Origin of the sequence: Vagococcus salmoninarum (assembly GCF_003987495.1) — a bacterium.
In the GTDB taxonomy this organism is placed as follows: Bacteria; Bacillota; Bacilli; order Lactobacillales; family Vagococcaceae; genus Vagococcus_D; species Vagococcus_D salmoninarum.
Genome location: NZ_NGJU01000013.1, coordinates 1 through 57,671, shown reverse-complemented (window position 1 = coordinate 57,671; position 57,671 = coordinate 1). Strand labels below are relative to the sequence as shown.

Sequence of the window (57,671 nt, the reverse complement as noted above, 5' to 3'; positions counted from 1 at the left end):
ACAGTTCGTAATTTTCATTTAGCTTTAAGTGAAGCGGCAGAATATTTCAATCAACTAAGCCCAAGTGCTAAAGTAAGCTGTTGCCGTGACATAGCTGGCTATAGCCAAGACTTAGCCGATAGAATGAGTCACTTTGTCTTTGAAGAACAAGGGAATTATCAAGTTGAAGATTTTGACTTATGCCAAAAGTGGCTGTTCAAAGAAGGGGAGATTTTAGAGCTTTACGAAGCAAGTGACTATCTCTTTCCAGGAATTTAAGCATTAAGGGAATAAAAAATAAGCAGGGGGACAGTCATCCCCACCTGCTTATTTTTTTAATTTCTTGATTAATGAGGCGCCAATTAAAATCAAACCGCCGGCTAAACATAAGTAACCAAGTGGCAATAAGAAAAAAGGTTCTTGTAAGATACCATCTTTCGTAACGGTCACCCCAATCATTGATTTGGCTAAAAAGAGCAATATCCCTGTGACGATGAGTGCGATACTCATTAAATTCATGCGGGCTTTTTTTACTTCATTAGCGTCTTGGACTAATTTTTTTGTCATAACTTCATCTCCTAGAATCAAGTGATCAAGGGAAATCCCGAATAATTTAGCGATACTGACGACCATTTCCAAATCCGGTAAGTTGCGATTATTCTCCCAACTGGAAATTGTTTGGCGGGAAACATTTAGTTGTTGAGCTAATTGTTCCTGAGTCAGTTGTTTTTCTGTTCTAATTTTTTTGATTTGTTTACTAAATTCCATGGTGTTCCCCCTGTCATCTTCTTTATACTAGATTAACACTAATTAGCCAAGCTTGCTTCTCAAGCACCTGGCTAAACTGGTTGCTTGAGAAGCAAGCATCCTTGTCTTATCAAGGGCTGGCTGAATAGCTATCAAAAAAAGGGACCGTGACAGTAGTCGACGGTCCCTTGATTTTGACGAACGTTATTTGATTAACGGGTTCCAAAAGTCAAATAACTTCGTTCTCAACAAATGCTAAGCGCTGAAGCGCAAAGCTTTGAAGGCACGATAATTTCAATAAATCCGTACAATCAAAAGAACTGATTGTTCGGATTTATTTCCAATTACTTGTATTTAAACGACTTTTGTCACACCTCCTTCAATTATTAAATTTAAAACAATCCTAAGGTACTGCTTAAATCGACGGTGAAAAGAATCCCATTGCCAGGTTCTTCAATTTTTAATTGTTGATTAATCGCAGCAACAATGTCATCGGTGCTGTCACTTTGGGAGAGAATTAAAACAATTTCTTTTTCTGGCTCGACATCCATTGAAAAGAGTTTAGCTTTTTCGTGACTGCCAGAACCACGACCATTTAAGACAGTCCCACCTTGGGAACCAGCGGAGACAGCTGCATCAATGACTTCTTCAGCTTGACCTTGATCAACAATTGTGATGATTGCTTGGTGCATCAGTGATTCCTCCTTTCTTGAAAGTGGTGCTTTGTGATACTGACATTTTCGATTACCGATAATATTCGTAATCGGTAAACTAAAAGAAATCCCATTATTGGCTTTTTCTAACTTGAGTTTTTTGCCGATGGTTTCAATGATCACAGCTTTTAAAGAACTAGGAATTGCCATAATGACTAACTCTTTCCGAACGTCTTCTAAGCCAAACATTTTAAGAATACTGTTATTAATTGTCCCGTTTCCGTAAATAATCGTGCCACCTGAACTTCCAATTTGTTTAGCGTATTGCAGCACGCGACTACCAACATTAGCATTTAAGATAAAACAGAGAGCTTCGTAACGGTTTTCCGGTAAAACTAACTCTTCCATAAAATTACCCTTCTTTCCGCGAACTTAATTTATACATAAAGCCGACTAATTGCAACGTGATAATTGGCATCATAGCAACCATAGCAATCATTCCAAAGCCTTCTAATAAGACATCAGCCCCATCGATTGCCTCTGCCGCTCCTTGAATAAAGGCTAGAATAAAGGTGGCTGTCATAGGTCCAGAAGCAACGCCACCAGCATCAAAGGCCATCCCTACGAATAAGTTAGGAACGACATACATCAAACCTAAAGAGATGATATAGCCTGGTAATAAGAAATGCCAGAGCTCTAAACCAGGAATTAAAATGCGAATGACTGATAATAAGACTGCTAAACCGACACCTAAAGATAAGGCAACTAAAATAATTTTCCGTTTAACATAACCGTTTGTAGCAGTTTCAATTTGGTGAGTTAAAACATAGACGGCGGGCTCTGCTAAAATAGTCACTAAACCAAGAATGAAAGCCACAGCTAGTAAATATAAGCTGCTGTCTAAGGAACCAACAGTATGTCCGATGACACTGCCGACTTCCATAAAACCAGCATCGACCCCAACTAGAAAGAGGACTAAACCAAGGAAAACATAAAAGCTACCAATCATGATTTTCCGTAATTTCTGTTTCGGCAACTTTAGGCCAAAGTAATTATAGCCAAGGAAAATTAAAACAACTGGACATAAGGCAATGAAAATATTTTGGGTAATGTGGGGGAGAGCCGTCATAAAAGGTCTTAAGACGGAACTAGTATCGATTTGATCAATTGACAAGCTGCCCGATAAAGAATCTTGTTTACCTAAAATACTCATTAACATGACAGCGATAATCGCTCCTGAAGAGGAAATCGCCACTAAGCCAAAAGTGTCTTCTTCCGAATCTTTATGACTGCGTTTCAAAGTTGAAACACCTAGTGACAGTGCAAGAATAAAGGGAACCGTTAAGGCACCAGTTGTTGCACCAGAGGCATCAAAAGCAATGGCGAGAAAGTCTTTAGAAACAAATAGCGATAGGGCAAAAATTCCACCATAAATGATTAATAACAAGGTTCGTAAAGAAAAGCTAAAAACGACTCGTAAGAGACCAATAGTCATCATAATAGCAATCCCAATAGAGACGTAAATCAAAATACTCGTACTGGAAATTAAGTTGTCAGTCACCATGGCGACTTGTTTAGACAAAATTTGTAAATCCGGTTCGGCAATGGAAATAAAGAAACCGAGGATAATACCTGAACCAATAATAATTGGCACTTTTTTCTTACGGCCGATTCCTTTTCCTAAATGAGTACCGATGGGGGTAATCCCAATGTCTGTTCCTAACAAGAAAATTGTTAAGCCGAGGACGATTAAGCCTGCACCTATTAAAAAGCGGTAAAGGAGAGTTGGTTCGAGTGGTGCAATAGTAAAGTGTAAACAGATCACAATCAAGGTAATCGGTAAGACTGAAAATAAAACTTCTTTAAATTTTTCTACAAGTACGTTCAAATAAACGGCAACTCCTTTCATGTCTTTGAGTACTACTTTAAGTATGACTGATGATTAGCTAGATGCCAACTAATAACCTCTAAAAAAATAAAAAAGCTTCCTATTATATGTTAAGAGTCATTGCTCTTTAGAATAATAGAAAGCCAGTTATTACAAGTTATCTTTGTCAGTTAACCATTCCTCTAAGACAGCTAAATAGTTAGCTGTTTCATCGACAAAAGGCATATGGCGGCTTTTGGCGAAAAGCTCCCATGTACTATTAGGAAGTAAATCGTCCATAGTTTTAGCAATCAAAGGGGTGCTTAAATCGTCGGCACCACTAATAATTAAAGCTGGCACAGTGATTGAGTTAAGTTTTGAACGATAATCCCAGCCTTTTAAAGTCCCCAGTGGGTTATACTCATTTGGCCCCCAAGCAGTCACGTAAGACTCACGACCGGAAGCTTTTGGTCGGCGCAAGGGCTCTGGCGACTGTGGCGTTGGTAAGTCGCCAACATGACGAGTCATAAAGCGGTCGTTAGCTGCTAAGTAAGCTGGGTCAGAGAAATCACCTGAAGCTTCGGCTTTGGCAATTGCGACTTGGTCACTTTCAGCCATTAAAGCAATTAAGCGGTGTTGCTCTTGATCCCAAAGTTCGGCTGCTGGCAGAGTACTTGAAAGAATCACACTTTGAATGCCGGTAGGCTGATAATCGCATAAGTATTGAATTGCCATCATGCCACCCCAAGACTGACCTAAGAGATGAAGCTTATCTAAGTCTAAGTGTTGGCGTAAGGCGATTAATTCATTTAGCCAAGTGTCAGCATGCCATAAATCTGGGCGTGAGTCTGTGGCTGACAGGCCACAACCTAATTGATCGTACATAATTAAAGGACGTCCTTCAGCGGCTAATGAATCTAATAATTCAAAGTAATTATGGCTCGAGCCAGGACCACCATGTAATAGTAATAAAGGGATTTTGGGAGAAGATAAATCGCCGATAATGCGATAGTAAGTGTGATAGCCTAAGTAAGGTAAGTAGCCTTCAGTAATAGTCATAAGTTGTTCCTCCTAGATAGTATAATCTCTGAATTAAGTATAGCATAGCGCCGAAATTTAGGAGACATCACTCCGGATCTTAAGTAAGAAGAATTTTTTCTAGTATTTCATAAAAATAATTGGTATGATTAGAAAATATATTTTAGAGGTCAGCGGGAAAAATAGTCACAGGAGAATAGGGGAAGTTAAATGGCAGACAATCAATTAAAACGAGAAATATCAGGCTTAACAGCATTAACCGTCGTAGTCGGAACTGTTATAGGGGCGGGAGTCTTTTTCAAACCAACAGCCGTCTTTACTGCTTCAGGAACAGCGGGCATGGGCATGTTGGCTTGGCTAGTAGGTGGCGTAATTGCTATTGCTGGTGGGTTAACAGTTGCCGAAATTGGCACCTTGATTCCAGAAACTGGTGGCATTATGGCTTTTTTAGAAAAAATCTATGGTAAGCCTTTAGGGTTTTTAGTCGGTTGGGCCCAAATGATTGTCTACTTTCCAGCCAATATTGCTGCCTTAGCGATTATTTTTGGCACACAAACTGTTAATTTAGTCGGTTTGTCTAGTCGGTGGATTGTGCCCATTAGTATTGTGACGATTAGTTTATTAAGTTTAATTAATTGTTTAGGGAATAAAGCAACGAGTCGCCTGCAAACAGTGGCAACATTTTTAAAAGTCATTCCTTTACTAGTCATCATCATTGTTGGGTTATTTTTAAATCAAGACTCATTAACAGTCAGTTTGTTTCCGTTAACGACAACGAGCCATACGTTGAGCAATAGTTTTGGAACGAGTTTAATTGCAACCCTCTTTGCTTATGATGGTTGGATTAACGTGAGTGCCTTAGCTGGTGAGATGAAACACCCTAGTCGGGATTTACCGCGGGCAATTATTGGAGGCTTATCAATTGTCATTGCTGTTTATTTATTAATTAATTTAGCTTATTTGCAAGTCATGTCAGCGACCGCTTTAAGTCAAACGGTGACACCAGCTGCCGATGTTGCCAGTCTATTATTTCCTGGCATTGGGAGTAAGTTAGTTACTGTGGGGATTTTAGTTTCGGTATTTGGTGGCATTAATGGTTATTTAATGGCGGCTTGGCGGGTTCCTTACGCCTTAGGTCAGAAAAAAATGTTGCCTTTCAGTCATTGGTTTAGTCAATTGACGAAAAAGACTCGGATGCCAGTTAATGGCGGACTAGTCCTCGGGCTGATTGTCATCGGAATGATTTTGTCAGGTTCCTTTGACCAACTAACGGATCTGTCGGTTTTTGTGATTTGGATGTTTAACACCTTAACTTTTATCGGTATCTTTATTTTACGAAAAACAATGAAAGATCAGCCTCGGAGTTATAAAGTACCACTTTATCCAGTCGTTCCATTAATCGCGATTGCCGGTGGGGTGTTTATTGTTGCAAATACTTTGTGGACACAGCCATTAAATGCCACCTTAGGAATTGGCTTAACATTATTAGGCTTGCCTTTGTACTATTATCAAGCTAAAAAAAGAAAGTCAGGGGAATAAGTGAAATAGGTTGGAAAACTGCTAGAATGGTTTATAATAGATAAAGGTAAAAAAAGGAAAACAACAGATAGGTGGAGGGACTTACATGAGAAAACAAGGATTTGATCCTCAAATATATATTGAAGAACAATCAAAGTATATTCTTGAACGAGTAAATAATTACGACAAACTTTATCTTGAATTTGGTGGCAAACTGATTGGTGATAAACACGCCCAACGGGTTCTTCCTGGCTTTGATGAAGATGCTAAAATTAAGTTACTGCAACGGTTAAAAGATCAAGCCGAAATTATTATTTGTGTCTACGCTGGTGACATCGAACGGAACAAAGTTCGCGGGGACTATGGCATTACTTACGATATGGAAATCTTACGTTTAATCGATGAATTAAAAGGCTACGAGCTTGGGGTTAATAGTATTGTGATCACCCGTTATAACGGCCAACCTTCGACTAAACTTTTCATTAATAAACTAGAGCGTCGCGGCTTGAAAGTTTATAAACATGAAGCGATTGAAGATTATCCTTCAAATGTTAATAAGATTGTCAGTCCTGAAGGCTTCGGTAAAAATGCATACATTGAAACAACTAAACCGATTGTAGTAGTTACAGCCCCAGGTGCTGGTAGTGGAAAATTAGCTACTTGTTTAAATCAACTGTATCATGAAAGTTTACAAGGGCGAACAGCTGATTACTCAAAATTTGAAACATTCCCGGTGTGGAATCTTCCTTTGAAACACCCAGTTAACATTGCCTATGAAGCAGCGACAGTTGATTTGAAAGATGTTAATATGATTGATTCTTTCCACTTTGATAACTATCAAGAAGTCGCTGTGAACTACAATCGTGACATTGAGACTTTCCCAGTGATTAAGCGGATCATTGAAACGATTACTGGTAAAGAATCTGACTTCAAATCCCCAACAGATATGGGAGTTAACCGAGTTGGCTTTGGAATTACGGACGATGAAGTCGTTAAGGAAGCCTCGAAACAAGAAGTCATTCGTCGTTACTTCGCCACAGAATGTGATTTTAAAAAAGGGACAGTCGATGAAGAAGTTTTACAACGAATCAAGTTGATTATGGAAGAGTTGTTATTGAAGCAAGAAGATCGGGTAGCTGTGGAACCCGCCCGTGATTATGCGGAACAATTACGTCAGCAGTCACAAAATAATGATACGCAAGCGGTGATTGCTTTTGAGCTGACAGATGGTCGGGTTGTGACTGGTCGGACAAGTAATTTAATGGATTCGTGTTCAGCTGCCTTACTTAATTCAATTAAAACGTTAGCTAATATTTCTGATGATATTTTATTGTTATCACCAGTAATTTTAGAGACAATTCAAAAATTAAAAATTGAGGCACTACACAGTCGAATGACAGCCTTAAATGCCAATGAAGTCTTAATTGCCTTAGCCATTAGTGCTGTGACTAATCCAACAGCTCAATTAGCTTACGATAAGCTAGCAGAGTTAGCTGGGGTTCAAGCTCATTCAACGGTGATGTTGAACAGTGATGACGAGCAAACTTTACGTAAACTGGGATTAGATGTGACTTGTGATCCACAATACCCTTCAGAAAATTTATATTATATTTAATTAAGAGGTGCCGTGACATTAGTCAGCGGCGCCCTTTTTTTAATTTATTATCACTACAAGGTATGGTAAACTATTTGTAATAAAAAGAAAGGTGGTAATGAAATGAAAGACCACGTCTTAGCTGATTTTGAAAAATATCAGCACTCGATTAAACAAATTTACTTTCAACGCTTGCAAAAACAGTTAATAATTGTGAGTAGTGGCTTAGTTGCTAGTTTTTTATTAGTTTTGTTAACTACTGGCGGACTGAAAGTGCTTGGTTTTGCTTTACTGGTGGCAAGTCTTAGTGGCCTAGTCTTTACTTTACTGAACTATCAAAAAATCACGAGTGAAATTGCCGAGAGTCAAGCATACTGGCTAAGTCAAATTGAGGAGCAAGATTTTGAGAGCCCAGATGGGATTTTGTATGAAGATGAAGATAATTATTACTTGAGCCAAGATCAAAAAGAGACTATGAGCAAAAAAGGCTCACGGACAATGCCTTCGATGATGAGAGGATTATCATTGATTGCTGGTTCAAACCAAAAGTTATGGTCAATGGAGCAACAAGTTTATGTGGTTTACTGTGACACTGTCAACATTCGTCCCGTTGATTTAGGAAAAGCTAATAGCAAAGTTCTCCAAACGATGAAGTGGCAAAAAGTTAAAAATAAGGTCATCCGCCCCTTAATTAGTTTAGCTATCGCTGCCTTAGTCATCTGGTATTTACTTAGTTGGTTTTAATCAAAAAAGACACTGCAACTTAGCAGTGTCTTTTTTGATAGGACATTTATGAATTATTTTAAGAGAGTTTGAATAAAAATAGGTAAAGCGTTGTAAGAGTCAACGATCCAGTCTGGTTGAATGTCTGACTGAGGTGTGGGGTGACCTTGGTGATTAAACCACAAACTCTGCCAATGGGCGGTTTTAGCACCAATCACATCATTAGGGAAGCTATCGCCTACGTAAAGTAAGGCTTCACTCGCTAAGCCTAGGGCGTCAGCGGCGATGTTGAAAATCTGACTGCCAGGTTTCTCCGTACCAACTTGACCGGAGACAATTAAGTGTTCTGGTTTAAACCAACGTCTTAGCTGGAGCTGCTCAATCTTTTGTGCTTGATGGCTATCAGGACCATTAGTAATTAGAGCCAGAGGAATCTTTTCCTCAGTTAAATGAGTTAATAACTCAATGATTTCTGGTTCTAGTTGAATCTGGCTTTGGGCGATTAAATAATTTTCTTGAAAATCATCAGCTTCTGCTGTTGTTAATTTAAGGTCTGCTAACTCAACTAAAGTTTCCTTGATGCGGTATTGGCGCATAAATTCTAAGGTCCATTCGCCACTCGTTTGTTTCGTAAAGACAGCATCGCTATGTCTACGGAAAGTATGAAAAGCCTCAGAGATGTCAAGCTTCGCACTAGTAGCAGGAAAGGATTTACGAAAGGCTGTTTCAAAAGGTTGAATTTGCCGGTAAAGTGTATCATCTAAATCAAACACAATGCCTTGAATCATATTATCACTCCATTCGTTATTGAATGTTTATTGTAACATAAGTAAGAATGAGGTAAGAGAAGATTAGAATTAGGTAAGAATGTTCGTAAAAGACACCTAAAATAGATAGAATGTCTTATAGTTGTAACTATTGTTAAAAAATAACACTAGTATAAGGAGAGGTTATTGTATGAAAAGATTAGGTTATGGTTTATTAGTAAGCTTGGTATTAGGGAATTGTTTATTGAAACCTGCAATGGTCAGTGAGGCAGCTATTTCAACACAAATTATTGAAGAACGTTTAGCAGTGAGAAATGCGGTTATTCAAAAGAAACTAGAAATCATTGGCATAAAAGCTGGGGAAAAAGTGAAAGCCCAAGTAGCCGAAAAAATTAAAGTCAAAGAAACGGCAATTGCTAAAAAGAAAGCGGAAGTTCAAGCTAAAAAAGTAGCAGCTGAGAAAATCGCAGCTGAAAAAGCAGCTGCGGAACAAGTAGCTGCTAATAATCAATACGAGCAAAATAATGAAAATAGTAGTAATCAAGTGGCTGAAAACCAAGGCAATCAAACTGAAGCACCAGTTACTAATCAAGACAATTCCCAAGTAGACGTGACTTCTGGGGCAAGTCAATCTGGCCGAGAAATAGGCGAACGAAATCGCCAATATGGGGAACAATTGTCAGACCCAAATTTAAGTCAATCAGAGCGCCAAGATATTATTACTGAAAAGAAAAATTATAACCGGAGTCGTCGTTAAAAGACTATGACCTAGGAGAGGGACAGAACTAAATGAAAAAAAGTTATTTAGCCGTAGGGGCAATGATTGTGACACTATTTCTAAGTGGTTGTCAAAAACCAGCAGAAGCTAGAAAGTCAGGTGAACTTTTAATTTCCCACTTAATTTATAATCAAGAATCAAAAGAATTTGACGACGTCTTTGAGTTATCTGACTTAGCAGAAAAGCCAGAAAAAAATGATCTTGTTAGTTTGTTAACAGCAGATGCTAAGTTAACTGAAAAACAGATTGACGAAGTCGAAAAGATTTCAGCTGTTTCGCAAAAAAACTTAGTCGATAAAACTGATTATACGCTAGAAGTTGTGAAGGAAGAAAAGGGTAAAGCAGACTTAGAGTATACAATTAAAGGTCTAGCAGAAGTATCAGATAAGGGGATTGAAAAAGCCTTAGACAAAGAATTCGAAGAAGCCACTAAAAAACTAACGGCAGAAACTACGGATGCTGAGGTTCAGGAATTAGTGACTCATCTAACTTTAACGGCTTTGTTACGTGCCACTGAGGCGCAAACACAAGTCACAAAAGAAAAAAAAGTCAAACTAACTTTCCTGGTTGATCCCACTAATAAAAAGAAATGGTTGATTCAAAATCAAGATAAAGTGATTTCAGAGTTAATCGAGGCCTTTGGGTACTAGGGAAGCAAGCTAAAAAAAGTGCAATTAAAAGGAAGTCTGGATGAAAATCCAGGCTTTTTTTAATCAGTATTTCTTTACAAAGGGGAGGGAATTTGCTTAAATGAATAAGTTGGGAGGAATGAAAAATATGTTAAAACGCTTCTTTAGTTATTATAAACCTTATAAAAGGTTATTTATTTTAGATTTTGGTTGTGCGATTATTGCTGCTCTTTTAGAATTAGCTTTTCCTTTAGTCGTCAATCAAGTCATCGATAAAATCATGCCACAAAAAAATTGGGGCTTAATTATTACGGCTTGTTTAGCCTTGTTGTTCTTTTACATCATTAATACAGCCTTACAATATATAGTCGTGACCTTTGGCCATAAATTAGGGGTGAATATTGAGACTGATATGCGCCGTGACTTATATGCCCATTTGCAACAGCAACCCTTTGAGTACTACGACAATAAAAAGACTGGTAAATTGATGAGTCGCTTAACAACGGACTTATTTGAAATTTCAGAAGTGGCTCACCATGGCCCAGAAGACATCTTTATTACTATTATGACTTTAGTTGGGGCTTTCATGATTATGATGAACACTCACATCAACTTAGCTATTGCTACCTCGATTATGTTGCCTTTCATTACGATTGCTTTAGTCTTTTTTAATAAAAAGATGACGAAAGTTAATACGGAAATTTACGACAACTTAGGCGAGTTCAATGCGGGTATTGAAGCCTCAGTCAGTGGGATTCGGGTTGTTCAAGCCTTTGCTAACGAGTCTTACGAACGGGGGAAATTTGAAAAATTAAATCAAAATTATCGCCAATCAAAAATTAAATTTTATCAAGTCATGGGTTTAAGTTCAGCTTATAACTATTTACTGATTCGTTTAATTAGTTTGTTTGCTTTAATTTTTGGTGCCTACTACACGATTCGTGGAGAAATCACCTACGGTCAATTTGTAGGATTCATTTTATTATCAAATGTCTTTGTGCGACCGATCGAAAAAGTTAACAATATGATTGAAAGCTACCCTAAAGGGATTGCTGGTTTTAAACGGTTTATTGAAGAAATCGATAAAAAACCTAGTATCGTTGATCAAGAAGGAGCGATTGCAGTTCAAGATTTAGTTGGTGATATTCGCTATGAGGATGTTTCTTTTGCTTATGAAGATGGAACAAATGTCTTATCAAATATCTCTTTAGCGATTAAACCAGGTGAAACGGTGGCTTTTGTTGGCCCAAGTGGGGCAGGTAAAACAACCTTATGTAATTTATTGCCTCGCTTTTATGAAGTATCAGCAGGCGGGGTGACTATCGACGGCCGAGACATTCGTCAAATGACCTTAAGTTCTTTAAGAAGTCAGATTGGCATCGTTCAGCAAGATGTCTTCTTGTTTCCAGGGACGTTGCGGGAAAACGTGGCTTACGGCAAACTTGAAGCAACGGAAGCAGAAATAATGGCAGCGGTCAAATTATCACATTTAGAAAAAGTGATTGATAACTTACCAGCTGGTTTAGATACGATTGTTGGTGAACGTGGCGTTAAATTATCTGGCGGGCAAAAACAGCGGGTGGCAATCGCCCGGATGTTCTTAAAAAATCCACCGATCTTAATTTTAGATGAAGCCACTTCAGCTTTAGACACGGAAACAGAACAAGTCATTCAAGAGTCTTTGTTCTCTTTATCTGAAGGACGAACAACGTTAATTATTGCTCACCGATTAGCGACGATTAAACATGCCACACGGATTGTCGTTGTCAATGAAGAAGGGATTATTGAAGAAGGAACACATGATAGCTTAATGGCTTTAGGGGCGGTCTACAAAGGACTTTATGACGCTCAATTTAGAGATTAAAAGTAATTTTATGAGGGATAATCACAATTAGACTCGTTCTAATTAGTGGTTATCCTTCTTTTGTTAGGTTAAAAAAGGTGAACCCTTTTAATAATTAGGTTTTAAAAGACTTGTGAATAGACAAGTCTAGGATAATAATAAGGAAATTTTTCACTTATTGTGTTAAAATGAAGAATGAGATTTTACGGGAAAAATGTCAAATGAAGGGGACTTATGTATGAAGAAGGCATATCGAGTTGCCGTAGTAGGAGCAACAGGTGCAGTAGGCACTAAAATATTAGAAATGTTAGCAACCTCAACTTTACCAATTAGTGACGTTGTTTTATTAGCCTCAAGCCGTTCAGCCGGTAAAAAATTAACTTTTAAAGACAGTCAAATCACGATTCAAGAGCTAGTTCCAGAGGCTTTTGAGGGGATTGACTTAGCTTTATTTAGTGCAGGCGGTAGTATTTCAGAAACATTTGCACCAGAAGCTGTGAAGCGTGGGGCAGTTGTGATTGATAATACGAGTGCCTTTAGAATGGATCCACAGATACCTTTAGTTGTACCAGAAGTTAATCCACAAGCGTTAGCCCAACATCAAGGCATTATTGCTAATCCGAATTGTTCAACGATTCAAATGATGGTAGCCTTAGAACCAATTCGTCAACAAGTTGGTTTAGAACGATTAATCGTCTCGACTTACCAAGCCGTTAGCGGAGCCGGAAATTCAGCGATTGTTGAACTGGAAGATCAATTAACAGCCATGTTAGCAGGCAAACCTGCCAGTGAACTTCAGGCCGATATTTTACCATGTAGTAGCGATCAGAAGCACTTTCCTTTAGGATTCAATGCGTTACCGCAAATTGATGTCTTTGGGGATAAAGGGTATACTTTAGAAGAGTGGAAAATGGTTAATGAATCTAAAAAAATAATGGCTGATGAGCAGTTGAAAATTTCAGTGACTTGTGTTCGAGTCCCCGTTTTATCAGGACATTCAGAATCAATTTATTTAGAAGTATCTGAGGAAACGTCAGTTAAGGAGTTGCAAGCTATTTTACAAGCAGCCCCAGGGGTGATTCTTCAAGATAATCCGAGTCAGCAACTATACCCCCAAGCCTTGACGAGTATTGGCGAAAAAGCGACATTTGTCGGTCGGATTCGTCAAGATTTAGATGTCTCAAAAGGCTTTCATATGTGGGTCGTTGCCGACAACTTACTAAAAGGTGCCGCCTGGAACACTGTTCAGATTGCAGAAGCCTTACATGAATTGGACTTAGTTCGCGTGCCTTAATAATTGAATAAGATAGGAGAACTTTCATTGAATTTAACGAATGCAAGTATTTTAACAGCGATGGTGACACCCTTTAACGAAGTAGGTGAGCTTGACTATCAACAACTGCCTATTTTAATTGAGTATTTATTAAGTCATCACACTGAGGGCCTAGTCGTGGCCGGTACAACTGGTGAATCACCAACTTTAACGGAAACAGAGATGTTAGCTTTATTTAAAGAAACGGTAAAAATTGTCAATGGAAGAGTACCAATTATTTGCGGTGTTGGTAGTAATAGTACTCAACAAACAATTGATTTTATAAAAAAAGTAGCAGAAATAAAAGGAGTATCAGCGGGGTTAGTGGTAGTACCGTACTATAACCGCCCAAATCAAGCAGGACTATATCAACATTTTAAAGCTGTGTCAGAAGCTAGTGAGTTACCAATTATTTTATACAATGTCCCTGCACGGACTGGTGTAAATATGGATGTAGCAACAACTCTTCGGTTAGCCCAGCTGCCAAATGTGATTGGCACTAAAGATTGTAGTGGCATTGAAGCTATTGCGCATTTGAAAGCACAAGGACCTAAAGATTTCCTGATTTATACAGGAGAAGATACGTTAGGCTTTGCTGCTAAGACAGTTGGAGCACAAGGGGTAATTTCCGTCGCCAGTCATTTATTAGGTGATGAAATGTATCGCTTGTACCAATTAGTCGAAGCAGGTCAACTGCCAGAAGCTGGCCACTTATATCGCCAACTTCTTCCAAAGATGGAAGCTGTCTTTTCTGTGCCTTCACCGGCGCCAGTGAAAGCTGTCTTAAACCACCGAGGAATCTTAGTTGGAGATGTGCGTCTTCCTCTTGTCGCTTGTACTTCCGTCGAACAAGAAAATATATTAATGATACTAGAACAGTAATCATTGGGAAGAACTTAAGAGGTGAAGAATTTGAGTAACATCAAAATTGTCCCACTAGGTGGCGTACGTGAAAACGGAAAAAACATGTACATCATAGAAGTGGAAGAAGAAATATTTATATTTGACTGTGGGTTAAAATACCCAGAGAACGATCAATTAGGAATTGATATTGTCATTCCAGATTTTTCTTATTTAGTAGAAAACAAAGATAAAATTGCCGGGGTCTTTCTGACTCATGGGCATGCCGATGCTATCGGAGCCTTACCTTATTTATTAGAACAAATCAACGTTCCAGTCTTTGGAACAGAATTAACGGTGGAGTTAGCTAAATTAAATGTTAGCAATTACCAAGGCTCGAAAAACTTTGCTGATTTCCATATTATTAATGAATTTACGGAAATTGATTTTGAATTTGGGACAGTTAGTTTCTTTAGAACGACTCACACGATTCCAGATTCAGTGGGAATCTCTGTTAAAACTAAAGAAGGCAGCATTGTTTACACTGGTGATTTTAAATTTGACCAAAGTGCGATTCCAATGTACCAAACTGATTTTGCCCGTTTAGCAGAAATCGGTAAAGAAGGGGTTTTAGCCTTACTTAGCGATTCTTCTAATGCTGAAAATCCCCTACCAGTTGCTTCTGAACGTGAAATTGGTGAAGAAGTTTTCGATACGTTACGTTATTGGGATGGCCGGATTATTGTTGCCAGCGTTGCTAGTAACATTCAACGGATTCAACAAGTTCTAGATGCCGCTCATCGTTCATTACGAAAAGTCATCTTAACTGGTGAAGACTTAGAAAAAATCATTCGCACAGCGATTAAATTAGAAAAATTAAAATTACCTAGTGAAGAGTTAATCATTGAAGAAAAAGACATGAAAGACTACCAACCGGAAGAGTTATTAATTTTAGAAACTGGTCGGATGGGTGAACCAATTAAAGCTCTCCAACGGATGGCTGGTGACCCAACTCGTCCGATTACGATTGGTGAAGGTGATCTAGTTTACATTACAACGACTCCGTCGATTGCCATGGAAACCACTGTTGCAAAAACGGAAGATATGATTTACCGAGCTGGTGGTACAGTTAAGTCAATTTCAGACAACTTCCGCGTGTCTGGTCATGCTAATCCAAATGACTTGAAACTAATGTTGAACTTAATGAAACCTAAATACTTTATTCCGATTCAAGGGGAATATCGCAGTTTAGCGGCTCATGCCGATCTAGCTAATGAATTAGGGATCGATTACAAAAATATTTACATTACCGGTCGCGGGGATATGTTAGAATATGCTGAAAATCGGATGCATATGGCTGGCACAACGGATGCCGATAATGTGATGATTGATGGTAAAGGCGTTGGCGATATTGGTAATATCGTCTTACGAGATCGTCGGATTTTATCTGAAGATGGTGTCTTTATCGCTGTTACAACGATCAATCGCAAACAACAAAAGATTGTTTCCCGACCACAAATTACCTCACGAGGCTTTGTCTATGTGAAGGAAAGTGGAGACTTAATGAAAGAAAGTGCCACTATTGTTGAAGAAATCATTGAAGAGAACTTAAAGAAAAATGATTTTGAGTGGGGCAAACTAAAACAAGATATCCGTGAACAACTAAGCCGTTACTTGTTTGAACAAACAAAACGCCGTCCGGTTATTTTGCCAGTCATTATGGAAACGAGTCAACGTAAACACAAATCATAGATTAAGCTTTGAGGCTCGGGACGACTGTCCCAGCCTCTGTTTTTTCGAGTATCTGTCAAAGGGGAAGTTGTATGGAAAAGAAAAGTAGTGCAAGTGAGTTACATCCTAACTATCAATACCGGTGGATTATTTTAATTGCCATTGGTTTGTTCACCTTCATGTCGACTTTAGACGGAAGTATCGTCAATGTGGCGTTACCGACAATCTCTGAAGATATCGGCGTTAAGATGAATCAGGCTGAATGGGTTGTCTCGATTTATTTAATGACAGTCTGTGCCTGTTTATTGTTATTCGGTAAAATCGGCGATAGCAAAGGCAAAGTCTTCATCTTTAAATGGGGAACGGTGGTTTTTGTCATTGGTTCGTTATTATGTGGTATTCCTGGTTCGCTACCATTGCTACTATTTGCGAGAATCGTGCAAGCCATCGGTGCTAGTATGACTATGGCTACAGGAACAGGTATTATTACCGAAGTTTTTCCAATTCATGAACGAGGGAAAGCCTTAGGGTTAATGGGATCCTTTGTCTCATTAGGTTCGATTACTGGACCTGGAGTTGGGGGCTTAATTTTACATAACTTCCACTGGTCTTATATTTTTTGGATAAATGTTCCAATTGGGCTAATTACGATCTTAGTTGGTCAAAAATATTTACCTCAAGATTCGTTGAAGTCTGCTAAGAAAATTGATCTCTTAGGCTTTGCAACCTTTGCTATGTTTATTTTAGGCTTTTTCGGAGCAGTTTTTATTGGCCAAGAAATTGGCTTTAAGCATGTGATTGTCTTTGGCTTATTTATTATCTCAATGATTAGTGCCGTGATTTTTTACCGAACAGAGCGTAAAGTTGCTAATCCTTTAGTTGATTTTAGTATCTTTAAAAATAAAATGTTTACGTTGAGCTTATTAACAGCCTCGATGATTTTTGTCAGCAACTTTTTTGCTAATGTGATTTTACCTTTTTACTTACAAAACTTACGAGGCTTCACTCCTAGTAAAGCTGGCATGATTATGATGGTCTTTCCATTAATTATGGTCATCGGTGCGCCTTTAAGTGGGATTTTATCTGACAAGTTTGGGCCACTAAAACTTTGTTTGTTAGGCTTAGGCGTCTTAACACTGTCACAACTTTGTTACATGTTAGTTGGCGAAGCAACGCCGTTAGGTTGGTTTGTGATTATTCCCGCTCTAATGGGTCTGGGAAATGCGTTGTTCCAAGCGCCGAATAATGCGATTGTAATGAGTAGTGTTGGACCGGCGGATTTAGGGATTGCTGGTAGTTTGAATTCACTGGCACGAAATTTCGGCATGGTTGTGGGGATCTCGTTATCAACAACTGTCCTTTATGGGGGCATGTCGCAAAAAATGGGGGAACGGGTAACGACGTATATTGACAACCGACCTGATGTTTTTATTTATGGAATGAAAATAACTTATTTTGTTTCATTCATTATTTGTCTCCTCGCTTTTGTGATGATGGTTGTCCGTTACAGAAAAAACAAACCTGTTTCAAAAATCATTGAAACAAACTAAAATTAAAAAACTTAGAGCTGAGAAAAGACCGTTCTCAGCTCTTTTTTTACTGTATTAGTATAATTGAAAAAACTGTTATACTTTTTTACGCTTACTCTTTGTCATTTTGCTTAATACCGTATATAATAGAGTTAATAATAAAAGATATTAGTATGAAAGCGATAGAGGGGAGCAGTCCGTATGGCAACAAAACATGATCAAATTTTAGATTATATTGAAACATTACCAGTTGGCGAACGAATCTCCGTTCGAAGTATTGCCAAAACCTTAAGCGTTAGTGAAGGAACAGCTTATCGGGCGATTAAAGAAGCTGAAAATACCGGTCTAGTTTCAACGATTCAGCGAGTTGGAACGATTCGTATTGAACGAAAAATGAAAGGTCATTTTGAAAAATTGACTTTTGGTGAAGTGATAAAAATTATTGAAGGTGATATCTTAGGTGGTGATTTAGGCTTAGATAAACCCTTATCGAAGTTTGTGATTGGTGCCATGACTGAAAAGGCCATGGATCGCTATATTACAGCAGGCTCATTGATGATTGTTGGTAACCGTGAAGAAGTTCAAACCTTGGCTTTAGAAAAAGGCGCCGCAGTTTTAATTACTGGTGGCTTTGAGACAACTCAAGAAATAGTTGACTTAGCCAACCAAGTCGAAATGCCAATCTTACGAACTAGTTATGATACTTTTACAGTAGCCACAATGATTAACCGGGCCATGAGTGATCAATTAATTAAAAAAGACATTATGCTCGTAGGTGATATTTTTACTGACTTAGAAAAAACTAACTATTTATACACAACCGATACGGTTGCAGATTATCGGGCCTTGTCAGATTTAACGAATCATACCCGTTTTCCAGTTGTTAATAAAAGTCAGCGAGTCTTAGGGATTATTACTGCCAAAGATATCATTGGCAAGCAAGACTCACAGCTCTTAGATAAAGTCATGACGAAAGACCCGAATAACGTTAAAAAGCATATGAGCGTGGCTAGTGTCGGTCATTTAATGATTTGGGATGGCTTAGAAATGATGCCAGTAGTTGAAGACGATCTATCACTGATTGGGATTATTTCTCGCCAAGATGTCATGAAAGCTATGCAGTTAGCCCAAAGACAACCTCAGGTGGCGAATACGATTTCTGATCAAATCTCAGGCGATATTACTGAAAGCGAGTCAAGTAACAAACATGATGGCTTGCATTTTAATTTTACCGTTTCCCCGCAAATGGTTAGTACTGTCGGGACCATTTCCTTTGGTGTTTTAAGTGAAATTATTAGTAATGTGGCCCAACGGACAATGTATGCTCATCAACGTCGGAATGTTGTCATCGAACAAATTAATTTACATTATTTCCGCTTAATTCAAATTGAAAGTGAATTGGATATTCGACCAAGAGTTCTTGAAATTGGTCGCCGATCAGCTAAATTAGATATTGAAGTGTATTTAGAAAATGCGATTGTGGCAAAAGCAATTGTGATTTGCCAGTTAATGGAAAAGACATAGAAAAGAGGACACTAAGAGTGACTATTCAAGCAGAAATATTAGCAGAAATCAAAAAATATCAACGGATCATCGTTCATCGTCATCAACGACCTGATCCAGATGCTTTAGGCTCCCAAGGTGGTTTAGTTGAGATTATTAAAACAACTTTTCCCGCAAAAGAAGTCTATAAAGCCGGGGGAACTGTAGATGACTTAGGCTTTTTAACAGAAATGGATCAAGTAACTGACGAAATGTACAAAGGCGCTTTAGTGATTGTTACGGATACTGCTAATGCCCCAAGAATTAGTGATGAACGTTATAATCAAGGAGATAAACTAATCAAAATTGATCATCATCCTGACGATGAACCTTATGGCGATTTGTCATGGGTCAATACGAATGCTAGTAGTTGTAGTGAGATGATTTTTGATTTCTACGACATGTTTAATACAGAGCTAAGCTTGTCAGAAGAAGGGGCCCGCTTACTTTACGGCGGGATTATTGGCGATACTGGTCGCTTTTTATACCCAGCAACGACAGCTCATACGTTAGCAGTTGCCTCAAAACTAGTGACTTTTGGCTTTGATGCCCCGTTATTAAATCGGCAAATCAATGAAACGACAGTTAATGTGGCGAAACTGTCCGGTTATGTTTTACAAAACATGGAAATCACAGCCAATGGGGCAGGACGAGTGATTTTACCTAATAGTATTTTAGAGAAATACCATGTCACAGATGCTGAAACAGCTGCTTTGATTCCTTTACCAGGGCAAGTTGACAGTGTGATTGCTTGGGGGATCTTCGTTGAACAACCAGAGGGCTATTACCGTGTTCGTCTCCGTTCAAAAGGCCCAGCCATTAATGGGATTGCCAAAGAACATCACGGCGGTGGTCACCCACTAGCTAGTGGGGCGAATGCTAAAGATTTAGCCGAAGTCGCTGTTATCTTTGATAAAATCCAAAAATTAGTTGAATAGTAATTACTTTAGAAACTAAGAATGACCTTACCGTCTTCTTAGTTTTTTTGATATGACAATTTTGTTAGGTCGCTGATTGTTGTTTCGATGTTCTCAAAGCTAGTAAATGACTATAATAAGTGTATCGAGTGATGAGAGGAGCAACAAAGATGCTTAATGTAATTATTTTAGGAATGGTGTTAGTCAGTGGTTGCTTCATGCTGACTAATGGTCTAGTGATGTTATATCGGGAACAACGAACTTTAGGTAATAGTTTAGCTTTGTTAGTCGGTGTTTGGTTAGTCACGACATGTGTCACCACTATCATTGGGAGCTACTTTAAATCGGCGTTATTAATCGCTTTAAGTCAGTCAGCCATTGGTTTATGTTTAATTTTTATTATCAGTTTTAGTTTATTTTGTTTTATTGTTTTAAGACAACAGTCCTTAGGGGATAATGAGAAAGTTGACTATATTATTGTTTTAGGCAGTGGGTTAATCAACAATCAAGTACCTCCACTTTTAAAAAGTCGCTTAAATCAAGGAATGAAGATTTATCAGGAGCAACAATTACTAGGGCGAACTAGTAAGCTAGTTGTGACTGGTGGGCAGGGCATTGATGAAAAGCTTGCTGAAGCCGAAGGAATGAAAAATTACTTGGTATTAGCTGGCATCCCAGGGGAACAGATCCTTGTTGAGAATCAAGCTGTTAACACCCAAGAGAATTTAAGTTTCAGTAAACAATTAATCGAAGCGGAAAGTTTGAATTATCAGGCAGTCATCGTCAGTAATAATTTCCACGTTTTACGAGCCTTATTATTCGCTAAAACGGTTGGCTTAAAGGCCAAAGGGAGCGGTTCTCAAACAGCCCATTACTATTTACCTAGTGCGTTATTAAGAGAATATGTGGCTTGTATTGTGATGGATAGTAAAAATCTGAAAGCAGTCAAACTGAAACCTTCAGTTAAAGTTCAGGAAAATTAAGTTAAAGAAGAGGAATGACAGAGCACTCAGTAAAATGGGGGCTTTTTCTCTTTGCTAATATAAAGGGGCAGCAAGCTAATTGATCGAGGTCTAATAGGTGGGAAGGACTGGTCACAGTTCAGTTTGGTAGTAAAATTATTGACAGAGAATGGCTAGTTGATTATAATCGAAAAAAGGTTGTGAGTATAATGAAGCTAATCAAAGAATGGTGCTGTGAAAAAGGTCATAAGGAAGGGTTTGTAGAATGGCTGCTTTACCGAAAAATTGGTTTTGTTGGTAAGTCACTAGTCATGTTGCTAATGTTTTTAGTAATTATTAAGTTCCAAACAGATTTAGTGTTTGGTGTGAGATTTTTCATCTACGTCTTTTTTATCGGTCCTCTATTGTTGAAATTACTAGTCTGGTACGAAAGCTCCCCGTTAAAAATTCGTTTTGAAAAATATTTAGATGAAAAAAGTAGCACTGACTAAGGGACCTTCAATGACTGAAGGCTAGTAAGTCAGTGCTACTTTTTAGTGTTCTTCTAAGGCGAGGCTGGCGGTTTCCCAGTCACTCATTAAGTCTTCTTGCCTTTGTTCAAGGCCGTCTAATTCTCGTTGTAAGTCCATTAACTTACCATGATCGTCAAGATAAGCCGGTAAAGTCATTTCAACTTGAATGCTGTCAATCTTTTCTTCAAGCTGGTTAAGCTGTTCTTCGATTTCTTCGACTTTACGAGTCAAACTCCGTAATTCTCGTTGGGCTTCTTTAGATTGTTGAAAATCATTTTTAGCCGTAGGCGCAGTCGTAACAGGTCCCGATTTAGCAAGGGCTTCGGCTGCGCGCAATTCTTGTAGCTCGGCTTCTTCGAGTTTTTTCTCTAAGTAATAGTCATAGTCGCCTAAATACATTTTACTGCCTTCAGGGGAGAGTTCGATGACTTTCGTAGCAATCCGATTAATAAAGTAGCGGTCATGAGAAACGAAGAGAATCGTGCCAGCGTAATCAATTAAAGCTTCTTCTAAGACTTCTTTACTGTCAATGTCCAAATGGTTAGTTGGTTCATCGAGAATGAGAAAGTTTTCTTGATCCATTGATAACTTAGCTAAGGCTAGGCGGGCTTTTTCGCCACCACTTAACAAGGGCACCGTTTTCTCAACATCTTCCCCAGAAAATAAGAAACTACCAAGGACTGAGCGAATGTCTTTTTCTGGAGTCGTGGAGTGTTCATCCCATAACTCATGAAGGACAGATTTAGTTGAACGTAAGTTAGCTTGTTCTTGGTCATAATAGCCAATGGAGACATTCGTCCCTAAGGTTGCTTCCCCTTTAATGAAAGGAATGTCACCGATAATGGATTTTAATAAAGTTGATTTACCGACACCGTTTGGACCAACTAAAGCAATCGCTTCTTGTTTGCGAATATCTAACTCAACGGGTTCAGACAAGGCATGGTTATCATAGCCAATACTGGCTCCCTCAACTTTTAAGACAATATTGCCAGAGACTTTTTCAATGTTGAAGAGAAATTTTGCTGATTTTTCATCGCCGAGAGGTTTATCAATTCGGTCAATTTTTTCAAGCTGTTTCCGCCGACTTTGAGCGCGTTTCGTCGTACTCGCTCGGACGATATTTCGGGCAACGAAATCTTCTAGTTTACTAATTTCAGTTTGCTGTTTTTCAAAAGCTTTCCAGTCAGACAAAAGTTGTTCTTCTTTTAACGTTAAGTAACGGGTATAGTTGCCTTTATAATGGGTCATCTTTTGGCGGCTGAGATCATAAACTTCAGTGACGATTTTATCTAAAAAGTACCGGTCATGGGAGACAATCAAAAGGGCCCCTTGATAGTTTTGTAAATAAACTTCTAACCAAGCTAAGGTTTCGATGTCTAGATGGTTCGTTGGTTCATCTAAAATTAATAAGTTAGGTTTTTCTAGTAAAAGTTTGGCTAAAGCGAGCCGGGTTTTTTGACCACCAGATAAGCTATTGACTGGACGTTCGTAGAAACTTTCGTCAAAGTGAAAACCATTTAGAACAGCTTTCATTTCCGCTTCATAACCATAGCCGTTCTGTTCGTTAAAATCATGTTGTAACTGATCGTATTCTTTGGAAATACGGTTATAAGCATCTGAATCAGCAGTGAGTTCCGGTTGCCCAATTAAATGTTCTAGCTCTCTTAAACGGGCTTCCATTAAACGAATGCCTTCAAAAGCTGTCAGCATTTCATTCCAAATGGTTTCAGAGCTATTAAAGCCAGTATGCTGATCAAGGTAACCGATTGTTAATTGTTTAGTTTTAGAAATATTGCCTTCATCAGGTTCATCAATTCCAGCAATAATTTTTAGTAAAGTTGATTTACCAGCACCGTTTCGACCAACTAAGGCAATCCGGCTCCGATCGTGAACTTCTAAATGGATATTTTCAAACAACGTGTCTGCTCCAAAATGGCGAGCAACTTGGTTGGCTTGTAGTAGAATCATATTGTATCCCTCGCTTGTATAGTATGTTACTAGTCTACCATATTTATGATTACTTAGGGAAAACAATAGCTAGCCGGAAAATGCTAAGGAAATAATTCACAATCCCAAACAACAAAATTGCTTTTATAGGCGATATACTGGTATTATAGTAATGTGAAATTGATACTTATTGTAATTGCCAAACAACGTAACTTTGTACATTATTTGACAATCATCTAGGGGTAGAGTAAAAAAACCTCCCTTTAGTGTATTAGAGAATAAATTAGGAGGATTTTTATGAAGAACCAAGTAATTCCCAAAGCAACTGCTAAGAGATTGCCGTTGTATTATCGTTATTTAAAAGTTTTGTTAGATTCTGGCAAAACGAAAGTCTCGTCAACTGAATTAAGTGAAGCAGTTAAAGTTGATAGTGCCACAATCCGTCGTGACTTCTCATATTTTGGTGAACTAGGAAAACGTGGCTACGGCTATGATGTTCAAAGTTTATTAGATTTCTTTGCTAAAACTTTAAGTGAGGATCGTTTGACAAATGTTGTCTTAATAGGTGTCGGTAACTTAGGTAATGCTTTACTTAAATATGGTTTCCACCAAAGCAACAATATTCGGATTAGTGCAGCTTTTGATATTAAAGAAGAATTAGTTGGTAGAATTGTTGATGGGATTCCCGTTTATCCAATGAGTGATATGGCTGAACAAATTAAACAGCAGCAGATTGAGATTGCGATTATGACAATTCCAGCTCCGGCAGCCCAAGACACAGCTAATTTATTAATTGAATCAGGTATTAAAGGCATTATGAACTTTACACCAGTGCGTTTGTCTACGCCGAAAGATGTCCAAGTTCAAAGCATTGATTTAACCAATGAATTGCAAACATTGATTTATTTCTTAAACCATTACACTGACAATGAGAAAAAAACAGCTAAATAAATTTAAAGAACTTGAGATGCCAACTGGCAACTCAAGTCTTTTTTTCTGAAAAAAATTAAAATTAACAGAAAAAACAATAAAAATAACTGCAAAAATGAAAAAGAACACTAAAGACATCTAAAGTACAATTTACAGGATATGATTATTTTTTTGAATAAAGTATGATAGTAATAAGGGAGTCTAAAGGGCTAGAGATGACAGTTCAGCATAAGGTCTGTTACACAGAAACTTTAGGACTTCCTGACAATTAGTGGCGATTTTAATCAAGAACTGGTCGTCATTAACTTCCCCAGCATCCTTCTGCAATGTCGCTTCATTTCAAAAGCTACTTATAAGCTAAGAGGGGCCGCCACTCTCTGAAGCTATTCCAATCAGCTATGTCTTAGACTCAGTCAAAAATTTTTCAATAAGTTGTATTGATTAAGCCATTACAATAGCTTAATTAAGCGAAAACTTGACCCTTGATAGTTTAATTAACCTTGTCACTCTCTTATTTAGATAAAGAAAGAGGTAGTAAAACAATGGATATGTTAATGATTATTGGTTTTCTTTTGATTGTCGGAATAGTTTATTTATTAATTTCAGGTAAAGCTAATCCAATTGTCGTCTTCACCCTGTTACCTTTAGTAGCAGCTGGCTTAGCAGGTACGGCCTTGGTTGATTTAAGTGACTTTGTTAAAGATGGCGTTGCCTCCATGGTAACAACTGCGTCATTATTTGCTTTTTCAATCGCCTTTTTTGGACTGATGAACGATGTAGGCGCTTTCGATATTATTGTTAATCCATTATTAAGAATTATGGGAAATAACGTTTTTGCTATTATGGCAGTAACTGTAACAATTGCTGTTATTGGCCATTTAGATGGGGCAGGTGCTTCAACGGCTTTAATTACAATTCCACCAATGTTACCAATTTATAAAAAGATGAAAATCCGCTTGACCACCTTACTCTTACTCTTAGCTTCCAGTGTCGGGGCGATGAATATCATGCCTTGGGCGGGACCGACGATTAGGGCGGCAACAGTGATCGGTGAAAGTGGTAACGATATTTGGTTAGGAATTTTATCGATGCAGTTTGTCTCAATCGGTGTGACTTATGTGATGGGTTTTATCTTAGCCGGAATTGAGAAAAAACGTGGTGCTGGTATGACGGATGCTGAGTTTGCTGAGTTAAAGCAAAGTAATGGTGGGACTAACGCCTTAGTTAAGGTGCCTAGAGGGATTTTACTTTTCGATATTTCCCTCGTCTTTTTAACCATTGCCGCTTTAGTTGCTGATTTACTACCAGCCAATGTAACCTTTATGATTGCCTTCTCCTTGGCACTAGTAATTAATGTTAAAGACACGAAGCAACAAGGGAAGATGATTAAACGCTACGGTGAGTCAGCGATGCCGATGATTATGACTTTATTTGCAGTCGGAATTTTCATGGGAGTCTTAAAAGGGACAGGCATGATTGAGTCTATGGCTGGGGGCATTATCAGGGCCTTACCGAGTGTGATGGGGCCTTATGTTCACTTGATTGTTGGCTTCTTCTCAGTTCCCTTGATTTTGTTTTTAGGTACGGATAGTTACTATTTTGGTGTTTTGCCAATCGTGGTTGAAGTCTCAGCTAACTACGGGGTAACAGCTATGGCAGTGGCACGAACGATGCTCGTAACTGAAAATATTGGTTTGATGATTTCATCAGCCATCGCCGTGACTTATCTCGCTTGTGGGTTAGCAGGAGTTGAATTAAAAGATCATATTAAAGCCAGTTTTGTCTGGTTGTGGGTCGTTAGTACGGTTTTATTAGTCGTAATGATGGTCCTAGGCATCGCATAATTTTATGATGTTTTTAAGTAAAGTAATTCATTTCGGTGAATTACTTTACTTATTTAGTGAGAAAAAACGTAGCTGTTTAATAGTAGCTAACTAAAAATAAAAAGTCATTATTGTTTTTAAGGTAAGAAAAAAAGAAACTCTTTTTTTGAGGTGATAAGGATGAAAATCACTAAAAGCAAGCTTTCTATTAGTTTTTCAGAGGCTCGGAAAACTATCATACCTTTACTGAAAAAACATTGAAAGAACAAGAAAGACACATTAAAAAACTAAAGAACTCAAAAAACACACTAAACACAGCTAAAGCACAAGTCAAGGCATTCTCTTTCTTTTTCAGATGACGTATGATGTTAATAGTATCACAAAGGAGCTGAAACCAAGTGTCCGAACTGCAATTTAAAAAATTGTCCCTCGATCGTGTCAGTTACTCAGAGCCCTGGCTCGATTTAGTCACAAGTCAAGGTTTACAAGTCACAGAGGATTTAGATTATACAGTTGGTGTGTATCAAGAGAATGAATTAATTGCAACAGGCTCATTAACAAAAAATGTTTTAAAGATGTTAGCTATTTCTGATTCTTATCAAGGTGGCTCAGTCTTTAACCAACTAATCAGTCATTTAATTGGTCATTTAGCAGAACAAAAAATATTTCATTATTTTGTGTTTACTAAACCTAATCTCAGCTATGCTTTTACAAGTTTAGGCTTTAAAGTTTTAGTCGAAACAAAAGAGGCCTGTTTATTAGAAAAAGGTAATCATTCGCTTACGACTTTCTTAGCAGAGATTCCTCAAAAATCAACTGAAGGAATAACTGGTTCTTTAGTCATGAACGCTAATCCTTTTACGAATGGCCATCAATTTTTAGTTGAAACAGCCAGTCATGAATGTGATCAAGTCTTCTTGTTTATTGTTGAAGCTGATGTGTCAGAATTTAGTTTTGAGGAACGTTTGATGTTAGCTAAAGCCGGCACTGCACATTTATCAAATGTATTAGTTTTAGGTGGGGATAATTATATGGTTAATTTTGCAACGTTTCCAGCTTACTTTATTGCTGAATCAGCAGAAATTACGCATTATCAAACCCAACTAGACGCCCAACTTTTTAAAGAACGAATTTCCCCAGCTTTAAAGATTAACAGACGCTACTTAGGTTCTGAACCGTTGTCACCTAAAACAGCGATTTACAATCAGTCATTAACAGAAGTCCTAGAACCGGATGTTCAAGTTAAGATTATTCCCCGAAAGGCAACGAATTCTGGTAAGCCAATCAGTGCCACAACTGTGAGAGCCTTATTATCACAAAAAAACTGGGAGCGTTTACAAGAGTTAGTACCGCCAACGACATTTAGTTATTTAAAAAAAGCTTATAAATAGATAGAAGGAAGGATTTTAAATATTATGGATATTAAAACAACCGCAGTTGCGGGTACACTTGAATCAAGTGACATTCAAATCATGTTAACACCACTTAAAGGTGGCATTGAAATCAGCCTTGAAAGCTCAGTCCAAAAGCAATTTGGTGAACAAATTAAAGCTGTTATTAAAGAAACTTTAGCTGTTTATCAAATTAAGAACGCCCATGTTGAAGCAATCGACAAAGGGGCTTTAGATTGTACGATTAAAGCGAGAACAATCACAGCTATCCAACGAGCTTTAGAAGAAACAGAACAAGTAAACTGGGAGGTGCTGTAACTTGGGTAAATTAAGAAGAACAATGATGTTTGTTCCCGGTAATAATCCTGGAATGATTCGTGATGCAGGTATTTACAAAGCTGATTCCGTTATGTTTGATTTAGAAGATGCGGTCTCACTAGCAGAAAAAGATGCAGCTAGAATGTTAGTCTATCAAGCTCTGAAAACTGTTGATTACGGCGGTACGGAAATTGTTGTCCGAGTTAACGCCTTAGATTCTATCTACGGTCGCAACGATATTTTTGCCATGGTGAAAGCCGGTGTTGATGTGATCCGTTTACCAAAAACGGAAACAGAAGCCGATGTCACTGACGTTGAAAAAGTCATTGTCGAAGCCGAAACAAAATTTGGTGTGCCAATTGGGACAACTAAAATGATGGCTGCCATTGAAGGGGCTGAAGGAACGTTAAATGCCTTAGCGATTGCTCGTTCAAGCTCACGCTTAATCGGAATTGCCATTGGTGCTGAAGATTACGTCACTAATATGAAAACCCGTCGTTATCCTGATGGGCAAGAACTTTTCTTTGCTCGGAGCATGATTTTACATGCCGCTCGGGCAGCTGGAATTTCAGCTTTTGATACGGTTTACTCGGATGTGAATAACGAAGAAGGGTTCCGTCGGGAAGTTGAGTTAATTCATCAACTTGGCTTTGATGGTAAGTCGATTATTAACCCTCGTCAAATCAAAATTGTAAATGATGTTTTCACACCATCCCAAAAAGAAATTGACCATGCCTTAGATGTGATTGCAGCGATTGAAGAAGCTGCAGAAAAAGGCTCAGGGGTTATCTCATTAAACGGTAAAATGATTGATAAACCAATCGTTGAGCGGGCTGAACGAATTATTAGTTTAGCAACAGCTGCTAACGTTATTGGAAAGGAGCAAAAATAGATGTTAAACAAAGTTGGTCGGGAGATTCCCGCAGAGTTCTTAACTGAGTATAAATTATACGAAAACACTGAAATTGGTAACCCAGAAGTCACTAAAGGGGCGCCAACAATTAAAGTTGTCAAACCTGGCGATCAAAAGTTGTTAACGTCGATCGAAGAAGCCATTGAAAAAACTGGGCTGAAAGATGGAATGACAATTTCTTTCCACCACCATTTCCGTGAAGGTGATTATGTGTTAAATATGGTGATGGATGTGATTGCTCGTAAAGGGATTAAAAATTTAACCATTGCGCCAAGTTCTTTAGCTGGCGTACATAGTGAAATTATTAAACACATCGAAGCTGGAGTCATTACTAAAATTACAACAAGTGGCTTACGTGGCGAACTAGGAGATGCCATTTCGAATGGCTTAATGAAAGAACCAGTCATTTTACGTTCTCACGGTGGTCGTGCTCGAGCTGTTGAAACAGGAGTCATTAAAATTGATGTGGCATTCTTAGGAGCACCAAGCTCTGATGCCTACGGAAATGCTAACGGCTTTACTGGTAAATCAGTCTGTGGTTCCCTAGGTTACGCGCAAATTGATGCGAAACATGCCAATCAAGTTGTTTTATTAACAGATAACTTAGTGGCTTATCCAAATACTCCAACAAGTATTCCACAAACGAATGTAGATTATGTCGTTGAAGTTGAAGCAATCGGTAACCCAGATGGGATTGGTAAAGGGGCAACTCGTTTTACGACGAATCCGAAAGAGCTTAAAATTGCTGAAACAGTCAATGATGTCATTACTAAGTCACCTTATTTTAAAGACGGCTTTTCATTCCAAACAGGAACTGGTGGTGCTGCCTTAGCAGTTACTCGTTTCTTACGTCAAGCGATGATAGAAAATGACATTAAAGCCTCATTTGCCCTTGGTGGTATTACTAAACCAATGGTTGATTTACTCGAAGAAGGCTTAGTTAAGAAAATTCTTGATGTCCAAGATTTTGATAAAGGGGCAGCCTTAGGAATGTCGGCTAATCCAGAACAAACGGAAATTGATGCTTCTTACTACGCCAGTCCTTATAACAAAGGCGCCGTCGTTAATCAACTAGATATCGTGATTTTATCAGCTTTAGAAGTTGACACGAAATTTAATATTAATGTTATGACTGGATCAGATGGTGTACTTCGTGGCGCTATTGGTGGTCATCAAGATGCAGCCAATGCGAAGTTAACAATTATCTCAGCACCGTTAGTTCGTGGCAGAATACCGACAATCGTTAACGATGTCACAACTGTCATTACGCCAGGGGATAGTATTGATGTGATTGCCACAGAAATCGGCATCGCCATTAATCCTCGTCGTGAAGATTTAATTGCAGCATTTAAAGAAACAGATATCCCAGTTTACACGATGGCTGAGTTACAAGCCGAAGCTGAGAAAATCGTTGGAATTCCAGAAGCGATTGAGTTTACCGATCGCGTCGTTGCTTTAGTTGAATATCGTGATGGTACATTATTAGACACGATCAACCAAGTTAAATAGTTAGAACCCTTTAGTGTGATTATTAAACTTTATTAAGGGCGACAATCGCCCTTAATAAAGACTGATAATAAACAAAAAAGTACGCTCTCTTAAATCATCCAAACCGCCAAAGTTGAGATTAATGAAAGAGGCATACTAATTAAGAATATCTTACCACAAACTAGTGTCTTTTCAATTAATTAAGTAATTTGAACTAATAGCAATCGTTTTTATGATAGAACTCTTAACTAGTGGAACATGTGGCCGAGAACTTTTTTCTTATTTAGACCTTGGAGAGGCTTTTTTGAAAAAAATAAGAAAGAGGTAGTAAAACAATGGATATGTTAATGATTATTGGTTTTCTTTTGATTGTTGGGATTGTTTACTTGTTAATTTCAGGTAGAGCTAACCCAATCGTCGTATTTACGCTGTTACCTTTAGTAGCGGCAGGTCTTGTAGGAACATCTTTAGTAGATTTAAGTGGCTTTGTGAAAGATGGCGTGGCTTCAATGGTCACGACGGCATCACTTTTCGCCTTCTCAATCGCATTTTTCGGCTTAATGAACGATGTCGGTGCTTTTGATATTATTGTTAACCCGTTATTAAAAATTATGGGTAACAATATTTTCGCAATTATGGCTGTAACTGTCACAATCGCAATTATTGGACATTTAGATGGAGCAGGGGCTTCAACTGCCTTAATTACAATTCCACCAATGTTACCAATCTACAAAAAAATGAAAATTCGACCAACGACCTTGCTACTATTGTTAGCATCTAGTGTTGGGGCAATGAACATTATGCCTTGGGCTGGACCAACAATTCGAGCATCAACAGTTATTGGTGAAAGTGCTAACGATATTTGGTTAGGAATTATTCCAATGCAATTTATCTCAATTGCTTTAACATTTGGTATGGCTTTCGTCTTATCTCGCGTTGAGAAAAAACGTGGGGCTGGTATGACAGATGCTGAATTTTTAGAATTAAAACAAAATACAGGTGAATCAAAAGCCTTAGTTGAAGTACCTAAAGGTATTTTAATCTTTGACGTTATCTTAGTATTCGGAACAATTGCTGCCTTAGTAGCTGATTTATTACCAGCCAATGTGATCTTTATGATCGCCTTCTCATTAGCTTTAGTCATTAACGTTAAAGACACTAAAGCTCAAGGTAAAATGATCAAACGTTACGGCGAATCAGCAATGCCGATGATTATGACTTTATTCGCTGTTGGTGTTTTCTTAGGAGTCTTACAAGGAACTGGTATGATCGAATCAATGGCAGGGGGAATTATCAAAGCTTTACCAGCTGTTTTTGGACCGTTCATTCACGTAATTGTCGGAATCTTCTCAGTACCACTAATCTTGTTCTTAGGAACTGATAGCTATTACTTCGGTGTCTTACCAATCGTAACAGAAGTTGCTGGAAACTACGGCGTTTCTGCAATGACTGTTGCCCGGACAATGCTTGTAACTGAAAATATTGGTTTAATGATCTCACCAGCAATCGCAGTTACTTACTTAGCCTGTGGTTTAGCTGGAGTAGAATTAAAAGACCATATCAAAGCTAACTTTGTTTGGTTATGGGGAATCAGCCTTCTATTACTAGTCATCATGCTAGCAATCGGAATCGCTTAATTTGAATAAATAACAAGAGGAGTAATTCATTTCGGTGAATTACTTTACTTGTTTATTGGAAATACAGAAAGGAAGATATAAGTGAACAAAGGAAAAGTCTCATTTACAGAAACAGTCCTTAGAGATGGTCATCAAAGCTTAATGGCAACTCGTTTAAGCACAGCTGAGATGCTACCAATTATTAGCGAAATGGACCAAGCAGGCTATCAGGCAATTGAGTGTTGGGGTGGCGCAACCTTTGATGCTGCCGTTAGATTTTTAAATGAAAGTCCTTGGGAACGTCTACGTGCTTTCAAAAAAGCTGCACCAAAGACACCTTTACAAATGTTGTTACGAGGTCAAAACTTATTAGGTTACCGTCACTACGCTGATGATTTAGTTGATAAATTTATTAAAGAAGCTTTAGCCAACGGAATTGATGTGATTCGGGTCTTTGATGCCTTGAATGACACTCGAAATATGGAAGCATGTGTGACAGCAATTAAGAAATACGATGGTCATGCCCAACTAGCGATTTGTTATACCGTTAGTCCAGTTCATACCATTGAGTACTATTTAACTTTAGCCAACAAACTAGTTGATCTAGGAGCAGATTCTATTTGTGTGAAAGATATGGCTGGCATTTTAACTCCAAAAGTTGGTCGTGAACTTGTGAGTGCTTTAAGAGCAGCAATCGACTTACCAATCGAAGTTCATACTCATGCCACAAGTGGTGTCTCAGAGTTAACTTACATGGCAGTAGTTGAAGCCGGTGCTGACATTATTGACACTGCGATTTCGCCATTTTCTGGTGGAACAAGCCAACCAGCAACCGAACCACTGAGTATTGTCTTAGATGAGTTAGGTTACGAAACAGGCTTAAATCAAGAAAAATTAGCGGAAATTGCTGATTACTTTAAACCAATTAAAGATAAATATATCTTAGAAGGTATTTTAGATGCTAAAATGCTAACCGTTGATCCAAAAGCCCTCGTTTATCAAGTACCAGGTGGCATGTTATCTAACTTGTATTCCCAATTAAAACAAGCGAATGCTGCTGACCGTTACGAAGAAGTTTTAAGAGAAGTACCAAAAGTTAGGGAAGATTTAGGTTTTCCACCATTAGTTACCCCAATGTCACAAATGGTAGGGACTCAAGCGGTCTTTAACGTCTTAACTGGGGAACGCTATAAAATGATTCCTAATGAAATTAAAGATTACGTTCGCGGGGCCTATGGCCAACCACCGGCACCGATTTCCGCAGAAATTATTGCTAAAATAATTGGTGACACACCGATTATTACTGATCGACCTGCAGATCACTTGCCGGCGGAATTTGAAAGCTTAAAAGCCGAAATTGGTGATTTAGCTAAAAATGATGAAGAAGTCTTAATTTATGCCATGTTCCCACAAGTCGGTCGTAACTTTTTAGAACAACAATTAAATCCAGTAACGCCAACAGCAGAAAAAGCAGACGAAACCATTAGAATTTTTGGAATTCGTTCATAGGAGGTTAAGTAGTGACTGAAATTAGTATAACAGAAGCCGTTATGATTTCGATTGGTTGTATTATTACCGTCTTTATCGTCTTAATTGGCTTACAAATAATCATGACAATGTTTAAATACCTTAAGAATGATGAGGTAGCCGAGACGACTGTCAAGGCGCAACCAGTAATGGCTCAGCAACAGACAACCCTTGAAACAGATCAAGAAACAGAAGAAGTAGCAATGTTGATGGCCTTAGTTTTAGCAAATGACAATCAACAAGATAAAAAGTACGAAATTGCCAATATAAAACGCCTTAAATAAAAGCTGGGCGCAAAAAGTTAATTAACTATAATAGGAGACGTGAAAATGAAAAATTACGAAATTACAGTCAATGGTAAAGTTTACCAAGTAGCAGTGAAAGAAATTGACGAAGCAACTTATCAAGCAGGGGCGACGAAGCCAGTTGCAGTAGCAGCACCAGCACCAGTTGTCTCAAGTGGTACTACGATTAAAGCGCCAATGCCAGGGGTTTTATTAAAAATGAAAGTCGCTGTTGGCGAAGAAGTTAAAAGTGGCCAATTATTGTGTCTGTTAGAAGCAATGAAAATGGAAAATGAAATTGTTGCGCCAGAAGATGGCGTTGTTTCAGCAATCCATGTGACCGAAGGGGCTCAAGTTGAAGCTGATGCACCATTAATTTCACTGTAACACCAACTATTAAACTAAAGGAGTCTCATAATGATAGATACAATTCTAGATGTGTTCGTCGAATCTGGGTTCGCTGCCATCACATATAAGCAATTAATAATGATTGGGATTGCTTTAATCTTTTTATACTTAGCAATCAAAAAAGGCTATGAGCCTTACTTACTATTGCCAATTGCTTTTGGGATGTTATTAGTTAACTTACCATTAGCTGGTTTAATGGATTATCCGACTAAAGAAGCCGCCGGTGGTTTACTTTACTACTTATATCAAGGTGTTGATTTAGGGATTTATCCACCACTGATTTTCTTGTGTCTCGGAGCCTCAACGGATTTCGGGCCACTAATTGCTAATCCGAAAACCTTACTATTAGGCGGAGCAGCCCAAATTGGAATTTTTGCGGCTTTCATCGGCGCAATTGCCATGGGAATGACTGGTCAAGAAGCTGCCTCAATTGGGATTATTGGTGGAGCAGATGGGCCAACGGCGATTTTCTTAACGAGCCAATTAGCTCCTCACTTGTTATCAACGATTGCCTTAGCTGCTTATTCTTACATGGCCTTAGTACCAATTATTCAGCCACCAATTATTAAGTTATTAACAACGAAAGAAGAACGTGAAACTAAGATGGAGCAACTACGTCCAGTTTCTCGGAAAGAAAAGATCTTATTCCCAATCGTCACAACGATCTTAGTCGTTTTATTACTACCTTCAGCAGCGCCACTAATTGGGATGTTGATGTTAGGTAACTTAGTAAAAGAAAGTAATCAAGTGCCAAAAATTGTTGACATGTTACAAAATTCAATGATGTACATTGTGACAATTTTCTTAGGAATTTCAGTCGGGGCTAAAGCTCAAGCGGAAACGCTATTAACGACTCAAACCCTGAAAGTTATTGTTATGGGCTTAATTGCCTTTGCTGTCGGAACTGCCTCTGGTGTTTTGATGGGCAAATTGATGTACAAATTAACTAATGGTAAAATTAACCCAATGATCGGTGCCGCTGGGGTGTCAGCCGTGCCAATGGCCGCCCGCGTAGTTAATAAAGAAGGTATGAAAGCTAATCCGAGCAACTTCTTATTAATGCATGCCATGGGTCCAAACGTTGCCGGTGTTATCGGTTCAGCTGTAGCAGCCGGGATTTTATTGAAATTCTTCGGTTAATAGTTAAGATAGGAGGTGTTTCTAATGGATGTCTTTAAAGATGGACTAGTCAGTGATTTAGCTGATGTCTTAGCAAGTCGTGAGTTACGAGTCACACGGCAAAAAGCATTAGTGGAAACTGAAAGTCCAGTAATTATTTCATTCCAGTTAAACATTCCGGGACCGGTTAAAACAAGCCCGCTCTTAGTCGATTTATTTGATGATGGCGTGGCGGCAATTGTCACTGTTTTAGAAGATTTAACACTCTCAATGACTTCCCTTAGAAAGTATTATCAAAAAACGGGACCAGAATGTTTAATTGCGTGTGCTGGTGACAGTCGGATCTTAAAACAAGAGATGATAAAACTGGAAGACAGTTCTTATGGTCGGCTCTTTGATATTGATATTTTAAAGGTTGTCGATAAAGAGTTAATCTCTCTCTCCCGAGAAGAGTTAGGTTTTTCACAACGAAGCTGTTTACTGTGTGATGACTCAGCTAAAGCGTGTGGCCGCAGCCGTAAACATACTTTATCAGAGTTACAAGAGGAAATCAGTCAGTTGATAAATCGAATTTAATTATTAAAAGCCCTGAAAGCCAATTTTCTTTCAGGGCTTTTTTTATAGAATGTTTACCGATTATTAAGTCCAATGATAAATTTCAGATAATAAAAAGAAGGGACAGCAAACGCTCTGTTCCTTCTTTTTTGTCATTAAATTAAATTTTCCAATTTAGCCATAAAAATCGTCAAAGCTAAGAGATCAGCAGAGCCGCCAGGACTAAGATGTTTCTCGACAAAGCGTTGATTAACAGCCATCAATTCAGGAAAGTAGTCCTCTTGACTAATTATATTTGTCTGTAAGATTTTTTGAGCTTCTTTCTGGGCCCAAGCTAAGCCAGTTAAGCCACCACGATTAATTAAGTTTGAATCTTCTGACTGGGAGATCAATAAGAAAAGGGTCGTTAATAAAGTTTGATTCAATGATAGCGAATGTTCTTGATTTTTCATTTTTCGTAAGTAAGGTAAGGCTAATTCTTGAACTAAAGGGTAGCCTTCTAATGCTTCGCCGCGAATGCCACGAATCCCATGTTCAAGGTATAATTTTTCACCATTAGTTAGCTGGATTTTATCTTCTAAGCCAATAAAATCTTTTCCTAAAGAGTCTTGAACCATGTCTTGGCCAATCTCAAAGACTGTTTGACTGTCAGCTTCAGACAGTGGTTGGTTAAGCTTACTTGGCTGATTCTGGTGAAAGTAGCCAAGACTAGCTAAGAGAATGCCAAAAGAGAAAATGGCCCCTTTATGGGTATTCACTCCTAGGGTAGCTTGGTTCATCTGTTCTTCAATCTCGAGGCCAATGGGTCTAATCTTAGTAAAGAGTCGCCCTAAGGAGCCTTGGTGGGCTCTGCCGGCTTGATAATAGTCAGTAAAGCCAGTCAAAAGGGCAGTGGAGCTATCAATAAAGGTGAAAATTGTCATATCACTGTGAGCCCCGGGGTGAGCAGGATCAACTAAACCAGGTTTAGGTGTCACTACTGATTCATAGAGTAAACTATTTTGTGCTAGTAGGGGAATCCTGAGCGGGTCTGAAGGGAGCTTAGAGGTTGTTTTTAGCATTCTCTTTCTCCGTTTCACTAATAATAAAGGCTTGGGAATCTTTTAAATGATTTTCAATAATAGCGGTAATTTTTTGGATGTCTTTTTCAGGGCTTTTCATTGCTTTAAAAATCTTCCAATGCTCAGCTAAGGCAGTATTACAACGGTTTTCTTCTTTTAAAGACATGTCTCTAAAGCGTTTCAGATATTCTTGTAAATTATTAGAAATCGAAATCAGCCGCGGCATTTTAGCATTTTTATAGATCATGTGATTAAATTTAGTAAATAAGGGAATGACATCTTCGACCCGATTGGCAGCATTCATCTTATCGGTTTCGATTAGTAAAGCTTCCATTTCGTCAAACTGTTCATCTGTCATTAAGTTCATGGCGTTAGTCGTTGCTAAGACATCTAAGGCTACGCGAATTTGATAAATTTCGACAACGTCTTGGCTACTCATTTTTTTGACAATCACCCCATAGCGAGGGATGTACTCGACTAGTTCTTCAATTTCAAGTCGTTTTAATGATTCACGAATGGGCGTCCGACTAATGTTCATGCGACTAGCATATTCTTTTTCGTTGATGCGGATTCCGACTGGAACTTTCCCTTCAATAATCGCTCGGCGTAAACCAAAATAAACAATTTCATTTAATGGTAAATATTGGCTCATGTCAGTTTCAGCAATAATTGCTCCAATGTAGTCTTCCATAATTTCCTCCTAGTTGTTTTGAAAGGCATTTTTTGCCAAGGTGATTAAGTAACGAATATAGTTGTAAGACAATTGAGATTGGTTATAAATCGCATAAAGTTCCCAGAAAGCCCGTTTATCCCCAAGGCTATAATGATGAACTGTGCTGTAGGCATTCGTTAATTCGGTAATTCGTTCAGGAATGATTGTGGCACCAATTCCTGAGCTGGCTAGTTTATAGGCCGTTGTAATATTTTGGGTTTCCATCATAATAATTGGTTCTTCCGTAAAATCTTCAAAGAGGTAGTCAACTAATTGCCGCATTCTTTGGCCTTTATGTAAAATCACAAAAGGTAAGTGTTGCAGATCTTGAGGACTTAAGCTGTGGTTGTTGCGGCGATTGCTTTTTAACAAGCGGGGGTCCACAGCGACTTTGATTTCTTCCCTTAAAATCTTTTCGTAATGGTGTTGATCAATTTTAATATTCGCTGTTAATGGTGTGAAAAAAGCCATATCTACTTGTTTTTTATCAATTGCTTGTTGCATTTCTGTCGTTGTTCCTTCAAGAATTTTTATTTTCATATTTGGGAAGCGTTTTTGAAAGTCAGGCAAGATCCGTGGCAATAAGAGACCACCCCAGTAGCGAGTGATGCCAATTTTTAATAGTCCGTGATCTTCCGTTTGCAATTGATGTAAGTCAGCTTTAAGTTGAGATTCTAAATAAAGAATTTCATAGGCGGTTTTTATATAAGTTTTGCCAGCAGGAGTTAACGTGATTGGTTGTCCAGAGCGATCAAACAATTCAACAGCAAGTTCATCTTCCAGTTTAGCAATGTACTGGCTAAGTGAGGATTGGGCCATAAACAAACGTTTGGCAGCCTTTGAAAAATTACCTTCTTCGGCTAAGGTCACAACATATTTAAATGGTTTCAAGTCCAAAACTGAAACTCCTCTCCTGATCGGTAAATCCGATTGAGTAAGTGTGGTTTATCGTATTAGACGATAACGCAACCTCATTATATAATAAAATTAGTAGAAATGAAAGTCTTGTCAAGTAGTAAATGAGTAAAGTTTAATAGTCAAAATAAGGAGGAATGAAGAATGAATGAATTACGGATTTTAGTCCCGAATGGGATGCTAGGCTATGGTTTTCCCTTAGCTGATTTTGAAAGAGGGATGGCTGAACAGCCCCATGCGATTGTTGTTGATTCAGGTTCGACAGATAGTGGGCCACAAAAGTTAGCCTTAGGTGAGACGACTTGCCCCCCAAGTGCTTACAAGTCAGAGTTACGAATCTTAGTTACTCAAGGGAAATTGGCTAATATTCCAGTTATCGTCAGCTCTGCCGGTGGTGATGGAACGAATGAGCACGTTGATTTATTAGTCGAATTAGTTAAAGAAATTGCGGAAGAAGAAGGTCTAGCCTTGAAAATTGCTAGTATTTATAGCGATATTCCTAAAGAGATAGTCTCTAAAGCGTTAGCTAATAATCAAATTGTGAATATGAAAAATGTCCCAACTTTAACTGAAGCTGAGATTCAAGCAGCGACAGTCATTACAGCCCAAATGGGAGCTGAACCATACTTAGCTTTATTAGCTGATGAAGCGGTTGATGTGATTATTGGTGGCCGGAGTTATGATCCAGCGCCAACAGCGGCCTTAGGAATTCACTATGGTTTTGAGCCGGCCTTAGCTTGGCACATGGGTAAAATTATTGAATGTGGAGCAATTTGCTGTGTACCAGCAGGGAAAACCGTCTTAGGTCGATTATTTAAAAACCACTTTGTGATTGAGCCTCTTAATCCGAAGTCCCAAGCCTTACCTCATTCAGTTGCTGCTCATACGATGTATGAAAAAAGTAGCCCAACGATCTTACCCGGACCTGGGGGCGTCTTAGACTTAAAAGCCTGTCGCTTTGAAGCGGAAACTGACCGCACGGCTCGAGTCTCTGGTAGTCGTTTTATTCCAGATGAAAACTATCATATTAAACTTGAAGGAGCAAAAACCGTAGGCTATCGTTCAATTACCGTCATGGGTTTACGGGATCCTATTTTAATCGCTCAACTGGATTCAGTCTTAGCTTATGTTTTAGCCGATGTCACAAGTCAATTAGGACCAGAAGTCGCTGCAAGTGAGATTGTTTTTCATCCGTATGGCAAAAATGCAATTATGAAAAACATGGAAGCTCAAGTTGCCGAATTAGGCCATGAAATTTGTGTGATTGCTGAAGTGGCTTCACCGACTCAAGAGATGGCTCAATTAATTGTCAATCGGATTAGAACGAGTTTACTTCATTATCACTACCCAGGTCGTGTTGCAACTTCTGGTAATATCGGCATGCCTTTTACCCCTTTAGAAATCCCTTTAGGGGAAGTCTGTCAGTTTAATGTGTACCATTTAATGCCGATTACGGATCCGGTAAAACAGTTTCCAGTAAACATCATGGAGGTGGATTTTTCATGAAACCATTAAAAGAGATTGCTCAAGTCATTCGTAGTAAAAACTCTGGGCCTTTTGAAATAACTTTTGATATTATTTTTAAAAGTTTAGCAGATTATCAGCAGTTTTTAGAGTCAGGCGCGTTAACCCCTGGCATTGTGGCAGAACTTTATCAAGCGCCAGAGGAGGATATTATTACCTTTGAAGGCTTTGAAGCTGCTCGCGGCCTTAAAATTACTTTGCCACGACCTTGGCAACAAGGAAGTATTGGTGAAAGCGACATGCACGGTTCTCAACAATATGCCTTACTCTTAGACATCCAAGTTCCTTGGTCATAAAAAAAGGTGCCAGTGACAAATAACATGTCATGGCACCGTTTTTTAGTTTAAGCTGAATAAAAGGACAATTAAATTCATCACCATGTGACTAATAATTGCTGACCAAATACTGCCACTTCGCCGGTAAATCAAATAGAAAGACAGACCCATCAAAAAATAACCAATGAAAAAGTCGTTGCCGTGAGCCACAGCAAAAATGGCTGAACTAAGTATCCCACTGATCCAAGGTGGGAAAAACTCCGTGATAAGAGTCGTTAATGCTTGGCGAAAGACTAATTCTTCCATAATCGGTGTTAAGATCAAAACTGTTATGAGAGCTAATAGCCAGTTTGAGCCTTGGAAGGACAAGTTAGTAGGTGAGACGTCACTATTAACTAAAAGTTTATAAACTAGCTGGCCTAAGAGTTGAGCTAAAATACTTAAGAGACCTCCTAGTAACCCGTAAAAGAAAATATTTTTAACATTATTTTTAGTTAAGGGTTTAGAAGGGTGTGGATTTTTAGTTAACAGATAGAAGGCTAATAGTAAGCATGTGCCGATTAAGTAAGAACTAAAACTAAGCCAAAGTGAGCCTGAAGTCAAATGAAGGAAATTTGTCAAAAAAACAGGACTTCCAATCGCCAAAAAGTAAGTGATGAGTGTTAAAACCATTCCTTTCGTAGTTGACATATCTTCCCTCCTTTTTAATCGGTTAACAATTAACAATGATTCATTTAGTATATCATAGGATTTAAGAAAAAAATCTAGGAAGGTTATCATATTTCTTGCTTAATTCTTAAATAATGAGTATTATATAAGAGTAAGTTAGCACTTGAGTCCTTAGAGTGCTAAGAGCTAACTAAATCAAAAGATATAAGTGGAGGGATTTAACGTGTTAAAACCATTAAATGATCGTGTTGCAATTGAAGTCGCACAAGAAGAAGTCGCTACAGCCGGAAGTTTATTATTAACGTCAGCTGCTAAAGAAAAACCACAGACTGGTTTTGTTGTTGCTGTTGGCGAAGGTCGTGTTTTAGACAACGGTACTCGCTTACCTGTTGCTGTTAAAATTGGCGATCAAGTCTTATTTGAAAAATATGCTGGCTCAGAAGTTAAGTATGAAACTAAAGAATACTTAATTATTCGTGAACATGACATCATCGCAATCGTTGATTAGAAGAAAGTAAATTTTAAGAATGTGGCTCAATGAGAGCAAGTCCGTAACAAACTATTTAGATGGGGTGAAATAAAAATGGCAAAAGATATTAAATTTTCAGTAGATGCACGAGCAGCAATGGTTAAAGGTGTGGATACTTTAGCAGATGTTGTTAAAGTTACATTAGGACCTAAAGGCCGTAACGTTGTGTTAGAAAGAGCATACGGTTCACCATTAATTACTAATGACGGTGTGACTATTGCTAAAGAAATCGAATTAGAAGACCACTTTGAAAATATGGGAGCAAAATTAGTTTCTGAAGTTGCTTCTAAAACTAATGACATTGCTGGTGACGGAACAACGACGGCTACAGTCTTAACTCAAGCAATCGTCCGTGAAGGTTTGAAAAACGTCACAGCTGGTGCAAACCCAATTGGCTTACGTCGTGGGATTGAACAAGCAACGAAAGCGGCGGTTGAAGAATTACACGTCATTTCTAAAAAAGTTGATTCAAAAGAAGCAATTGCTCAAGTCGCAGCAGTTTCTTCTGGTGATGACAAAGTTGGTGAACTAGTCTCTTCAGCTATGGAGCGAGTTGGTAACGATGGCGTGATTACGATTGAAGAATCAAAAGGAATTGAGACGGAGCTTGATGTTGTTGAGGGCATGCAGTTTGATCGTGGTTACTTATCTCAATACATGGTAACTGACAACGATAAGATGGAAGCTGTCTTAGAAAATCCGTATATCTTAATCACGGATAAAAAGATTTCAAATATTCAAGACATTTTACCTTTATTAGAACAAATTTTACAACAAGGCAAACCATTATTAATCATCGCTGATGATATTGATGGTGAAGCATTACCGACGTTAGTTTTAAATAAAATCCGCGGTACCTTTAATGTGGCAGCTGTTAAAGCACCAGGTTTCGGTGACCGTCGTAAAGCGATGTTAGAAGATATTGCAATCCTAACAGGTGGCACGTTAATTACGGAAGACTTAGGGTTAGATTTAAAAGATGCTACTATTGAAGCTTTAGGAACAGCCCGTTCAGTTGTAGTTGATAAAGATTCAACAACAATTGTTGAAGGAGCTGGCGACAAAGGTCAAATTGAAGCCCGTGTTGGTTTGATTCGCTCGCAAATTGCTGATACTACTTCTGACTTTGATCGTGAGAAATTACAAGAACGTCTAGCGAAATTATCAGGTGGTGTGGCTGTCATTAAAGTTGGCGCGGCTACCGAAACTGAATTAAAAGAATTAAAATTAAGAATCGAAGACGCCTTAAATGCAACTCGCGCAGCAGTTGAAGAAGGTATCGTTTCTGGTGGAGGTACAGCCTTAGTTAATGTTGCTCATAAAGTAGCAGAACTAAAAGCAGAGGGTGATGAGCAAACAGGAATCAACATCGTCTTACGTGCCCTAGAAGAACCGATTCGTCAAATCGCTGACAATGCCGGACTTGAAGGTTCAGTCGTTGTTGATAAAATGAAACAAGCAGAAATTGGCATTGGCTTTAACGCAGCAACTGGGGAATGGGTCAATATGATTGAAGCTGGTATCGTTGATCCGACGAAAGTGACTCGTTCTGCTTTACAAAATGCAGCTAGTGTCGCGTCATTAATCTTAACAACTGAAGCAGTCATTGCTGAAAAACCACAACCAGAAAGCCCAATGGGTGGAGCTGGTATGGACCCAAGCATGGGCATGGGCGGCATGATGTAATTTCCACTAAAGAACCTTGTTAATTCAAGGTTCTTTTTTTATTATCTTAACTTTTAGTGTCATAAGGGGTAAGGGAGGGGGCTGATTATCGAAAAACCGACAATAAATGATAAAAGCTTATGTTACAATTATAATATCTTTTAATAAATAGTCAGTCACTCAGGGGCTGTGAAAGGAAAAGTAATGCTTATTTTATTATTTGTCTTAGGCTTTGCCATCATGCCTTATGTGCTCTTTCAATTGCTTGTTTTTACTTTAATCAAATGTTATGAAAAAACAAGTTGGGGCAGCAGCTTAGCCAAAAGAGTTGGCCAGAAACAACCACCTAAAGTTCAACTGCTAGAACTTTTGTCTTTAACACTTTTAAGCAGTTTTGGCCTATGGCAAGTGTTAAAATATTACTTGTTTTCAGGTGCCTACTTTTGGTATGTTATCTTGACAGCAGGCCTGATCTTAGTTGTTTACATCGCGCCTTTAGCGGCTATTAAAGCACCCTTTCTGGAAGCGAGTCAAGAACCTTGGGGATTTTTTAAGAAGCTCTATTGGCAATTAGTAACGACCTTCACGTTTATGTGGGGCCTAGTTCTTATACTGGATCAAGAGGCAAAAATATATAGCGATGAATCAGGATCAACTTATCAAACAGGTAGTTTGTTGCTAAAAAAATTAGGTGGAATGGCTTTGCTGCTAGTAGTGAGTTATTTACTCGTAACCTTATCAGCTAAATTTTATTTAAGTGCTAAAAAAAATCCGAGAAGAGGATAGCGTAGTCACAATTATCTGGGAGTCATGTCGATAAAACTTAAAGAGAAGCAGTGATAAGTGGCAAAAGAATCCTCTATATCGACGGAATCAGCCCCTCTTTGTCAGCTTATTACCTTTAGCTAGTTTTGGGATTACGTTATTGGGGCTGATTCTCTTTAATCAGACTCTGATTTTATCTAGCTTACTCATCTATAGTGTGCCACTTTTTAGTATGTTTTTCCTATTAAAATTGATTACGAGCCTAAAAAAGCAAAGATGGAAGCCGGCAGTTAACTATTTATTACTAATAGCTTTTGGCACTATTTGGCTGATAATGTTACTCCTATTATTTATAAATGGCTCTTTGAATTGGCAATCATATCAAAAAAATCAAAGTTTAGAGATTTTGATTGATCTCCTTATCATGCCTTTTAGTCTCTTTGCCTTTATTTGGACTATTTGGCAAGTCTTTAAACAGACAGAAATAAAGGAAAGTCCAAATAGTTAAAAGCTTTTTAGAGTGTTAATTGAACTTACAAAAAATAAGTATAAGGGGGATTTATTTGGATAATAATCTAAAAGAATTAGTAAAATTATTTATAATAATTACCTGTGCGTTGATTTTTTCTTTGATAATTGCCAAAGTTACTAATCGAACGTTTAAATGGTGGATTACCATTGGCGTATTTTTAGGGAGTTATCTTGGGAGCAGAATTTTCAAAAAAAAGAGTCATAAATTAAAATAGCTCTCGGATTGATAAAGTGTCACAATCTTTGCTATACTAAAAAGTAATTAAAGTAGTTTTTAGGAGGGAATATCATCGCCGATTTAGAAAAAAAGCCAGGATCAAGAGGGTTTGCAGTGTTAATGTTTTTGATGTATTGGCTCTTATTTTTCATTAGTCAATTTATCGCGTTTTTACCACAAATGTTAAAACCAATGTTTGAATTTATTAGGGATAACCCGGAAGCCGATCAAATGGAACTCATAGATAATGTATTTACTACGCTAAGCTATCCGTGGTATTTAAATCTTTTACAAGTTAGCATTTTTGCCTTAATGATTTATTTATTTAAAAATAAAGGGATTAATTTCTTTTCCAAAGCACCTATCAAAATCAAAGAAATCTTCTTTATTATTGGCGCAAGTATTGGCTTAATTGTCATTAGTGGCATTTTAGAAAATGTGATCGCTCGCTTACAGCCAGCCTTTAATACTGAAAATCAAGTTGGCTTGGAAGGGTTATTTAGTAATTCCTCACCAATCACGATGTTTATCTCAGTCGTTATTTTAGCACCGATTATTGAAGAAGTGCTTTTTAGAGGGATTTTCATGAAAGTATTATTTGCAGGTAAAGATACCTTAGGTTATATTGTCTGTGCGGTGGCCTTTACGCTAGTCCATTCACCGACTGATTTTTATAGTTTTTTAATTTACTTTACGATGGCCTTAGGCTTAGGATGGATATACTGGCGAACAGAGCGGATTGAAGCATCGATTTTTGCACACTTTTTAAATAATTTATTAGCATTTGTTTTAATGATGATTTATCAAGGGTAAACCTTTAAAAGAAAGTTGGGGAAAATGATGAAATTAGATATGGTTGGTTTAGTCGTTGAAAATATGACGAAAGCTGTGACATTTTATGAAACGTTAGGTTTTACTGTTAGCGAAGAACGAGGGGCAGATTATTTAGAATTAATTAATGAAGGCGTCCGTCTTTCTTTAAATAGCCGGGAGATGGTTGCTAGTATTTATGGTTTCATCCCTGAAAAAAACGGCGATACGATTGAATTAGCTTTTCTCTGTCACTCTCCAGCTGAGGTGGATCAGAAAGTAGCCGTCATTCAAGCAGCCGGTTATGAAGTCTTTAAGGCACCTTGGGATGCTTTTTGGGGGCAACGCTACAGTATTATTAAAGATGTTGATGGCAATTTATTAAGTCTCTTTGCTAATTTGCCAGAGGAGACACGCTAATGGAAGAACTTATTTCAGAAATCAAAGCTTACGGTGGAACCTTACCAGGAGCAACAGTCACTTTTCGGGAAGAGTGGGGGTCAGAATACTTTAATCTTGGGGGCAAGTTCTTTTGTTTGTTAGGCAAGAATAAAGAGGGCCAATTAATAATGACCGTTAAAGGTCTACCGGAAGTCAATGAACAGTTGCGAGAACAATATTCCTTTATTGTACCAGGCTATTACACGAATAAAACTCATTGGAATTCAATTTTATTAACAGAGAGCAATCTATCTTTAACAGAATTGACTGGCTTATTAAAAGAATCTTATCAATTAGTCTTGGCTAAGTTACCGAAAAAAGTTCGGGATGAATTAATATAGGAGGACGCTTATGAAGACTGCTCGTTTATTACAATTACTAATCTATTTATTAGCAAATGAGCAAGCCACCGGCCAAGAGTTAGCGGAACGCTTTAGCGTCTCGAAACGAACCATCTACCGTGACATTGCTGCCTTAGAGGAAGCAGGAATTCCAATTGTTGTGACACAAGGAGCAAGAGGCGGTTTCTCTTTAATGAGTAGTTATAAACTAAAATCCGTTACTTTTACGACTGCTGAGAAAGGGCGACTTTTAAAAGTGCTTAATATTGAGTCAGGCTTAATGCTAGCTGATGAAATTGGGTTAAGTTTAGTTGAAAAAATTCAACTATTAACTTTAGAAAATCCACCAGTAAAAGAGTTTATTTCTGTAGATGAGGGAACGATTCATCCCCCAGATGTGGAAAATCAGACAAAAATTAAAGTGAACCAAATAAATCAAAGTATTATTGATCAGCAAGCCTTAAAATTAAGTTATGTTGATGGCAAAGGGGAACTAACAAAACGAGAAGTTATTCCTGAAGAATTAATCTTAAAAGACGGTAGTTGGTATTTAGAGGCGTATTGTGGGTTAAGACAGTCTATTAGATTATTTAAACTCACCCGAATCCAAGAACTAGCAATCATTCCACGCATTAGGGAAGTCTCGGCAGTAAAGCCAGAACTTGAAGATGTTGAAAAAACACTAAGGAATATTTGTTTAGAATTTTTACCTTCGGAATTAGGAAAACTGTATGATTTTTTCTCTCCTGATAAAATCAGTTTAGGTTTAACAGGGGAAATCATTGTCAACTTTGCTGAAGAGCCTCAGCAAAACATCTTACCCTTACTATTAATGTTTGGTAACAAAGTCAAAGTCATCTCACCAGAATCGTTAATTACTAAACATCAGCAAGAAATTCAGAAAATGCTGAAAATTTATTAAAAAAGTTGACAGACTGTTGTCAACTTTTTTACGTTAAACTAGCTTTATCACTTAGGAGGTGTTAAAGATGGAACTAACAATTATTGAAAAAATTCGGACTAATAATTTTACTGAGGCCTTAGTAGCTGAAAAAATTATGACACTCTGGCAAACAGCTTTGAACAAATTGTCAGAAAAACCGGAAGTGATTTATGCTTTGTACGATAATTATCAATCTGATTATCGAGGCGACTATGATTTATCAATTGCTTGGTCTGGCAATCAGGCTAAAGGCACTAAGGAAATTAATCCTAACAAAAATTACCGTGAATTTTTAGTTGATCCAGAGCTAGAACAAGGGGTATTTGTTAAATGGCAAGAAATTTGGGCCCTAGAAGAAGCTGGTTTATTAGTGAGAGCTTACGGTACAGACTATGAAATATATGATAATCAAGGAAATATTTCGATTTTTATTGAGATTAAATAGACAGTAACAGCAAAAAAAAAATTTTTTGCTGTTTTTTTTATGAATATTTTCATAATTTACTATTAATAACCTACCTTTAATTAACGAATATTACTATTTTAATATGTTGTTATTATGAAGTTTTAGAATAAAATGTTTTTTAACATGCCTTTTAAAAGAATAAGGCTTGTAAAAAATGTCTTTTTTGTGTCAAAAAAACCTTTTTTTTACTGAAAAATTGACATATTAAAAGAGAATTTTGAAGTTATACTAAGTAAGAATTAAGAAACAAACAAAGCGCACAACGAAAAGGAGAATGACAATGTATAACTCACTAACTTATGGAAATGTAATTAAAGAACTTAGAAATGATCGCTTTTTATCTCAAGGTGAATTAGCTGAAGATATTTGTTCTCAAGGCATGCTTAGCCGAATTGAAAATAATGATGTTGTCCCTAACGTGTTAGTTATGCAAAAAATTTGTGAACGCCTGAATGTTTCTGTTAATTACGTGTTAACTTTAGAAGAATCTAAAATGAAACCAGAAAATAATTGGTTAGACCTACTTAAACAATACAAACAAAGTAAACAATTCGCGGAACTAGCAGATACCTTGACGCAAATTGAAGAAGATCAGATTGTGATTAGTCATTCTAAAGTTGAATTACAAGAATATGCTTATTATCGAGGCGCCAGCTTAATTGATCATAATCATAAATCTGAAAAAGGTTTAGCCGCCTTACAAGAAGGACTAAATTATACTTATAATCGTAATAAAGCCAATACTACCGATATGGAAGTTGTCTTATTAAGCAAAATCGGCAAAGTTTACTACGATCAAGGGAAATATGACTTAGGTTTATCATTTATGAGACGGAGTATTAGTCAATTTTACGCGGATATGTCTAACCGTGTAAAAATTGATACGACAAAAATATTTTATAATATCGCCACAGCTTTAATTGATTTAAAAAGTTACGACGAAGCGATTGAGTTCATTGAGCAAGGGATTCTATGGTCTCAAAAACTTAAAACATTTTATTGTTTAGATGATTTATATATGCTGAAAGGCATTGTTTATCAAGATTTAGGTCGGATGGATGAAGCGATTGAAGTCGCTCAAATCGCCGAAACATTGAGTGCTCTAGCAACACAAGCCGTTTAATTAACAACTAGAGGTGTGACTGAAGTCACGCCTTTTTAGTTTGGAATCGAGAAAGACAATCATGTTTTTTTATCTTAAAAATAGTTATTTTAAAAGAAACCAATTTTTTTTACTTAAGGACAAGGCGGTGTGACAAAAGTCGTTTAAATACAAGTACTTCGTTGTCCCTGTCTCTAATGACTAAAGTCATAAGAGGCACGGCTATTGGAAATAAATTCGACTTCGATCACATCAACCTCTAACGATTAAAATCGTAAGAGTTGAAGGAACAATCAGTTCTTTTGATTGTACGGATTTATTGAAATTATCGTGCCTTCAACGCTTAGAGCTTTAGCGTTTAGCAGTTGTTGAGAGCGAAGCTATTTGATTTTTGGAACCCGTTAATCAAATAACGTTCGTCAAAAACAAGGGACCGTCGACTACTGTCACGGTCCCTTGTTTAATTTAACCATATTAATTATCGGTCTAAAATTAGTTCTAAAAAAGCCTGATTTGCTTTTTCAAAGGCTCTCCTCATCTCAACTTATTCTAGTTACCTTGTAGTTAGAAAGGCGGGAGAGGATGAAACATAAAAAACAACCATATGTCTTAAAGAGTGCTCTTGTTAGTTTGATGTTATTATTAAGTTTCGTTATTAACATCAGCCAAGTGTTAGCAGTTAATTCAAATAGTGACAATAATCTTTTAGACAGTTTAAGTATTAATCAAGATGAACTGACTTACCAGTTATATCAAGGGCTGATTGCTGGGGAAAAAGCACTAGCGCCACAAAAAAATCAAAAGTTAAAAAAAGGGGAACTAATTACTGATGGCTCTCAATTAGTAGATGGTAAATTACAACCAGGTGTTTGGTATTTAACAGGTGAATTTAATTACTTTTATAAAACTGATGAATGTGGTCGCTTAAAAGAATTTACGACAGAAGAACTGGCATTTACGCAACGTCCAAGTCGCTTACCTCACAATCCGCAGACACCGGGAAAATTGCCTGGTGACCATGCTGGTCATATGGCTGCGCATCGTTTTGGTGGCTCACAGGAACTAGATAACTTAGTTTCTCAAAGTGCTAAAGTTAATTTAAGTACGTATAAACGGCTGGAAAATCAGTGGGCACGGGCCTTAAAAATTGGCAAAGAGGTCGCCATTTTAGTTGAAATTGATTACTCTGAAAGAGAGCTCCGACCTCAAGGCTTTGACGTTAATTTTGGGATTGAAGGAGAGTTGTTTTCAACGTACTTAATTAATCAGTAAAGGGCAAGACAAGTCATCATTCCTTAGTATGAGTAGTAAAAAGTATCCTCATTAATTAAAATGAGAATACTTTTTTTTTACTCTTCTGAATCAGCTTTTTCTTGCTGCCGATAAACATCCATTTTTTTACTAAAAAGTTCGCCATTGGAAGGGGGTGTATAAGTAATGGCATTAGCACCAGCTTCGATAGTCTCGAGAATGGCTTCCTCAGTTGGGCCACCAGTGGCAATAATCGGGATTTCAGGATAGTCTTCACGGATTTTTCGGACAATCGCCGCCGTATCTTTGCCACCACTGACGTTTAAAATGGTGATGCCAGCTGTGATTCGTTCAGCGACATCGGTAAATAAGGAAGTAATCGTGCCGACAACGGGGATATCAACGACTTCGGCAATTGCTTCAATCGTTTCTTTGGGTGTCGGCGCATTAACAACGACGCCAATCGCCCCTTGAGATTCAGCAAAAATGCTCATTTGAACGGAGCGTTTTCCTTGGGTTAGACCACCACCAACCCCTGAAAAGACGGGAATATCTGCAGCCTCCGTAATACTTTTAGTAATGGTTGGATGAGGGGTAAAGGGGTAAACAGCAATCACAGCATCAGCATCAATATTGCGAATGATGGCAATATCAGTCGAGTAAACAATCGATTTTATCCGCCGCCCGAAAATTCTAATCCCAGTGCATTTTCGAATGACTGGTGGGACTTTAATAATATCACGGCGTAAATCTGTCATTATCTCAGGAACGAAAACTTCTTTCTCTCTCATAAAAAATCCTCCTCAAGAACTTAGTTACTTTATTATAACGACAGACTAACTAAAAAGACAGAATAAACCTTTAAGAGGTAAAGCTGCCGTAAAATCGGGAATTATTAACATTTTTTTTGTGGAAAAAATAATTGATTACTTTGCTATTAAAGGAAAGACCGAAATAATTCAAAGTGAGCTAGTAAGTCTTCTTCAAATAAACTGTCTTTCAAATAAATAAAATAAAAACTATGGGAAGTAGCCATATTATAGATGGGGATTTCTTTGACTTGACAGTTACGGAGTTCTTCTTGAACCACACCTTGGTAAATAAATGCAAGACCAATATTTTCAGCTAATAAAGCTTTAGTCGTTTTCAAATTGCCAATTTCCAGAACTTGTTGAAAATCAGCTAAAGAATAATTTTGTTCACCTAAGAGATGCTCTAATAGTTCTCGGGAGCCGGAGCCTTCTTCACGGGTGATCAAAGGGATTTTTAGAAGCTCAGCTAGTTGATACGTTTGATCACTTCGTAAGGGGTGGTCGATATGAGTGACTGCGATAAAAGGTTGGGCGGCTAAAGGTTGGGAAGCAAATTCCCCTTTCGGAAAGTTCCCTTCAACTAGGGCGAAGTCCAATGTTCCAAGACGAAGCTTCTCTAAAATCATTTTTGTGTTTTCAACGGAACAAGCGATTTGTAGCTCAGGACGAGCTTGTGCCAGTTGGACTAAAATTTTAGGTAACAAGTCATCCCCAATCGATAAAGTTGCTGCAAAATTTAATTTTTCAGGGGCGCTTTCCGGCTGTAATAAGTCACTTTCGATTTTTAAAATTTGGGCCTTCAGCTTAACAATCGCATCAAAGAGAGACTGTCCTTTATTAGTTAGAGAAATATTTCGATGCTCGTAAGTGACAAGTTTCGTTTGATAAGTCCTTTCTAACCATTTGATATGTTGACTGACAGCTGGTTGAGTAATAAATAGTTTTTCAGCTGTTAAGGTGTAACTGCCTTCTTGACAGAGAGTGAAAAAGGTTTCATAACGATAATCAAGCATCTTCCTTCATTCCTTTATTAGTTAGATTTATACATATATTATAATATATAATTTTATTTTATCCAAGTCTGGTGGTATGCTTAATTCAAGAAGAAATCAGTCGAAAAATAGGAAGTGATTTGGAAATGAAAAAAGTCAGTCAATATGTTCAAACAATTAGTTTAGGATTCATTGCTTGTGTTAGTATCGCGATTGTCGCCCAAGGAATTGGTCGTTTTTTCCCTCAAGTAGGTGCCTCATTATTTGCCATTTTATTAGGAATGGTTGCCGGTAATACTTTTTTAAATCGTCAAAGTCTAGCTACAGGTGTCAAATTTTCTGAAAGTCGGTTATTAGAAATCTCAATCGCCTTAACGGGTTTAACGTTAAATCTGAAAGATGTGCTTGGAGTTGGTGTTAAAGGCATTTTATTTATTGTTTTACAAATGCTTTTCACGATTTTAATTGCTCTTAAATTAGGCCAACTCTTTGGCTTTTCCCGGAAGTTCTCCTTATTAATGTCAGCGGGAAATGCTGTCTGTGGTTCTTCAGCAGTGGGGACTGTTAGCCCGATTATTGAAGCTGATGAAACTGATAAAGGGATCTCAATCACCATTGTCAATTTAACAGGGACTGTTTTAATGGTCTTGCTGCCGTTGTTAACAGGCTTCTTGTATCATCAAGAAACTTTAGCAACGAGTGCTATGATTGGTGGGGTGTTACAATCTGTGGGGCAAGTCATAGCTTCTGCCAAACTTGTCAGTGAGGATGTCACTCAGTACGCCACTATATTCAAAATTATTCGGATAATTTTATTAGTTGTAGTTGCCATGAGCTTTGCCAAAATTAATACGAAAGATGGTGAAAGCTTCTTTAAAAAAACAGGAAATCAAAAAGACAGTAAAAAAGTCGGTGTCCCTTGGTTTATCTTAGTCTTCTTTGCTGGTTGTATCACTTTATCTTTTGTTGAGTTACCAGAAATAGTTGGAATAACAGCTAAGAGTATTAGTAACCAATTAGAGATTATCGCTTTAGCCGGAATTGGCATGCGAGTGAAGTTTAAAGACTTAATTAAAGAAGGACCAAAAGCCATGGCATACGGTGGGGCAATTGGTGTCAGCCAAATCGTAATCGCAATTGTTTTAATCTTTTTATTAATAAAGTAGAAAATACCTAAAAAGCTAAGTTAACGCTTGCATTATTAAAAATTAGATGTTACATTAATAGACGTGAGTGCTTTTAATAACAATTAAATAAACAAAATCTTTATGTATAGGTGGGTGGGCAACAAGCCACAACTCTATACTTTTTTTGTATGTAAACATAAAGGAGCAGAAAAAATGATTAAAAAAAATGTTGATGTCAAACAAGAAATCTTAGCGGGCTTAACATCATTCTTTGCGATTTCTTACGTGATTATTGTCAATTCAATGATCTTAGCAGAAGCTGGGATTCCGCCGGAGTTAAGTGTATTTGGGACAATCTTAATTTCAGTCATCGGCTGTTTAGCGATTGGCTTAATTGGCAAAGTTCCGATTGTTATTACTACGGGAATGGGGGTTAATTCTTTTTTCACTTATACGTTAGTGTATTCCTTAAAATTAACGTGGCAAGCCGCCTTAGCTGCCAGTTTTTGTGCTAGCTTAATTTATTTAATCGTTGCCTACACCCCTTTAGCGACGATCTTAATTGAAGCTGTTCCCGATAGTTTGAAACATGGGATAACAGCGGGAATCGGGATCTTCTTAGTCATTGTTGGATTAGAAAACGGCGGCATTATCGTCCGTGGTGATCACACCTTTATGACATTGAATTCTTTCCAATCACCGATCTTATTATTAACTTTAGGTTCTTTGATTGTCACTTTATTCTTATTGTTACGAAATATCCAAGGGAGTTTCTTTATTGGTATCATTTTAACGACAATTGTTGCTAATCTTTTCAAAATTGTGCCACCAACAGAGTCACTCTTTTCCTTAGCTGAAATTAAAAATTATCCAAGTATTGTTGGTCAATTAGATTTCAGTAGTGTCTTTTCAACGGAGTTTGTCTTAGGGACGTTCTCTTTAGCGATGATTTTAATCTTTGAATCAATGGGCTTATTTAACGGCTTATTACCAAATTTAAAAGAGCAAGAATACAAAAAGGCCTTCCGCATTAACGGCATTATTATGTTGTTATCTAGTTTACTAGGAACTAGCCCCACGATTCCCGCAGCTGAAAGTTCAACGGGCATTCAACAAGGAGGGAAGACCGGTCTAACGGCGGTGACAGTCGGCGGTTTATTCTTTGCTGCGATTTTCGCAATCCCTCTCTTGTCATATATTCCTAGTTCCGCCTTGTCACCAGTCATTATTATTACTGGTTGTCTGATGATGTCAAACATGCAACACATTGATTTAAGTGATTTAAGTGAATGGTTCCCAGCTTTCTTAATGATTGTTATTATGGCTTTTTCAATGAGTATTTCTGATGGCTTAGCTTTTGGTTTTGTGGCATATCCCTTAGTTAAAACCTTCGCTAATCAAGGAAAAATGATTACTAAACCGATGTGGGTAATCTCCCTGCTATTCTTACTGTACTTAGTCGCTAAAATTTGGATTTAAACAGAAAGTTCTGATTCTTACCTAAGAGTCAGAACTTTTTTTATTGAATGCTCTGTCGATGACGTACTTAGTCATAAAGGAGAATTCAATGTTAATTGCTGTGAATCAACAAACAGAACAAGTGAGTTTATTAGGTTTAAGCCAGCAGGCGATTGAAGGCTATCGCAAGCAACCACATTATTGCCCAACGTGCCAAGAGGAAGTCATTTTAAAAAATGGTTTGACTAAGCAAGGGCATTTTGCTCATCAGCCACAAAGTAAGTGCCAAGTATTTTCTGAAGGGGAAACAAGGGAACACTTATTAGGGAAAGCATTATTAGCCCAGTGGTGTCAAAGGTCTCAAGTGTCTTATCAATTGGAAGCGTACTTACCTGACTTAAAACAGCGACCAGATCTGTTAATCGCCAAAGAAGTAGCCGTTGAATTCCAATGTAGCCCGTTAAATTATCAACGATTTCTAGAACGAACTAAGAAGTATCATGAGGCAGGCTACCAAGTTCTGTGGTTTTTAGGCCGGCGTTTCTTTTTGCAAAAAGCCTTTAGCCAATTTCAAAAGGGCTGTTTAAATGTTAGTCAAGAACGTGGTTTTTATTTATGGGAACTGAAAGTCGCTGAAAAAATCTTGACATGTCAAAGTCACTTGACTGCTCAGTTAATGTCGAATAAAGTACACCAAGGATCAGTGGAAAGTTATCGTGGTAGGACAAATTTTATAGAATTTATTAAGACTCCCAAAAAGAAGGCTAAGCTGAGTGTTAATCAGTGGCAGTTAAGGATTTTTGAGGAACTGGAGTCACAGTTAAGAAACCCTCAGTCCTCAGTCGTAAAAATTCAAAAAGAGTTATACGCCTTAGGCTTAAATTTACGAGAGTTACCAACAAGTTTGTTTATTCCACAAAATCGCTCAGTATTAGTCCCAGAGGAACTCTTAATGCGAGGCTTTCTCTGGTTAACTTTAAGCCATTATTCTGGAAAAGTTCTTAGTTATCAGCAATTACAAACGCTTTTTTTCGAAAAATGGCAAAAGTCAATAACCCATCCAATCCTTAGTTCCCAAAAAGTTTTACAAGAAGTCTTTGATACTTATTTAGTGACTCAAAGCCAACTTGGTTATTTACTTCTCAAGGAAGATAAAATTTACGTTAAGCAGCAACCAGAAAAATTTAAACAGTGGCATAGTCGTCAAGCAGAACTTAGAAAATACCAAGAAAAAGACAGCATATTTCAGCAACAACTTCAGCAACTATGATATTATGAAGAGGTAATGTGAAAATTAAGAAACAAATGAGAGGGGCATAATAATATGAGTGAAGCAAAACAATTACCAAAACGTGAGGAACTACTTGAAAAAGACACTTGGGATTTAACCAAAATCTTTCCAAATGATCAAGCTTTTGAAGACAGTTTCGCCGCATTTAATCAAGAACTAGTCGAGGCCAGCAGTTACCAAGGGACTTTAGCCACTGGAGCCGATGCTTTCTTAGCAGCCTTAACTTTTATTGGGGAAATTTCTCGGAAGTTTGAAGTTCTTTATGTCTATTCTCATTTAAAAAATGACCAAGATACAGCGAATACGACGTACCAAGGCATGCACGCCAAAGCAGGGAGTTTAGGGGCACAAGCTAATGAAGCCATTTCCTGGTTTGAACCAGAATTACTGCAATTAACTGATGAGCAAGTCTGGGCTTACTTTGATGAGAATTCTGATTTAGAAATTTACCGTCATTTTGTCACTAATATTTTAAGTGACAGACCACACGTTTTATCAGAAAAAGAAGAAGCGTTATTAGCTGGTGCAGGTGAAATTTTCGGCGCAGCTGGCAGAACTTTCTCAATTTTTAATAATGCGGATTTAAAATTCCCGACAGTTAAAAATGACAAAGGTGAAACGATTCAATTGTCTCACGGTGTTTATGGTCAACTCTTAGAAAGCACTGACCCACAAGTCCGTGAAGAGGCTTTTAAAGGCATGTATAGTGTCTATGAGCAGTTCCAAAACACAATGGCGACTAACTTATCGAATCACGTTAAGACTCATAACTATCAAGCAACAGTTCGTAATTACAGCTCAGCTCGGGAAGCGTCATTAGCGAATAATCATATTCCAGAAGCTGTGTATGACACATTGTTACATGTTGTTGATAAAAACTTACCTTTGTTACATCGTTATGTGGCATTACGTAAAGAGTTACTAGGAGTAGAGACGTTACACATGTATGACATGTATACACCGATTCTTGGGGAAGCACCGATTCGTTATTCATATGATGAAGCCCGTGAAAAAGCAATCACTGCTTTACAACCTCTAGGGGCTGAATATATGGCAGTCGTTGAAGAAGCCTTTAGTAGCCGTTGGATCGATGTTGTTGAAAACCAAGGGAAGCGTAGTGGGGCTTACTCTTCAGGTTGTTACGATACAGCACCTTATATTTTAATGAACTGGCACGATAGCTTAGATCAATTGTATACTCTCGTCCATGAAATGGGCCATAGTGTTCATAGTTACTTTACTCGTAGTAATCAACCGTACGTTTATGGGGATTATTCAATTTTCTTAGCAGAAATTGCCTCAACAACTAATGAAAACTTATTAACGGAGTACTTACTAGCAACGGAGAGTGATCCAGAAGTTCGGGCCTTTGTTTTAAACCGTTACTTAGACGGCTTTAAAGGCACGATTTTCCGTCAAACTCAGTTTGCTGAATTTGAGCACTTTATCCATACGGAAGATGCTAAAGGTGTTCCTTTAACAGCTGAGTATTTAAATACTTACTATGCTGATTTAAATGCTAAATATTACGGTGAAGCAGTCGCTCGTGACAGTGAAATTGCTGTTGAGTGGGCCCGTATTCCTCATTTCTACTACAATCACTACGTGTACCAATATTCAACTGGTTTCTCAGCAGCATCAACGTTAGCTGAAAAAATTTATACTGAAGAAACTGGCGCCTTAGATAAGTACTTAACTTATTTAAAAGCAGGTAACAGTGATTTCCCAATTGAAGTTATGAAAAAAGCTGGCGTCGACATGACAGAAGCAACGTATATTGAAGAAGCGATGAAAGTCTTTGAAGCTCGTTTAAATGAGTTTGAAACGCTAGTAGCTAGCTTTAAAAAGGCTGTATAATTTTTGGTGTGGATGAAGAAATTCATTCACGCCTATTTTTACACAAAAAAATAGAAACATATGAACTTTCCAGTTAGAATAAAGTTGCTAAGACCAATTCAGGGAGGAAGATTCATA

Annotated in this window: 55 protein-coding genes (1 of these 55 running past the window's edge); 43 read left to right on the top strand and 12 right to left on the bottom strand. The window is 37.8% G+C overall.

What is annotated here, in order from left to right:
* On the top strand, window positions 1-258 hold the 3' portion of the coding sequence (locus CBF35_RS09335) for a substrate-binding domain-containing protein (RefSeq protein ID WP_126780425.1). The gene continues 573 nt to the left of window position 1, outside the view; the window shows 258 of its 831 coding nt (coding positions 574-831); its start codon lies off the left edge, out of view; the stop codon is at window positions 256-258.
* Window positions 259-306: 48 nt separating this feature from the next.
* Here CBF35_RS09335 and CBF35_RS09330 read toward each other — a convergent pair whose 3' ends face one another.
* The 4 genes from CBF35_RS09330 to pepI all read right to left on the bottom strand — a co-directional run bounded on the left by CBF35_RS09330 (window position 307) and on the right by pepI (window position 4,305).
* Window positions 307-747 carry a helix-turn-helix domain-containing protein gene (locus CBF35_RS09330; RefSeq protein WP_126780423.1) on the bottom strand — a complete coding sequence of 147 codons (441 nt, stop codon included), beginning with the start codon at window positions 745-747 and terminating at the stop codon, window positions 307-309.
* A gap of 371 nt (window positions 748-1,118) precedes the next feature.
* Window positions 1,119-1,787, bottom strand: a complete 669-nt coding sequence (locus CBF35_RS09325; protein ID WP_126780421.1) for a P-II family nitrogen regulator — start codon at window positions 1,785-1,787, stop codon at window positions 1,119-1,121.
* Between the two features lie 4 nt (window positions 1,788-1,791).
* Window positions 1,792-3,267 (bottom strand): DUF1538 domain-containing protein, encoded by a 1,476-nt coding sequence (locus CBF35_RS09320; RefSeq protein ID WP_126780419.1) that lies wholly within the window; start codon window positions 3,265-3,267, stop codon window positions 1,792-1,794.
* 150 nt (window positions 3,268-3,417) lie between these two features.
* Entirely contained in the window at window positions 3,418-4,305 is an 888-nt protein-coding gene (pepI, locus tag CBF35_RS09315) for a proline iminopeptidase (protein ID WP_126780417.1), read from the bottom strand.
* Window positions 4,306-4,494: 189 nt separating this feature from the next.
* Here pepI and CBF35_RS09310 point away from each other — a divergent pair, with 189 nt between their 5' ends.
* The 3 genes from CBF35_RS09310 to CBF35_RS09300 all read left to right on the top strand — a co-directional run bounded on the left by CBF35_RS09310 (window position 4,495) and on the right by CBF35_RS09300 (window position 8,140).
* On the top strand, window positions 4,495-5,823 hold the full coding sequence (locus tag CBF35_RS09310; protein ID WP_126780415.1) for an APC family permease: 1,329 nt from the start codon (window positions 4,495-4,497) through the stop codon (window positions 5,821-5,823).
* A gap of 85 nt (window positions 5,824-5,908) precedes the next feature.
* On the top strand, window positions 5,909-7,417 hold the full coding sequence (locus CBF35_RS09305; RefSeq protein WP_126780413.1) for a DUF1846 domain-containing protein: 1,509 nt from the start codon (window positions 5,909-5,911) through the stop codon (window positions 7,415-7,417).
* Window positions 7,418-7,519: 102 nt separating this feature from the next.
* Complete coding sequence (locus tag CBF35_RS09300) at window positions 7,520-8,140, top strand: hypothetical protein (protein ID WP_126780411.1); 621 nt, start codon at window positions 7,520-7,522, stop codon at window positions 8,138-8,140.
* A gap of 53 nt (window positions 8,141-8,193) precedes the next feature.
* Here the strand turns inward: CBF35_RS09300 and CBF35_RS09295 are convergent, their stop codons facing one another.
* On the bottom strand, window positions 8,194-8,907 hold the full coding sequence (locus CBF35_RS09295; RefSeq protein ID WP_126780409.1) for an HAD family hydrolase: 714 nt from the start codon (window positions 8,905-8,907) through the stop codon (window positions 8,194-8,196).
* A gap of 169 nt (window positions 8,908-9,076) precedes the next feature.
* On the opposite strand from CBF35_RS09295, the gene CBF35_RS09290 reads away from it, so the two are divergent.
* From CBF35_RS09290 to CBF35_RS09240, 11 genes are all read left to right on the top strand, one after another.
* Window positions 9,077-9,643: a hypothetical protein gene (locus CBF35_RS09290; RefSeq protein WP_126780407.1), complete on the top strand. Its 567-nt coding sequence runs from the start codon at window positions 9,077-9,079 to the stop codon at window positions 9,641-9,643.
* 32 nt (window positions 9,644-9,675) lie between these two features.
* Entirely contained in the window at window positions 9,676-10,314 is a 639-nt protein-coding gene (locus tag CBF35_RS09285; protein ID WP_126780405.1) for a hypothetical protein, read from the top strand.
* Between the two features lie 127 nt (window positions 10,315-10,441).
* Complete coding sequence (locus CBF35_RS09280) at window positions 10,442-12,157, top strand: ABC transporter ATP-binding protein (protein WP_126780505.1); 1,716 nt, start codon at window positions 10,442-10,444, stop codon at window positions 12,155-12,157.
* A gap of 217 nt (window positions 12,158-12,374) precedes the next feature.
* A complete protein-coding gene (locus CBF35_RS09275; RefSeq protein WP_126780403.1) occupies window positions 12,375-13,430 on the top strand; it encodes an aspartate-semialdehyde dehydrogenase in 1,056 nt (351 codons plus the stop codon).
* A 27-nt stretch (window positions 13,431-13,457) separates the two neighbouring features.
* Window positions 13,458-14,330: a 4-hydroxy-tetrahydrodipicolinate synthase gene (dapA, locus tag CBF35_RS09270; protein WP_126780400.1), complete on the top strand. Its 873-nt coding sequence runs from the start codon at window positions 13,458-13,460 to the stop codon at window positions 14,328-14,330.
* Between the two features lie 30 nt (window positions 14,331-14,360).
* Entirely contained in the window at window positions 14,361-16,040 is a 1,680-nt protein-coding gene (locus tag CBF35_RS09265; protein WP_126780398.1) for a ribonuclease J, read from the top strand.
* A gap of 71 nt (window positions 16,041-16,111) precedes the next feature.
* Window positions 16,112-17,569, top strand: coding sequence for an MFS transporter (locus tag CBF35_RS09260; RefSeq protein ID WP_126780396.1), 1,458 nt, complete (start codon window positions 16,112-16,114; stop codon window positions 17,567-17,569).
* Window positions 17,570-17,749: 180 nt separating this feature from the next.
* Window positions 17,750-19,072, top strand: a complete 1,323-nt coding sequence (locus CBF35_RS09255; RefSeq protein WP_126780394.1) for a DRTGG domain-containing protein — start codon at window positions 17,750-17,752, stop codon at window positions 19,070-19,072.
* Window positions 19,073-19,089: 17 nt separating this feature from the next.
* Window positions 19,090-20,028: a DHH family phosphoesterase gene (locus CBF35_RS09250; protein ID WP_126780392.1), complete on the top strand. Its 939-nt coding sequence runs from the start codon at window positions 19,090-19,092 to the stop codon at window positions 20,026-20,028.
* A gap of 149 nt (window positions 20,029-20,177) precedes the next feature.
* Window positions 20,178-20,990, top strand: a complete 813-nt coding sequence (locus CBF35_RS09245; protein WP_170174766.1) for a YdcF family protein — start codon at window positions 20,178-20,180, stop codon at window positions 20,988-20,990.
* A 188-nt stretch (window positions 20,991-21,178) separates the two neighbouring features.
* Window positions 21,179-21,460 (top strand): hypothetical protein, encoded by a 282-nt coding sequence (locus CBF35_RS09240; RefSeq protein WP_126780388.1) that lies wholly within the window; start codon window positions 21,179-21,181, stop codon window positions 21,458-21,460.
* Between the two features lie 42 nt (window positions 21,461-21,502).
* On the opposite strand, the gene CBF35_RS09235 is transcribed toward CBF35_RS09240, so the two are convergent.
* Window positions 21,503-23,449 carry an ABC-F family ATP-binding cassette domain-containing protein gene (locus CBF35_RS09235; RefSeq protein WP_126780386.1) on the bottom strand — a complete coding sequence of 649 codons (1,947 nt, stop codon included), beginning with the start codon at window positions 23,447-23,449 and terminating at the stop codon, window positions 21,503-21,505.
* Between the two features lie 276 nt (window positions 23,450-23,725).
* Here CBF35_RS09235 and CBF35_RS09230 point away from each other — a divergent pair, with 276 nt between their 5' ends.
* The 12 genes from CBF35_RS09230 (at window position 23,726) to citX (ending at window position 35,821) form a co-directional block, all read left to right on the top strand.
* A complete protein-coding gene (locus CBF35_RS09230; RefSeq protein ID WP_126780384.1) occupies window positions 23,726-24,379 on the top strand; it encodes a redox-sensing transcriptional repressor Rex in 654 nt (217 codons plus the stop codon).
* 521 nt (window positions 24,380-24,900) lie between these two features.
* Entirely contained in the window at window positions 24,901-26,202 is a 1,302-nt protein-coding gene (locus tag CBF35_RS09225) for an SLC13 family permease (RefSeq protein ID WP_126780381.1), read from the top strand.
* Window positions 26,203-26,579: 377 nt separating this feature from the next.
* On the top strand, window positions 26,580-27,572 hold the full coding sequence (gene citC, locus CBF35_RS09220; RefSeq protein WP_126780379.1) for a [citrate (pro-3S)-lyase] ligase: 993 nt from the start codon (window positions 26,580-26,582) through the stop codon (window positions 27,570-27,572).
* A gap of 24 nt (window positions 27,573-27,596) precedes the next feature.
* Window positions 27,597-27,890, top strand: coding sequence for a citrate lyase acyl carrier protein (gene citD / locus CBF35_RS09215; protein WP_126780377.1), 294 nt, complete (start codon window positions 27,597-27,599; stop codon window positions 27,888-27,890).
* A gap of 1 nt (window position 27,891) precedes the next feature.
* On the top strand, window positions 27,892-28,782 hold the full coding sequence (gene citE / locus CBF35_RS09210; RefSeq protein WP_170174765.1) for a citrate (pro-3S)-lyase subunit beta: 891 nt from the start codon (window positions 27,892-27,894) through the stop codon (window positions 28,780-28,782).
* Window positions 28,783-30,312: a citrate lyase subunit alpha gene (citF, locus tag CBF35_RS09205; protein WP_126780375.1), complete on the top strand. Its 1,530-nt coding sequence runs from the start codon at window positions 28,783-28,785 to the stop codon at window positions 30,310-30,312.
* Between the two features lie 314 nt (window positions 30,313-30,626).
* On the top strand, window positions 30,627-31,928 hold the full coding sequence (locus CBF35_RS09200) for a CitMHS family transporter (protein WP_126780373.1): 1,302 nt from the start codon (window positions 30,627-30,629) through the stop codon (window positions 31,926-31,928).
* An 81-nt stretch (window positions 31,929-32,009) separates the two neighbouring features.
* A complete protein-coding gene (locus CBF35_RS09195) occupies window positions 32,010-33,416 on the top strand; it encodes an oxaloacetate decarboxylase subunit alpha (protein WP_126780371.1) in 1,407 nt (468 codons plus the stop codon).
* Window positions 33,417-33,427: 11 nt separating this feature from the next.
* Complete coding sequence (locus tag CBF35_RS09190) at window positions 33,428-33,718, top strand: OadG family protein (protein WP_126780369.1); 291 nt, start codon at window positions 33,428-33,430, stop codon at window positions 33,716-33,718.
* Between the two features lie 45 nt (window positions 33,719-33,763).
* A complete protein-coding gene (locus CBF35_RS09185; RefSeq protein WP_126780367.1) occupies window positions 33,764-34,105 on the top strand; it encodes an acyl-CoA carboxylase biotin carboxyl carrier protein subunit in 342 nt (113 codons plus the stop codon).
* A 30-nt stretch (window positions 34,106-34,135) separates the two neighbouring features.
* A complete protein-coding gene (locus CBF35_RS09180; RefSeq protein ID WP_126780365.1) occupies window positions 34,136-35,266 on the top strand; it encodes a sodium ion-translocating decarboxylase subunit beta in 1,131 nt (376 codons plus the stop codon).
* 24 nt (window positions 35,267-35,290) lie between these two features.
* Entirely contained in the window at window positions 35,291-35,821 is a 531-nt protein-coding gene (gene citX / locus CBF35_RS09175) for a citrate lyase holo-[acyl-carrier protein] synthase (RefSeq protein ID WP_126780363.1), read from the top strand.
* 134 nt (window positions 35,822-35,955) lie between these two features.
* Here citX and citG read toward each other — a convergent pair whose 3' ends face one another.
* From citG to CBF35_RS09160, 3 genes are read right to left on the bottom strand one after another with little or no spacing between them, the layout of a single operon-like run.
* A complete protein-coding gene (citG, locus tag CBF35_RS09170) occupies window positions 35,956-36,861 on the bottom strand; it encodes a triphosphoribosyl-dephospho-CoA synthase CitG (protein ID WP_126780361.1) in 906 nt (301 codons plus the stop codon).
* Complete coding sequence (locus CBF35_RS09165; protein ID WP_126780359.1) at window positions 36,842-37,552, bottom strand: GntR family transcriptional regulator; 711 nt, start codon at window positions 37,550-37,552, stop codon at window positions 36,842-36,844. The genes citG and CBF35_RS09165 overlap by 20 nt, the downstream gene beginning before the upstream one ends.
* A gap of 9 nt (window positions 37,553-37,561) precedes the next feature.
* Window positions 37,562-38,470 carry a LysR family transcriptional regulator gene (locus CBF35_RS09160; RefSeq protein ID WP_126780357.1) on the bottom strand — a complete coding sequence of 303 codons (909 nt, stop codon included), beginning with the start codon at window positions 38,468-38,470 and terminating at the stop codon, window positions 37,562-37,564.
* 162 nt (window positions 38,471-38,632) lie between these two features.
* Here CBF35_RS09160 and CBF35_RS09155 point away from each other — a divergent pair, with 162 nt between their 5' ends.
* On the top strand, window positions 38,633-39,994 hold the full coding sequence (locus CBF35_RS09155) for an acyclic terpene utilization AtuA family protein (RefSeq protein ID WP_126780355.1): 1,362 nt from the start codon (window positions 38,633-38,635) through the stop codon (window positions 39,992-39,994).
* Window positions 39,991-40,308 (top strand): DUF4387 domain-containing protein, encoded by a 318-nt coding sequence (locus tag CBF35_RS09150; protein ID WP_126780353.1) that lies wholly within the window; start codon window positions 39,991-39,993, stop codon window positions 40,306-40,308. The genes CBF35_RS09155 and CBF35_RS09150 overlap by 4 nt, the downstream gene beginning before the upstream one ends.
* A 42-nt stretch (window positions 40,309-40,350) precedes the next feature.
* Here CBF35_RS09150 and CBF35_RS09145 read toward each other — a convergent pair whose 3' ends face one another.
* Window positions 40,351-40,977, bottom strand: a complete 627-nt coding sequence (locus CBF35_RS09145) for a CPBP family intramembrane glutamic endopeptidase (RefSeq protein ID WP_170174764.1) — start codon at window positions 40,975-40,977, stop codon at window positions 40,351-40,353.
* A 202-nt stretch (window positions 40,978-41,179) separates the two neighbouring features.
* Here CBF35_RS09145 and groES point away from each other — a divergent pair, with 202 nt between their 5' ends.
* From groES to CBF35_RS09090, 10 genes are all read left to right on the top strand, one after another.
* Complete coding sequence (groES, locus tag CBF35_RS09140; RefSeq protein ID WP_126780349.1) at window positions 41,180-41,464, top strand: co-chaperone GroES; 285 nt, start codon at window positions 41,180-41,182, stop codon at window positions 41,462-41,464.
* 75 nt (window positions 41,465-41,539) lie between these two features.
* Window positions 41,540-43,171 carry a chaperonin GroEL gene (gene groL, locus CBF35_RS09135; protein WP_126780346.1) on the top strand — a complete coding sequence of 544 codons (1,632 nt, stop codon included), beginning with the start codon at window positions 41,540-41,542 and terminating at the stop codon, window positions 43,169-43,171.
* 183 nt (window positions 43,172-43,354) lie between these two features.
* The gene (locus CBF35_RS09130) at window positions 43,355-43,936 is read left to right on the top strand and encodes a hypothetical protein (RefSeq protein ID WP_126780344.1); all 582 of its coding nucleotides are present in this window, start codon (window positions 43,355-43,357) and stop codon (window positions 43,934-43,936) included.
* An 847-nt stretch (window positions 43,937-44,783) separates the two neighbouring features.
* Window positions 44,784-45,476: a CPBP family intramembrane glutamic endopeptidase gene (locus CBF35_RS09120; protein ID WP_228026062.1), complete on the top strand. Its 693-nt coding sequence runs from the start codon at window positions 44,784-44,786 to the stop codon at window positions 45,474-45,476.
* Window positions 45,477-45,503: 27 nt separating this feature from the next.
* Window positions 45,504-45,893: a VOC family protein gene (locus CBF35_RS09115; RefSeq protein WP_126780501.1), complete on the top strand. Its 390-nt coding sequence runs from the start codon at window positions 45,504-45,506 to the stop codon at window positions 45,891-45,893.
* Window positions 45,893-46,255: an MmcQ/YjbR family DNA-binding protein gene (locus CBF35_RS09110; RefSeq protein ID WP_126780338.1), complete on the top strand. Its 363-nt coding sequence runs from the start codon at window positions 45,893-45,895 to the stop codon at window positions 46,253-46,255. Before CBF35_RS09115 ends, CBF35_RS09110 begins: the two co-directional genes overlap by 1 nt.
* A gap of 10 nt (window positions 46,256-46,265) precedes the next feature.
* Window positions 46,266-47,177, top strand: a complete 912-nt coding sequence (locus tag CBF35_RS09105; protein WP_126780336.1) for a helix-turn-helix transcriptional regulator — start codon at window positions 46,266-46,268, stop codon at window positions 47,175-47,177.
* 67 nt (window positions 47,178-47,244) lie between these two features.
* Entirely contained in the window at window positions 47,245-47,643 is a 399-nt protein-coding gene (locus CBF35_RS09100; protein ID WP_126780335.1) for an AraC family transcriptional regulator, read from the top strand.
* A gap of 301 nt (window positions 47,644-47,944) precedes the next feature.
* A complete protein-coding gene (locus CBF35_RS09095) occupies window positions 47,945-48,787 on the top strand; it encodes a helix-turn-helix transcriptional regulator (protein ID WP_170174763.1) in 843 nt (280 codons plus the stop codon).
* A gap of 561 nt (window positions 48,788-49,348) precedes the next feature.
* Window positions 49,349-50,038: a DNA/RNA non-specific endonuclease gene (locus CBF35_RS09090; RefSeq protein ID WP_244922584.1), complete on the top strand. Its 690-nt coding sequence runs from the start codon at window positions 49,349-49,351 to the stop codon at window positions 50,036-50,038.
* Between the two features lie 77 nt (window positions 50,039-50,115).
* Here the strand turns inward: CBF35_RS09090 and CBF35_RS09085 are convergent, their stop codons facing one another.
* Both CBF35_RS09085 and CBF35_RS09080 read right to left on the bottom strand, forming a co-directional pair.
* Complete coding sequence (locus tag CBF35_RS09085; protein ID WP_126780332.1) at window positions 50,116-50,808, bottom strand: beta/alpha barrel domain-containing protein; 693 nt, start codon at window positions 50,806-50,808, stop codon at window positions 50,116-50,118.
* A gap of 146 nt (window positions 50,809-50,954) precedes the next feature.
* Complete coding sequence (locus CBF35_RS09080; protein ID WP_126780330.1) at window positions 50,955-51,842, bottom strand: LysR family transcriptional regulator; 888 nt, start codon at window positions 51,840-51,842, stop codon at window positions 50,955-50,957.
* A gap of 125 nt (window positions 51,843-51,967) precedes the next feature.
* On the opposite strand from CBF35_RS09080, the gene CBF35_RS09075 reads away from it, so the two are divergent.
* From CBF35_RS09075 to pepF, 4 genes are all read left to right on the top strand, one after another.
* Window positions 51,968-52,987: a YeiH family protein gene (locus CBF35_RS09075; RefSeq protein ID WP_126780328.1), complete on the top strand. Its 1,020-nt coding sequence runs from the start codon at window positions 51,968-51,970 to the stop codon at window positions 52,985-52,987.
* A gap of 174 nt (window positions 52,988-53,161) precedes the next feature.
* Entirely contained in the window at window positions 53,162-54,427 is a 1,266-nt protein-coding gene (locus CBF35_RS09070; protein WP_126780326.1) for an NCS2 family permease, read from the top strand.
* A gap of 88 nt (window positions 54,428-54,515) precedes the next feature.
* Complete coding sequence (locus CBF35_RS09065; RefSeq protein WP_170174762.1) at window positions 54,516-55,676, top strand: competence protein CoiA; 1,161 nt, start codon at window positions 54,516-54,518, stop codon at window positions 55,674-55,676.
* A 54-nt stretch (window positions 55,677-55,730) separates the two neighbouring features.
* A complete protein-coding gene (gene pepF / locus CBF35_RS09060) occupies window positions 55,731-57,554 on the top strand; it encodes an oligoendopeptidase F (RefSeq protein ID WP_126780322.1) in 1,824 nt (607 codons plus the stop codon).
* The last annotated feature ends 117 nt before the right edge of the window (window positions 57,555-57,671 follow it).

Coding starts and splice junctions, on each gene's coding strand:
- CBF35_RS09325 (WP_126780421.1), bottom strand. CDS start 1,787: ATGGAAGAGTTAGTTTTACCGGAAAACCGTTACGAAGCTCTCTGTTTT.
- CBF35_RS09235 (WP_126780386.1), bottom strand. CDS start 23,449: ATGATTCTACTACAAGCCAACCAAGTTGCTCGCCATTTTGGAGCAGAC.
- CBF35_RS09260 (WP_126780396.1), top strand. CDS start 16,112: ATGGAAAAGAAAAGTAGTGCAAGTGAGTTACATCCTAACTATCAATAC.
- CBF35_RS09305 (WP_126780413.1), top strand. CDS start 5,909: ATGAGAAAACAAGGATTTGATCCTCAAATATATATTGAAGAACAATCA.
- CBF35_RS09130 (WP_126780344.1), top strand. CDS start 43,355: ATGCTTATTTTATTATTTGTCTTAGGCTTTGCCATCATGCCTTATGTG.
- CBF35_RS09295 (WP_126780409.1), bottom strand. CDS start 8,907: ATGATTCAAGGCATTGTGTTTGATTTAGATGATACACTTTACCGGCAA.
- CBF35_RS09180 (WP_126780365.1), top strand. CDS start 34,136: ATGATAGATACAATTCTAGATGTGTTCGTCGAATCTGGGTTCGCTGCC.
- citG (WP_126780361.1), bottom strand. CDS start 36,861: ATGCTAAAAACAACCTCTAAGCTCCCTTCAGACCCGCTCAGGATTCCC.
- CBF35_RS09165 (WP_126780359.1), bottom strand. CDS start 37,552: ATGGAAGACTACATTGGAGCAATTATTGCTGAAACTGACATGAGCCAA.
- CBF35_RS09110 (WP_126780338.1), top strand. CDS start 45,893: ATGGAAGAACTTATTTCAGAAATCAAAGCTTACGGTGGAACCTTACCA.
- citF (WP_126780375.1), top strand. CDS start 28,783: ATGTTAAACAAAGTTGGTCGGGAGATTCCCGCAGAGTTCTTAACTGAG.
- CBF35_RS09185 (WP_126780367.1), top strand. CDS start 33,764: ATGAAAAATTACGAAATTACAGTCAATGGTAAAGTTTACCAAGTAGCA.
- CBF35_RS09285 (WP_126780405.1), top strand. CDS start 9,676: ATGAAAAAAAGTTATTTAGCCGTAGGGGCAATGATTGTGACACTATTT.
- CBF35_RS09230 (WP_126780384.1), top strand. CDS start 23,726: ATGAAGAACCAAGTAATTCCCAAAGCAACTGCTAAGAGATTGCCGTTG.
- CBF35_RS09105 (WP_126780336.1), top strand. CDS start 46,266: ATGAAGACTGCTCGTTTATTACAATTACTAATCTATTTATTAGCAAAT.
- CBF35_RS09115 (WP_126780501.1), top strand. CDS start 45,504: ATGAAATTAGATATGGTTGGTTTAGTCGTTGAAAATATGACGAAAGCT.
- CBF35_RS09150 (WP_126780353.1), top strand. CDS start 39,991: ATGAAACCATTAAAAGAGATTGCTCAAGTCATTCGTAGTAAAAACTCT.
- CBF35_RS09095 (WP_170174763.1), top strand. CDS start 47,945: ATGTATAACTCACTAACTTATGGAAATGTAATTAAAGAACTTAGAAAT.
- CBF35_RS09280 (WP_126780505.1), top strand. CDS start 10,442: ATGTTAAAACGCTTCTTTAGTTATTATAAACCTTATAAAAGGTTATTT.
- pepI (WP_126780417.1), bottom strand. CDS start 4,305: ATGACTATTACTGAAGGCTACTTACCTTACTTAGGCTATCACACTTAC.
- CBF35_RS09245 (WP_170174766.1), top strand. CDS start 20,178: ATGCTTAATGTAATTATTTTAGGAATGGTGTTAGTCAGTGGTTGCTTC.
- pepF (WP_126780322.1), top strand. CDS start 55,731: ATGAGTGAAGCAAAACAATTACCAAAACGTGAGGAACTACTTGAAAAA.
- CBF35_RS09300 (WP_126780411.1), top strand. CDS start 7,520: ATGAAAGACCACGTCTTAGCTGATTTTGAAAAATATCAGCACTCGATT.
- groL (WP_126780346.1), top strand. CDS start 41,540: ATGGCAAAAGATATTAAATTTTCAGTAGATGCACGAGCAGCAATGGTT.
- CBF35_RS09080 (WP_126780330.1), bottom strand. CDS start 51,842: ATGCTTGATTATCGTTATGAAACCTTTTTCACTCTCTGTCAAGAAGGC.
- CBF35_RS09275 (WP_126780403.1), top strand. CDS start 12,375: ATGAAGAAGGCATATCGAGTTGCCGTAGTAGGAGCAACAGGTGCAGTA.
- CBF35_RS09100 (WP_126780335.1), top strand. CDS start 47,245: ATGGAACTAACAATTATTGAAAAAATTCGGACTAATAATTTTACTGAG.
- CBF35_RS09085 (WP_126780332.1), bottom strand. CDS start 50,808: ATGAGAGAGAAAGAAGTTTTCGTTCCTGAGATAATGACAGATTTACGC.
- CBF35_RS09155 (WP_126780355.1), top strand. CDS start 38,633: ATGAATGAATTACGGATTTTAGTCCCGAATGGGATGCTAGGCTATGGT.
- CBF35_RS09065 (WP_170174762.1), top strand. CDS start 54,516: ATGTTAATTGCTGTGAATCAACAAACAGAACAAGTGAGTTTATTAGGT.
- CBF35_RS09330 (WP_126780423.1), bottom strand. CDS start 747: ATGGAATTTAGTAAACAAATCAAAAAAATTAGAACAGAAAAACAACTG.
- CBF35_RS09290 (WP_126780407.1), top strand. CDS start 9,077: ATGAAAAGATTAGGTTATGGTTTATTAGTAAGCTTGGTATTAGGGAAT.
- CBF35_RS09070 (WP_126780326.1), top strand. CDS start 53,162: ATGATTAAAAAAAATGTTGATGTCAAACAAGAAATCTTAGCGGGCTTA.
- CBF35_RS09310 (WP_126780415.1), top strand. CDS start 4,495: ATGGCAGACAATCAATTAAAACGAGAAATATCAGGCTTAACAGCATTA.
- citX (WP_126780363.1), top strand. CDS start 35,291: ATGGATGTCTTTAAAGATGGACTAGTCAGTGATTTAGCTGATGTCTTA.
- CBF35_RS09075 (WP_126780328.1), top strand. CDS start 51,968: ATGAAAAAAGTCAGTCAATATGTTCAAACAATTAGTTTAGGATTCATT.
- CBF35_RS09145 (WP_170174764.1), bottom strand. CDS start 40,977: ATGTCAACTACGAAAGGAATGGTTTTAACACTCATCACTTACTTTTTG.
- CBF35_RS09090 (WP_244922584.1), top strand. CDS start 49,349: ATGAAACATAAAAAACAACCATATGTCTTAAAGAGTGCTCTTGTTAGT.
- CBF35_RS09225 (WP_126780381.1), top strand. CDS start 24,901: ATGGATATGTTAATGATTATTGGTTTTCTTTTGATTGTCGGAATAGTT.
- citD (WP_126780377.1), top strand. CDS start 27,597: ATGGATATTAAAACAACCGCAGTTGCGGGTACACTTGAATCAAGTGAC.
- CBF35_RS09120 (WP_228026062.1), top strand. CDS start 44,784: ATGTTTTTGATGTATTGGCTCTTATTTTTCATTAGTCAATTTATCGCG.
- CBF35_RS09240 (WP_126780388.1), top strand. CDS start 21,179: ATGAAGCTAATCAAAGAATGGTGCTGTGAAAAAGGTCATAAGGAAGGG.
- CBF35_RS09255 (WP_126780394.1), top strand. CDS start 17,750: ATGGCAACAAAACATGATCAAATTTTAGATTATATTGAAACATTACCA.
- CBF35_RS09200 (WP_126780373.1), top strand. CDS start 30,627: ATGGATATGTTAATGATTATTGGTTTTCTTTTGATTGTTGGGATTGTT.